Source organism: Bacillus sp. z50 (assembly GCF_058313585.1).
In genome coordinates, this window is sequence record NZ_JBZFQL010000011.1 from 1 (window position 1) to 52,247 (window position 52,247).

The following is a 52,247-nucleotide window of genomic DNA, read 5'->3' on the forward strand; positions in this document are numbered from 1 at the left end:
GTCCCAGTGTGGCCGATCACCCTCTCAGGTCGGCTACGCATCGTTGCCTTGGTGAGCCGTTACCTCACCAACTAGCTAATGCGCCGCGGGCCCATCCCTAAGTGTTAGCCGAAGCCAACTTTCCTTCCAACACCATGTGGTGTTGGAAACTATTCGGTATTAGCACCGGTTTCCCGGAGTTATCCCAATCTTAGGGGCAGGTTGCCCACGTGTTACTCACCCGTCCGCCGCTAACCTCCGGGAGCAAGCTCCCTTAGATTCGCTCGACTTGCATGTATTAGGCACGCCGCCAGCGTTCGTCCTGAGCCAGGATCAAACTCTCCGAAAGATGTTTGATCTAGCTAAATTTTAAAGCAAATTGACGAGATTAAAAATCTCTTATTTTAGACTTGCTTGGCGTTTCGTTTTGTTTAGTTTTCAAAGAACAATCTGTTTCGTTGTCGTTTTGGCGACTTAACTATCATACCAAGTTAGCAACCTCATGTCAACAACTTTTTTTATTTTTTTCTTTATCGCTTGCTTCGTATTTAATACTGCAGCAGCGACGTTTATTAATATACCACCTTGTTTTTTATTTTGCAATACTTTTTTATAAAAGTTTTTGTTTTTATCCTTTCTTTTACTATGAAGCTTAGATTTATATCCTTATCTTCATATATCAATTATACGAATGAAAGAAAATAAAGAAGAAGCTGCCCTTAATCGGCAGCTTCTTCTTTAAAATCTTATCTATGTCTCATTAACGGGAATAACAGTACATCACGAATTGAAGGTGAATTAGTTAGTAGCATAATTAGACGGTCCATACCAATTCCAAGACCTCCTGTTGGAGGCATACCATACTCCAATGCTTCTATATAATCATCGTCCATCATATGTGCTTCATCATTACCTTGTTCACGCTCTTTTAATTGCGCTTCAAAGCGTTGACGCTGATCAATTGGATCATTCAGCTCAGTGAAGGCGTTCGCATGCTCACGTCCCACGATAAATAACTCAAAACGATCAGTAAAGCGTGGATCATCCTCATTCTTTTTAGCCAACGGAGAAATTTCTACCGGATGACCATAAATGAAGGTTGGTTGTATTAACTTCTCCTCGATTTTTTGCTCGAAGAATTCGTTAACAATATGACCGTATGTCATAGATTCAGTAATTTGGACATCATGTTCTTTAGCAAGCGCACGCGCTTCTTCAACTGATGTTTCTTTCCAGAAATCTACACCTACGTATTCTTTAATTGCATCTACCATATGAAGTCTTGTCCATTTTGGTGTTAAATCCACTTCATAATCACCGTAAGGAATGACAGTTGTTCCTAAAACTTCTTTTGCAATATAAGCAATGACATTTTCAGTCAAGTCCATTACATCATTGTAGTCAGCATAAGCTTCGTAAAGCTCAAGCATTGTGAACTCAGGATTATGTCTTGTGGACACTCCTTCATTTCTAAATACTCGGCCGATTTCGTATACTTTTTCCAAACCACCAACAATTAGCCTTTTCAAGTGTAATTCAATGGCAATACGCATATACATAGGCATATCAAGCGCATTATGATGCGTTATAAACGGACGTGCAGATGCACCACCAGCAATTGAATGAAGCATTGGTGTTTCAACCTCAAGGAATCCTTGGTCGTCAAAGTAACGTCTCATTGCCTGAATGATACGACTGCGTGTTACAAATGTTTTTTGGCTTTCTTCACTTGTAATTAAGTCTAAATATCTCTTACGATAGCGCTCTTCAATATCTTTTAATCCATGATATTTTTCCGGAAGAGGACGAAGGGACTTAGTAAGATATGTAAACTGGCTTACTTTTATAGAAAGCTCTCCCACTTTAGTTTTAAATACCGTTCCTTTAATACCTACAATATCGCCAAGGTCAGCCATAGTGAATAGCTCATAAGCTTCTTCCCCAATAGCATCCTTACGCACATATATTTGAATTTGACCGCTCACATCTTTAATATGAGCAAAGCCTGCTTTTCCTTTTCCACGCTTTGTCATAATTCTGCCAGCTATAGATACTTCCGCATTCTTTGCTTCTAAATCCTCTTTTTCCACATCTGCATATTCATTGCTAATTTCTTGAGCCAAATGTGTACGTTCGAATCTTTTGCCAAATGGATCTATGCCCATTTCTTGGATGCGGTTCATTTTGTCACGTCTGACTTTTAATTGGTCGTTTAATTCTTCATAATTGCTCATCTTATTTCCACTCCATCTCTATCACGTATATACTGTTCCTTTATTTTACACAACCTTAGAACCTAATATATAAAAAATATCATTATCCTTTTAAAAGTATCATAAAAACTGCCGGTTTTACCGGCAGTTTCTACATACTTATTATACAGTATATCAGGTACTGTCAAATCATCAAACTGCACGAACGGCTTCATGGAGTTCAATATCTTCCACCATATTATAAAGCAGCCCTACCAATTGTTCACGTGTGTTGCACTCATTTATCTCATTTCTGATTTTACCGCTTCCTTTAATACCTTTCAAATACCAAGCTGCGTGTTTTCTCATCTCACGCACAGCGATAAACTCATCCTTCAATGCAATAAGGCGGTCAAGATGCAGGACGCAAACATCGATTTTTTCACGAACAGATGGCTCCGGCAAAAGGATCCCATTTTCTAAATACTTAACGGTTTGGTACATCATCCACGGATTCCCGAGTGCAGCACGACCGATCATGACTCCATCACAGCCAGTTTCTTCAAGCATCCTCTTGGCATCCTGCGGAGTCTGTACATCCCCATTTCCAATAACCGGTATATTGACAGCTTCTTTTGCCATACGGATATAATCCCAGTTTGCCGTTCCTTCATACATTTGAACCCGAGTACGTCCATGGACAGATATCGCACTTCCGCCCGCTCTTTCAACTGCCCTTGCATTCTCTTCAACAAATATATGCTTGTCATCCCAGCCAATTCTCATTTTAACCGTAACCGGTTTATCTACTTTATCAACTACAGCTGAAACCATCTCATAAATCTTATCCGGATTTAGTAACCATCTGGCTCCCGCTTCACATTTAATAATCTTGTTAACAGGACAGCCCATATTAATATCAATTATATCTGCATTGGTGTTCTTATCCACAAACTGAGCTGCCTGAACAAGCGATTCTTTTTCTCCACCAAAAATTTGAAGGCTCAATGGCTTTTCTCGTTCATCAATATAGAGCATGTTGAGGGTTTTTTCATTTCCATAAATTATTCCCTTATCACTAACCATTTCTGCACAAACAAGCCCTACCCCAAATTCCTTAACTGTTAAACGAAATGCTGAGTTACAAACTCCGGCCATAGGTGCAAGTACAACCGGATTCTTCATTTCGACATTGCCAATCTTCAACAATTCAATTCCTCCCTATCCTTTACTTGCACTTATCATTAAATCTATTTAACGAGAGGTTTTAGTTCCTCCACTGTAATGTCCAACTGATTTGCAATATCCTGCAAAAAGCGCTCAGAGGGTATTCGGTTGCCTCTTTCTACCTCGCCAAGCATTGAGACAGAGACAGATAACTCCCTTGCAAATTCCTCTTGAGTAAAACCTTTCAGCTTTCTAAATGCCCTAATACGCCTTCCCCATTTTTCCGCTTCCATATCCGAACCCCTTCTTTTTCGGGGATATCATCCATGATTTCCCTTATAGGTTTTTCCATATTAGGCAGAATGATGTCCTTATCTATCTCCACGAGCGGGATAACCACAAAGGCCCTATCAAGCATCCGCGGATGAGGGACAATTAGGTTTTTCGTTACAATATTTTCTTGATTATATAACAAAATGTCAAGGTCTATTGTTCGCGGACCCCACCTAATTTCCCTTTTTCTGCCAAGATTTTGTTCTATCTTCATGCAGGTAACCAATAGTGTTTGTGCATCGAAAGTTGTGTTTATACAAACAACCATATTCAAAAATTTACCTTGTTCTAAATAGCCTACTGGATTTGTCTCATATATAGATGATAAAGATATAATCTCAATTTCAGGTACTTCTGCCAATTCGCTTATGGCATCCTTTAAATTCGATTCTCTATCCCCTACATTTGTACCTAATCCAATATAAACTTTATTCATCATGCTGCTCTTGCTCCCTTATAATCTCAACTGCAACAAAATCGTAGTGACCCGGTATCGGTGGGTCTGGTTTCACAACCTTGATTTTGCATGAATGAATAATTGAATATGTGCCTAAAATTTCTGCTGATATCTTTTCTGCCACTGCTTCGATTAGATTATATGGCTTTCCTTCCACAATAGCCTTACATAAAGTGTATATTTCAGCATAATTAACCGATTTATTCAGATCATCTGTTTCTCCGGCGACTTGCAGATCCAAATACAATTCTGCACTTACTCTATAACGCTGTCCAAGCTTATTTTCTTCTTCATAAACACCATGGTATCCATAAAATTCCATATTTTCAAGAATTATTTTATCCATTTACTTTCACCTTTCCAAGCATCGCATCCATCATACGGGCCATACGGGACATCTCTTTCACATCATGCACCCTTATGATTTGACACCCCTGCTGAATCCCTAAACATATTGTCGCCCCTGTACCTTCCATTCTTTCCTCTACTGGTAGATCAAGTGTTCTGCCGATCATTGATTTACGTGATGTTCCCAATAAGACGGGGTAACCCAGGCTGGTCAATATGTCTAAATTTCGCATCATCAGCAAGTTCTCCTCCAGTGACTTCGCGAAGCCGATACCTGGATCCAGCACAATTTTATCGTTACTAACTCCAGCATCTTTAACAATCTGAATACTTTCATATAAATCATTTAAAACATCACGCAAAAAATGATCATAGGAAGCCTGCTTACGATTATGCATGAGGATGATCGGAGCGCCTGAATCGGCAGCAACACGGGCCATTTCCTCATCACCTTTAGCTCCCCAAACATCGTTTATGATAGTTGCCCCTGCATGAAGTGCTTCTTTTGCCACATCCGCTTTATATGTATCTACCGAGATCGGTACATTGATCTCTTTTGTTAATTCCTTAATAACAGGAATGATTCGCTCCAATTCTTCATCTGACGAAATTCGCTGATGGCCAGGTCTCGTCGACTCACCACCGATATCAATGATATCTGCTCCAGCTTTTATCATTTCCTTTGCACGCAAAACCGCTTGTTCTACTTTGTTAAACTGGCCTCCATCAGAAAACGAATCCGGAGTGATATTTAAAATTCCCATAATCTTAGTGCTTTGTCCAAGTTCCAATCTATATTGTCCACATTCTAGAATCATCTTTTTTTGTGGTAGTTCCATAATAATTTGCTCCTTTAATTAGACTCCGAAATTACTCTATGCAAATCACTATACCACATGTTATTTGTAAAAAAGAAAGAAACACAGAAAACCAAAACAAAAGGAGGCATTTAGCCTCCTCCATATGTTTAGCTTATTTACTCTTCTATACGATTAATCTTCAAAGTTATATAATGGTGTACTTAAATATCTTTCACCATTATCCGGGATGATTGCTAGAACTTTTTTGCCGGCACCAAGTTTTTTGGCAACTTCCAATGCTGCAAAAATAGCTGCCCCTGCAGAAATACCACCAAGAATACCCTCTTCTTTAGCAGCTTTTCTTGCTTGTTCAAAGGCTTGTTCATTTTCAACTTTTATAATTTCATCATAAATATTTGTATTTAATGTATCAGGTATAAAGCCTGCACCAATCCCCTGAATTTTGTGAGGCCCTGGAGTACCGCCTGATAGAATCGGTGAATCCGCTGGTTCAACTGCAATAATTTTAATATCTTTGTATTTCTCACGCAGCACTTCTCCAGCACCCGTAATAGTTCCGCCTGTACCTATACCGGATATAAAGGCATCCAATTGATCGCCCATTTGTTCTACAATTTCTTTACCGGTTGTTTTTCTATGGACTTCTGGATTGGCCTCATTTTTAAACTGCTGCGGCATAAAGTACCCATGTTCATTAACAAGTTCCTCCGCCTTAGCAATTGCACCTTTCATTCCATCTTTACCAGGAGTAAGAATAAGTTGGGCTCCATATGCCTTCAATAAGTTACGGCGTTCCATACTCATTGTATCCGGCATTACCAATATAGCTTTATACCCTTTTGCTGCTGCAACCCATGCCAACCCAATGCCTGTATTACCGCTTGTTGGTTCAACTATCGTTGTACCCGGCTTTAGAAGACCTTTTTCCTCGGCATCTTCAATCATGGCAAGTGCGATACGATCCTTAACACTGCTTCCCGGATTCATATATTCCAATTTCAAATAAACCTCTGCAGATCCATCTTCTACAATCTTATTTAATTTAACAACAGGTGTATTACCTATTAATTCAGAAATATTATTTGCTATTTTACCCAACTTATCCACCCCTAATCCATAGTATTTTCATTGGTTTTATATACAATTTAGCTATTTTTACGCTTTCTGTCAACTATTATACTTCTAAATTCCCAGATTTTCTCGCATCTAACCATGTGAAATAATCTTTATGGCTCATTTACAGTATATAAAAGAAAATAGAGCACATGACTCTATTTTCCATAAATCCAATCCACATCATACTGTTCCCAAAGCATATCTGCAGATACAGGTATATTCATTTGTTCCATTGCAGTCTTTCTTTTAAGATTAGATTTTATTTTTCCAAAGGATAGTTCGGATTTACCAATCTGATCACGCAAATAGAGTATCGCATATCCATCCTTGATCTTAATTGGCTGACTCCATTCCCCTGGTTTTAATGAAGCCGCAGTTTCTTTATATTCTTCAGGGACAGACTCGGAATCTAAAGATATATACCCTAATTCTCCACCATTATTGGCCGTATATTTATCTTCCGAGCGCTCTATTGCCATTGCAGCAAAATCAGTTCCCGCCTTCAATTCCTTAATAATCGCATTTGCTTTTGCCTTTTCACTAAGTACGATATGGGATAGACGATAGAGATCAGTGAACTTTAATAAGCTTTCATTACTTTTATAGTAAGACTCAACTTCCTTGTCTGTTATAACGGCATCCTTTGTCAACAACTTCTCAAGCAGAATTGAAACTTCAAGTTTCTTTTTGTGCTCCTTATCACTTATATGAGCGGGTGAATTTCCAGTAAAACCATATAACGCTTGCCGAAGAACAGCCTCCACTTTCATCTCATCCTCAGAAACAGTCAGCTGATGCTTAGCCGCCAATTGAAGAATAACTTCTTCATTTACCATTGTAGTTAATACATCTTTGCCATGTATCCTTTCCAATTCAGCGAGCCAGTCTGGACGGCTAATCTCTTCATCCCCTACTGCAGCAACAATTTCCGTTGCATCTTCCTTCATTGAATTTTCCCCCACCGTAAAGTAAAGGACAGTCACAATATTCAATAGAATTAAACCGGCGATAATGGACCAACATTGCTTACTTGACAAAGTAACTCCTCCAATAAATTACTTAGCTGTGTCTTTTAGCTCCTGAAGCTCCTCTTTGGTAAATATATATTTTTCATTACAGAAATGACATTGGGTTTCAGCCTGACCATCTGTCTCGATCATATCTTCTAATTCTTCTTTTCCAAGACTGATTAAAGCATTTGCTATCCTATCCTTGGAACATTGACACTGGAACGATATTGGCATTTTTTCTAATATTTTTACGTTTGTTTCTCCCAATACTTTATTAAGTACTTCTTCCGGAGTTAAACCATCCTGAATCATTTTGGATATAGGCGGAATTGATCCTAGAGCTTTCTCTATTTTTTCTATAACCTCTTCTTCCGTGCCGGGCATTAGCTGGATAATAAATCCACCCGCAGCAAGAATCGAGTCATCCGGATTAACCAAAACACCGACTCCTACAGATGAAGGAGTTTGCTCAGAGGCAACAAAATAATAAGTAAAGTCTTCACCAAGCTCGCCTGAAATTAAAGGAACTTGGCCAGAGAAATTATCTCTTAATCCAATATCTTTAACAACAGTTAACGTACCATTTGTACCAATAGCACGTCTTACATCAAGTTTTCCATGTTCATTAGACTCAAAATCAACATGAGGGTTTGTCAGATATCCCCTAACCTCACCCTTTGCATTACTATCAATGATAACCGGACCAATCGGACCATCACCCTCAATTTTAATAGTAATCTTTGCTTCGCCTTTTTGCATGGCTCCCATCATTACAGCCGCTGTCATTGCTCTTCCCAACGCAGCAGATGCTGTACGCCAAGAATCCTGTCTTCTTTGTGCCTCTGCAATAGTTTGCGTACTTGAGACTGCATACGCCCTTACTTGTCCATCAAATGCTAGTGCTTTAACTAAATAATCGTTCATGATAAACTCCTTCCAAATCCATTACAGGATTATTGTTGTATATTCTTTGAATAGATGATTTGCAGACCTTTTAATGTTAAATACGGATCGACAACATCAATTATGGATGTTTCATTTGCAATCATAGATGCTCTTCCGCCAGTAGCGATAACCATAGGATTCTGCTTACTCTGTTTTTTTATCCTGGTTACAATTCCTTCTACCTGTCCAATAAAACCATATAAAACGCCGGACTGCATAGCGTTTACTGTATTCTTCCCAATGATATTGGCAGGACGAACAATCTCTATCCTGGGCAGTTTAGCAGCCTTCGAATAGAGCGCCTCTGTAGAAATTTCAATTCCCGGGGCAATCACCCCTCCTAAATACTGGCTATGCTCATTTACATAACAATACGTTGTCGCTGTACCAAAGTCTACTATAATGATTGGCGCTCCATAATCATGAATTGCAGCCACAGCATTCACGATTCGATCTGCCCCAACTTCTTTAGGATTATCATATTTTATATTTAATCCCGTTTTAACACCAGGCCCAACAACCAAAGGCCTCAGTTGAAAGTATTTTGTACACATTCTTTCAAGTGAAGACATTATGGGAGGCACAACAGAGGAAAGAATCATTCCTTTTACATCATGGAAGGTTAACCCAACATGACTCAACAACTGATTAAATATCATTCCGTATTCATCTTCAGTTTTTCCCCGATCCGTACCAATTCTCCAATGAAAACAAAGATCATCATCCCTATAAACACCAATCGAAATATTCGTATTCCCCACATCCATCACCAATAACATGCAAAAACCCCCTATCGAAAAAGCTGAGACGACTGGTCAGGAGCGACAAGCATAAGACGAATACTCGGAGGGAGGGTTCTTCTCCCGTAGGGTATTTGCTTATGACTCGAGCTCCTAGGAGTCGAAGCTAGATTACATCAAAAAGCTAAAGGGCCTTGCTCAACCGCGACAAGCATAAGAGGAGGTGCGGAGGGAGAGCGCTTTTTCTCTCCCGCAGCAGCTACACTTATGTCTCGAGTGGTTAGGCCCTGAAGCTAGATTACATCAAAAAGCTGAGACGACTGGTCAGGAGCGACAAGCATAAGACGAATACTCGGAGGGAGGTGCTCTTTCCTCCCGCAGAGATCATGCTTATGTCCCGAGCTCCTAGGCCCTGAAGCTGGATTAATCAAAAAGCTGAAGCCCCTTATTTAACGAACAAAGACTAAGTATGCCACATCCTGTGGCAACGCCTTCACGACCAACTTCCTGTTAGCATTCTATCCCTTTTCAAAAAAAGTGCCCCATTCATATGATGGGACACTCAGAATTCTTACAATTTATTAGGATCGTTTGTTTCCATATCCGGTGGTGTAGGAGGAGTTTGATCATCTTCTCTTTGCTCGGATATTGTATCGTCTTTGGATAGATCCTCAGACAGAATTTCCTTTTTAGCTGATACATTCACTGTAACATCGCTCGCTACCTTACGCTCAGGCAACTTACCATAATCCGCTAAGTGGCGAATTTGTTCAGCATCTAACGTTTCAATCTCAAGTAATGTATTAGCAATTAAGTCTAACTTACTGCGGTTTTCAGTAAGAATTTTTCTTGCACGTTCATAGCAAGTTTTGATGATATTTTGGATTTCGATATCAATTTCATAAGCAATCTTATCAGAATAGTTTTGCTCACTATTAATATCGCGACCTAAGAATACTTGGCCTCCTGAAGCCTGGCCAAATTGCATCGGTCCGAGTTTATCACTCATTCCATATTCAGTTACCATTTTGCGGGCAATACTTGTAGCACGTTGGAAGTCATTATGAGCTCCTGTACTCACTTCACCAAAGACAATTTCTTCAGCAACACGTCCGCCCAATAATCCGGTAATCTTATCGAACAGTTCAGGCTTAGTCATAAAGTAACGATCTTCACGCGGAAGCATTACAGCATAACCACCTGCCTGGCCACGCGGAACAATTGTTACCTTATGGACCATATCTGCTTCGTCAAGTACCAACCCGATAACCGTATGTCCGGATTCATGGAAGGCAACAATATTTCTTTCTTTCTTAGAAATGACACGGCTTTTTTTAGCAGGACCGGCAATCACACGATCCGTTGCTTCATCAATGTCGCTCATATCTACTTTTTTCTTATCTTGTCTTGCAGCTACCAAAGCAGCTTCATTCAAGAGATTTTCTAAATCAGCACCGGAGAAACCTGGGGTTCTCATCGCAATTGCTTTAAGATCCACATTTTCATCAAGCGGTTTGTTTTGTGCATGTACACGAAGTACAGCTTCCCTTCCAATTAAGTCAGGACGGTCAACCGTAATTTGTCGGTCAAAGCGGCCTGGACGTAAAAGAGCCGGGTCAAGAATATCAGGTCGGTTTGTAGCAGCAATGATAATGATACCTTCATTTGCTCCGAAACCATCCATTTCAACAAGCAATTGGTTCAGGGTTTGTTCACGTTCATCGTGTCCCCCGCCAAGGCCAGCTCCACGCTGACGTCCAACTGCATCGATTTCATCGATAAAAATAATACATGGTGCATTCTTCTTCGCATTTTCAAAAAGGTCACGCACACGGGAAGCACCCACACCCACGAACATCTCAACAAAGTCTGAACCACTGATAGAGAAGAAAGGTACACCTGCTTCACCAGCTACTGCTCTTGCAAGCAAGGTTTTCCCTGTTCCCGGAGGTCCTACTAAAAGTACACCTTTTGGAATTCTCGCACCTAATTCAGCAAATTTACGAGGGTCCTTCAAGAACTCAACAACTTCAACCAGTTCTTGCTTTTCCTCATCAGCACCTGCTACATCTTTGAAGCGCACTTTTTTCTTTTCTTCACTGTAAAGCTTAGCTTTACTTTTACCAAAGCTCATTACTTTGTTTCCGCCACCTTGCGCACTATTCATCAAGAAGAAGAACAATAGCAAAATAATGACGAACGGAATAATTGAAGTTAAGAATGTTACCCATACACTTGTTTCTTTTGCTGGAGCAACTGTAGATTTTACACCCTGTTCATCAATTAAGTCAGTAACCTCTTCAGCCTGTTCTGCAAGGATATATGTTAAATAATACTCATTTTCCTTAGCATCCTTTAATTGACCCTTAACAGAATATACTCCGCGTTCCACCTGTAAATCAGCGGATTTAACCTCACCTTTTTCAAGGCTTTCAATAAACTCATTATTAGAAATATGTTTAGTTGGCTCGGAATTTTGGTTAAACACACTTACTACTCCGATAATCGCCACAAAAATAAGTAAATAGAATATGGTATTTCTAAAAATACGGTTCATCCCTAACCTCCTCCCAAAAAACTAAATATAGTATTCGTATCTACAATCAGGTTACTTATATATTTTATATAAAGATCATAGCACAGTCTATTATGTGAATAGAACGGTTATTAATCATCTATATCCCTATTTGGCAGTTTCGTAAACTTCCCTTTTTAACACGCCAATGTATGGAATGTTTCTGTATTTTTCCATGTAGTCAAGCCCGTATCCGACAACAAATTCGTCAGGTACATTAAAGCAAGCGTAATCCGCATGTATATCCGCTTTTCTTCCGGATGGCTTATCCAATAATGTGACAAGCTTGATGGATTTAGCTTTTCTGTATTTAAATAAATCCACTAAATAAGAGAGGGTAAGACCGCTGTCTATGATATCTTCAATAATCAGCAAATCTCTGCCTTCTACAGATGTGTTTAAATCTTTAATGATTTTAACTTCACCGCTTGAAACCGTAGAAGTACCATAGCTGGAAACATCCATGAAATCCATTTCCAAATAGCTGTCTACATGCTTTAATAAATCGTTCATAAAAGGCATTGCACCTTTCAGCACACCTATCACTAATGGATTAAGATCCTTGTATTCCTCTGTAAGCAAAGCCCCGAGTTCTTTAATTTTGCCTTGGATTTCTTCTTCTGAAATCAAAATTTTCTCAATATCATTATGAATCGTCATTCGGTAGTCCTCCTAGAAGAGCATTATTCAACATACTTTATCATGATGGCTGGCATCGGGGTCTTTTCTAAATTAATCTTTTGCAGACCTGGTATCCAAACAATTTGATCATTCTTATTAACAATAATTGGCCAACTCTCCCGCTCATGCACAGGTATCTTGTGTTCAAGAAACAGCTTTTTCAGTTTTTTATGGCCCGTGAAGCCTTTAGGCTGATAACGATCTCCATCCCGCTTATTCCGCACCCTTAATGGTAAGTCCTCTTCACTTAAAGGTAAAATACATGTATATCGAGATGCATGCTCCCATTTTTCAGATAAGGGATCCAGCAGTACTGTTTCAATAACGGCGCCATTCGCAAGAGCCGTCTTCCCCGGTATACGGAGTTCCTTTGATAAAGTTACTGATGGCAGCCTTCCAAAATGGAAAAGCAACTGATCATATGCTTTCGTAACTTGAAGCCCAGAAGGTAATTGCACGGAGGTGGAAGGATTGGATTCTGTCAATAAAGACTGAATACACTCTATATGTACGTATGAAAATACATAAGGTTTCACTTGATAAAGATAGTTTAATATTAGATGAATCACCCTCCTTTGTAAAGGTTTTGGCACCTTTCCAAGAGAAGATATGGGAACTTTTAAAATCCCGTCCTTTTCAGTTAATTCAAGAGAATTATACTCTTTTTCAGCTAACACCATCAAAAACCCTTCATCTTGCTCCAAATCCTCGCTAAACCGTTGAATATGATCAAGCGCTTTACTATTTTCCTTTTTTATCATCGGTAATATGTATTTGCGGAATCGATTTCGGGTATAAATATCCTTTTCATTACTCGGATCTATGCGTGGGTTGAGATTCATCTCTGTACAATATTCCAGAATATCTTCTCTTGTAACAGCAAGAAAAGGACGTATGATCCATCCACCCCCGAATAATCTTTTCAGAGGAATTCCAATCCTCGCCATCCCAGAAGTCCCTCTAATAAGGTTCATTAAGACTGACTCCGCTTGATCATCCTTATGATGAGCAAGAGCTAATTTTTGCGCCGCATACTTTTCCATTATATCCCTATAAAATGCATATCGACAATCTCTGGATGCCTGTTGTGGATTTTTACCTGTATCTTTAATATATTTTGGGACATCTATCCGACTTCCTTCAAATGGGATTCCCCATTCCTCACATATTTTTTCTACAAATAAATACTCCTCAAATGATTCTTCACCTCTGAACATATGATCTACATGGGCAACCACAAGGGTTAGATTATAGGATTTTTTTATGCTATTTAAATAAGCAAGCAATGCCAATGAATCCGGCCCACCGGAAACACCAACCAAAATCGTGTCATTATGATTAATCAATTGTTTTTTATTAATATAAGCAGTCACATTCGCCTCTAACATAAATATTCCTTTCTACCGTTGCTTTCAATTAATTATTATCGTACCACTCTTACAAATGGAATCCAAAAATTATCTTTCAAAAAAAACGGTAGAGACAGCGTTATTGTTTGTATTTGTTGTGAACTTATACAACTTGACCAAACATATAAAATGCATATAGCAAAGTAATGATAGCAACTAAAAAAAACGTTTCAAAGAAACTGCTTTTATCATTGGATTTTCGTTTCCTCATCTGTACTCGACTGGTGTTAACTGGAGTATTCTTTTTTACAGCGGTGCGGGTAGCGGTTTGTTTTGTGTGTAAATGAGATATGACTTCCTTTTTCATATCAGTTGCCGTTATGTAATGACCCTTCAAAGCTTTTAAAAGAATGGACTCCAACTCTCTGAGTTCCTGCTTGTTTTTCACCAATTCCTTTAATTGGTTAATTCCTTCTCCGTTTTTATTAAACCTTTTTTGATAGGCTGCATTGATCACTATCATAGCGAGCGCAAATAAATCATATGATGGCTCTGCTCTTCTGCCCCCCAGCTCCCAATATCCCCGGTCAAAATACTCAGTGTATTCTTTAATCGCACGACCGATTTGCGTGGTTCCCCCTACATCTATAAAACGGACTTTAAAATCGGGTAATTGTACTATCAAGTTTTCAGGTTTTAAATCCCCAAAAACCCATCCTAGCTTATGCATTTCCTCAAGGCTGTTTAGAAGCTGCAGCATGAGTACACCAAGCCAATCTGAACTTCTTTTTTGCACAAACGTTAGAAAGGAATCTCCGGAAATATACTCCATCACGTAGAAAGGAATAATTTTTCCACTCCCTATACAATCATCCACATCTATCAAATAAGGTCCTAGGGATATTCCCTGGACCTTTGCAAATGATTTTAATACATTTACTTCTGCAGCAATAGTAGCACTGTTATCACTAAACTTGATTGCTACTGATCCATCCGAAGAATCTGCGAGGTAAACAATTCCATTAGCGCCATACCCTAATTCTTTTCGAATGATATAACTCTTATGATGCCATTTGCCCCTGATTACTGATCCAATTGGGAAGCTACATGGTTTCTTCGAAGTATTGATCATCGTCGCCTACTATTCTCCTTATAGAAGACTCTTTATTAAAATACTTAATGGCCTCACGAATAGCCGGACCAGTCGGGGTAATCCCTCCAGTCGTTAATTTGGCGAAAATTTTAGAAAGAGATTCAAGTCTAGGACTCCAGTCCATTACTCTTTCCACTTCGGTTCTTTTCCCGGGAAATATAAAAACTGAGAACTGATTTTCACCACTTCTCGCATTTAGACTTATAGACAAATCTATAAGCGCCTCTTTAACCGTTGGCAGCTTATGCTTCATACTGGCACTTGTATCAACCAATACAAGAACCTCCATTTTTACTTTTTCTCCCAGATCCTCCACTACCTCCATTACCTCGCCGCGTTTATCAGGTGGTAATTCTTCCATAGTGATATGATTCCCCAATATTTGCTGAAGCTCTTTATTCACTACGCCCTGTATCGTTTGGTTCATTGCCTTCCTAGTGACCATTTGTACAGTTTGTGATAATTGCTCAGCATAGACGATTTGATGAATGCCAGCACCAGATGATGCTATATTCTCAATCTCTTGCATTCCCCCCTCGTCTATAATGTCCTTATCCATAACACCAATTACATTTACAGTAATTCCTTCCTCACGTGCTAGTGCAGCCATCGCTGTCGGGCTCTCTCCCTGATTGGAGCAGCCGTCTGTCAGCAATAATATTTGTTTAACTGTACCTGTCTTCATTTCATCATCCTCCTATACCGCTATTATTATTTCCATCTTCGCCTATATATAGGCGCTTTATACGATTAGGAGGATATTATTATTGAGCTTTTTTCTTCTTGGCACCGACAGGTATACTTGTCCATTTTGGAATATTATGATTGATTTGTGCGACGACAATTGTCATATCATCTTCAATTTTTCCTGAGCTTGTCCTGATTACCTCCTCGAGAATAATATCAGCTATTTCCTGTGGCCTGTCAGTCCCGATTTCTCTAATCTTTCTAATCATCCATGCTTCATAATTTTCTACATGTTTTGGCCCCTCAAATATTCCATCACTCATCATAATTAAAAGGTCACCGGCCTTTAATTGGTCATGAACCACATCCACATCAAATTCTTTGATAATACCAATTGGCAAGTTATTAGATTGGATTTTCGTAACCTGCTGCCCTCTCTTTATAAAGCTTGGAGTTGAACCCACTTTTAAAAATTTAACACTCGCATCCTGCAAATCAATCATCGATAAGTCAAGTGTTGAAAAGATTTCATCTGTAGTCCGCAATGAGAGAATCGAGTTAATCGATTTAATAGCTACCTTTTCCTCTATTCCAGACTCTAGTATTTTTTGCAGTAGCCCTAAGGTTTCTGAGCTTTCATTATGGGCCCTTTCTCCATTTCCCATGCCATCACTAATGGCAATCGCATGCTTCCCTTTTCCGATGTCAATCATGGTGTAACTGTCCCCTGATACAAGCCCTCCTCCCTTTGCAGCATGGGCTACACCAGTTTCTACTGTGTAGCGTTTGGCAGAACGGAATGTTAAGCGGCATAAACCTCCCTGAAACGAACTGCACTCTTCTTTGTAAACAATGATATGCTCTTCCAATATATCTGAGAGCATGGGGCCAATTAATTTCTCACCTACACCACTTCCCTCGCAATCTGGGATTTGCATATCTATATCAACATTCCCTTGTTCCAGGGAATAAATTTCTATTTGGTGGATATCCAAACCGAACCCCCGTATGGAATCCAGTAATTGTTCTTCATGAATATGGAGATTTTCGCGTTCTTTTGTAATCTCCTTAGCAAAGTCCTCCATTACCTTTGAAACTCCCTGGAGTTGATCTGCCACGAGCTTTCTACTTTCTCTCACTTGTTTTTTTAATTTTTGGTTTGCATTGTAATAAGAGATCTCCTGAAGCATCGCCTCCGTCACTTTATCATATCTTGTACAGAACCGTTTCCATTCTCTCTGCGTGGCCTGCGGAACTTGCCCGGACTCGTCCTGTAAACTCTCAACCAACTCTCCCATCATTCCATACGTATAATCAAAATTCTTCGCCCAGCAATGATCCTTTTTGAAACAGGTCTGGCATGTTTTTTCAGTCACATTGCTAAGAAAATAATCCAACTCACGTTCCTTTTCTACCTCCTTCGTTGTTTGTTCCTCCATCTGTGAAAAACTATTCGATAAAGCCTGGAAAACAGATGAAAATTGATTCACTCTTTGCGCAGTAACATCTCTGACCCTCCTGACATAACGTTGCTGTTCATTCGTATGCTCTGCTGTTCCAGGAATATGTTTGGCTACTTTTGAAATAAGGGTAGCAGGGGTCATAAAAAATAAAGCAATAGCCAATAAAGATTCATATAGAGTTACTGATATATTTTGACTCCCTTCCCCATAAAGGCCAATTAATAATGTGGCAATTATTAAACCTAATGATGCCCCTATTTTTTTCCCTTCTTTAAGAAGGCCTCCTAATAAACCAGAGAAGGCCAATAAGCTCATCTGGAAAAGGTTGCTCAGATTGGCCAGACTGAATATTAAACCAGTTACCACTCCTACTGTCGATCCAATTGAGGCTCCTCCAGAGACTGCAAAAAGGAGAACTAAGTATCTGCTCAATGTATGATCAAGAGATATATGATAAATCGACCAGCCGATCGTACCGGTCATAACAGAGGCCAGCATGATAATCAAACTGATAACTTCCTCTGTCCTTAGTCCCTGTGGACTTTTTTTCATAGCAATCAGTGGGATACATTGAATAAAAATCATGGTAAGAATAAGAGCTAAACCTGCTTCAACACCGATCATCATGGCATCGTATATCTCAAACTTCATATATTTCAAATAGCGTTCCGTTGCTCCTGCAATTCCCATGGCTATTAAAACATATACACCAACAACTTTAAATTGATTCTCCACTGATGGCTGTCTTAGCTTATATAAGAGGAGGAATAAGGCACATGAAGCAAATAAACTTAAACCTGCTGACCAGGAGATTGTTAACGCACCTCCTATTGAGGCGACCATAACAAGCGGAGAACGTTCCCGCCTCATCATGTATACTGCTGCAAAGAATGGGAGAGAAAAAGGAGCCAACTGTGAAAGGATAAGCGCCCTTCCCAGGAGAAATCCCAAAACTACTAATATATATCCTTGTTTCACGAAGTAATCCTCTAGCTTCGTTACATACTTGTCCACTAATTGAGTAGGATTCCATTTGCCAGCATCATATTGAACATCCGTTACCGATCCATACATTGTACTTTGTGTTTTATCCACATTACCACTCCCTAACAGGTGATTGTCTTTTATTATAAAGGGGATATAATCCTAAATTTGTCAGAACGGAGGATGAGTTTTTATAAAGTGTTCGACGGCATTCCATGTGAATGGGCAGAAGAAAACACAAAGGTTATCGAAGGAATCATAAAGGAGAATATTTTATTAAACTACTTTGTAGGAAAGGCTAGAAGATAGAAGAAATAGATACTTATTTAAATGTAATATTCTAATTATTGGCTAAAATATTTAAACCATTGACAAAGTATTTACTAGATTGTAAGATAATTTTTGTGTTTAAAAGTATATTTGATTATGGCGGTGTAGCTCAGCTGGCTAGAGCGTACGGTTCATACCCGTAAGGTCGGGGGTTCGATCCCCTCCGCCGCTATTTTGAGGCCCCTTGGTCAAGCGGTTAAGACACCGCCCTTTCACGGCGGTAACACGGGTTCGAATCCCGTAGGGGTCATCTATACAAAAAACCAGGGATATATCCCTGGTTTTTTTGTGTTTATAAAGAATATAACTCTTCTAGATTTATCACTTCATACTATTCCATCTATAAGAACACTCAACAATCAAACATTTTTAACATGATGGCTTTATTGATTTTTAAATGAACAACATTTACTGACATGCTCATTCTAGTCAAATCCTTTAAACAGCAGGATTATACTACCCTATCTATGCCATATAATCCCTATATCAATTGATAATCAAATGTAAAAAACAAAAACAGACCAACAACTGATGTTGGTCTGTTATATAAATTGCCATTTTGTTTCAGCAGCAAGGTTTAGCCGCGTCTTCCGCCTCTGCCACCTCGTTTGGATTCTGTGTTCCTCTTAAGAGATGACATACGCTCTTCACTATCTTTCAAGAAGCGGGCCATTTTTTGTTCGAAGCTTTCTCGCGGCGGTCTGGAATCATGTCCTCCTCTTCCTCCCCGAGAGTCATTTCTTCCACCACGTGAATCGTTTCCTCTGTTATAACGAGGTCGTTGTTGATAAGATGATTGCGCAGGTTGTTCGCTCTCCTTCTTCTCAACAGCTTTTTTTATAGAAAGACCGATTTTGCCATCTTTCTCTACATTTATGACTTTTACTTCAACTTGATCTCCCACTTTTAGGTGATCATTAATATCTTTTACATAATTATCAGCAACCTCACTGATGTGGACAAGTCCTGTTGAACCCTCGGGCAGCTCAACAAATGCTCCGAAATTAGTGATTCCTGTTACCTTACCTTGTAACTTGCTGCCTACTTCGATTGACATAAAAAAATTGCTCCTCCTTAAGAAATTAAAAAAATAAAATAATGGAAGTTATAGCTTCCCCTTATATTATAATCACTTAAAAAAATATGTGTCAACGTGAGGGATATCTACTTGCCCTCATTTTCGGGAAGATTGAATATTATTTCTCCATCATCTGATAGAAAATATTCTTTACGCGCAAACTTTGCTATATATTCATCATCATTCAATTTAATGATTTCTTCCTTTAATCTTGCTTCATCCTTTTGAAGATCTGACAATTTCACTTTCAATTCACTTTTATGTTCTTCTTTAGCCTTCAAAGCGGAATGTTGAGAAAAGAGTGTTGTAAGAACGATCCCAGTTGTTATGATGGCAAAAAGCCCAAATATTACAAGCCTTCTTGTCAATCCTAATTTCTTTTTCTCAAAGGACTGGGTTCGTTTCTCTTGATATTGGGCATATGGCGTATCGATTTGTTTGATATTTTCCTTCTTTTTATCAAGCGATCCCATTTCCTTTCCTCCTTTAAGACTTATTTGTCCATTTTTTTAATAATTTATTGATAGTATTCTTCAACTTTTTTCCAATTCCTGCTAGTTTATCAAAAAACTTTTCGACAGGTGATCGCACACCGCCCGGAATTGTCTTCCAAAGCCATGACGCTGTACTAGTAAAGGGATAGAAAATCACCCTTACTATCGATATTAATGCCTTTAAAAGATACTTGGCAAGCCATAATAGAGGATTGACAAACTTTAGCAACACTTGAAATATAAGCAATATAACAGTAATAATTAGCGCAATTAACCCTTTTATTGGCCGAATGAATAAGAGAGCTCCCAATTTAACAAGGAATTTACTGAATTTATTAACCCAATAAATAGTCATTTCCAGCAATCTTTTATATGAATTTCTAAAAAGGGCTTGATAGGCGGAATAACCGCATAGCAGTGCCAATAAGATATAAAAGCGCCATTCTCCCTGATTGGATTCGTATAAAACATAGAAAATGAGCAAGGCCTGAATGCACCAAAATAAGATGTCATTAATAAAAACAAACCATACTTTTCTCTTTGCTCTAACTAAAAAGCGGTTGTATGTATCAAATGCTGCTCCAAAGTAAATACCCATGCCAATCATGGATAACAGGGTTACAAACTGGGTGTCCAGACTCATCTGAACAGTTTGCCAAAGAATCCTTTAGCTTTCTCCCCGCTATGTTCGTCCAAGTAATTGATTTCAAGTATTTTACCTTTAATTGATACAATTCCTTTATCGACATCCAGGTTTTTCATTTGTAGATTTTGCCCTCTGACCGAAAGAAACCCCATGACCGTTTCGAGAAGGAACTCCTCATTGTCAAAGCTCTCTACCTGCTTAACACCTGATATATCGAGAAGCCTTCTACCCTTCATGCTAATATCGTGATCAGGTCCAGCTGATTTACTCGTTTGGTTTGTATCATAATATTGGTTCATCCTAATCCCCCATTATCAAACATTTGTACAAGTGTATGATAGGATGATAGGAATTAGACCATGCTTAAAACGACTCTGATAGTTTTGCTTCTTTTATGAGGGTATACATTCCTGCTGCCTCATCCTTCTTCGTTGTCTCCAGAAGTTTATCTACACGGACAGTCAGTACTTTTTGCCCCAATCTGATATCCAAAATATCTCCAATCTTTACATCGGCTGAAGCTTTGGATTCTTTACCATTTATTTTAATTCTTCCCTGATCTGCAACTTCTTTTGCAATTGTTCTCCTTTTAATAATCCGGGAAACCTTTAAAAACTTATCTAATCTCACTATGTATTCAACCTCCATTTATTCCTTTATATACCTGACTCTTTGGCTTGTTCCCAAAACTCATCAAGCTCTTTAAGTGTATAATCGCTCCATGCTTTTCCTGATTCCCTTACGCAATCATTTACAAACAAAAATCTCTTTCTAAATTTTTGATTTGTCCGATGTAGCGCCTCTTCAGGGTTGATTTTTAACAATCTAGCCACATTTACAAGGGCAAACAGAACATCTCCAAACTCTGATTCTATATTATGGGTGTCTGGTTTATTCTTATTCCACTCTGCTTTAAATTCATCAAGTTCTTCAAAAACCTTTTCCCAGGCAGGTGAAACATCATTCCAATCAAAGCCCAATTTAGAGGCTTGCTTCTGAATATCATAAGCCTGTATAAGATTCGGAAAATGGGTGCTGACATTCAAAATGGAATCAGAGGTATTTGAACCTTCTTCCTTTTTAACCCTCTGCCAGGTTTCCTCTACATCTTTTGCTGATTCTGCCCTTTCATTACCAAAAACATGGGGATGTCTGCGCACCATTTTTTCAGATATCCCTTGAATGACATCATCAATGGAAAAGTACCCTTCATCTTCCCCGATTCTGGCATGTAACATCACCTGAAGTAATACATCACCAAGCTCTTCAATTATGTGATCAACATCACCTTCATTAATTGCATCAATCAGTTCATAAGCCTCTTCCAGTAAATACTTCCTTAGCGATTCATGAGTCTGTTCTCTGTCCCATGGGCATCCCTCCGGAGATCTGAGTTTATCAATGATCTCTCTCAGCTTCCAAAACTCCTTATATTGATTTTCTTCCTTCTGAATCGGAGGTACATAGACTGACGTTAAATTGCTCAATTGCATGGCACGATCCAATTCATAAAGTGGCATACGTTCAACTGATTCGGAGCTCATCCCCGCACCGGTCACTAAATAAACTTCATGATCATCCGGATATTTTTCCATTAAGGTCAGTTTCACTTCGGAAGCAACAAAGGCGTCATAAACCTGACTTACAATCATATGCTGAGTGATATTGACATCCCTCAATGAAAGGTCCGTACCATCTAGAAATTGAAAACCCTCAACCGGATCCACTTTAATGGATGTGAACATGGCATCGAGGAAGCTTTGGCCGCCTTTAATATGTACAGGTATCCCTTTCTTTTCACCTTCCGAAAGTAAGATTTGTACAGTCTTTTCAGCGATTAGCGGATGCCCCGGCACACTATAGATTACATCCTGGACCTTAGCCTTCTGAATTAGAATTTCTGCAATTTTCTCATAAACTGCTTCGAACTGATCATGCTCCTCATAGATGGAGTCAAAGCTCTCAACCTTCAGACCCTCAGCCACCAATTCTTTCAATACCGGGTGTTCAATAGTTCTCGCATATACGAGCTCTGTATTTTTCAGTAATTTATAAATGCCCAAAGGCATTTGATCAAGCTCTCCTGCCCCTAAACCTATAATTGTGATTTGGTTAGTCACACTTCAGCTCTCCTAACGTTTGATTTTCCCTTTATTCATAATTCTTATCAAATGATGTCCTCCAGGTAGATGGGCCAATTCATCATTTTCAAATAGATTCATTTTAAGCAGCATATACAGATAAATCATTCCTCCGATTGCAACGGAACTTAATGCATGTATGGAGGCCAGTATTCTTGACTGACCAAGTTCCCCCACAAAAAAGGAAAGTAAAGCTGAATAGCCTTTTAATACAATATACATGACAATTCCGGCTATCACCAGGCTTGCTATATGATGAAATTCCATATTCCTTCCAGTTATATATTTCCCTACCAGATAAAGCAGCAGGATACAAGCAGCCATCAGCGCAAGAAGACTTGCGTAGGCAGCCCCTTTTATTCCGCTTCCGGCAATCAACCAAGGATTTAAAAGGACTTTAATTCCTACCGATAGCAGAATAACCATAACTGATGCTTTCCAAAACCCCATTGTTTGCAAAATAGTTGAGCATGTCACCAGGAGGGATGCGAACAATATTAAAATAGCGAGAACGCTTAAAGCTCCAACCCCTTCATCATCTTTAAAAAGCATAATATTTACTGACTGAATAATTCCAGCCAACCCAATAGCTGCTCCAACCCCAATAGCAGAACTGATTTTTATAGCCAAACGGCACATTTTCTTTACTTCTTCAATTGCTTTACTTTTTTGCAAGCTGGTTAATACCGGGACAATTGACAAAGAAAGTGAAGTGGCTACAACAAGCCCTACCTGTATCAACGGTTGCCCTCGGTCATAAACACCCTTCATCGCTTTCGCTTCCTCTGCAGGTATCCCTTGAGACAGGAGATTCGTATACAGTTGGAAGGAATCAATTAGTTGAAGAAGGAGCAAGTACATATTACTTAAACAAAAAGCTAACCCCTGAAATAAAAGGACTGCTCCCGTTTTGATCAATATTTCCTTTTCTGGCATCAGGGTTGGAAAATAATCACGGCGTTCTCTCCATAAATAAAGTCCCAAAACCCCCATAGCGGCAATACCGCCAATTAACGACCCTGCTATCGCACTTTTTCCAACAGTGTATAAAGAATATTCTAATTTCATAAGCAAATATGTACCAATCAAAATAAAGGTAACTCTAAATAGCTGCTCAAAGGTTTGGGAAAGTGCAGTTGGAAGCATATTTCCAGACGCCTGATAAGTACCCCTTACAATGGAAATGAAGGGCATTAGCAAAAAGGAAAAGGCCACCATACGAATTAACGGGGCAAGTTGAATATCATTCATAATCTTCGCTATCAAGTCCGCTCCCAAGTACAAGAATAAAAACAATATAATTCCGAAGAGAGCAACCCATATAAAAGAAGCTGCTATTATTTTATTCTTTTCTTTTTTATCATTACCAGACCTGTTAAATTCGATCAGTAGCTTAGAGATACCAACCGGGAATCCATAAGTAGCCAGAACAACAGCTATTCCGTAAAATGGATAAACCTGTTGATAAATATAAAAACCCGTGTCCCCAGCCATATTCTGAAAAGGAATTCGGTATACAGCACTCAATATTTTTACGATTAAAGCTGCTGCTGTCAGAATAACAGCGCCCTTTAAAACTTTGTGTGAAGAATCATTCTGACGGCTCATCCAAATAAAGCACCTCTCTATCTATTTCCAAAACATTATAACATAAGCAAAAATAATCATTATTTGGAGTATTGGTTGCCTCTTTTTCATAGTCATGTCCTGTTTTTAGGAGACAAAAAAAGGTTAATTGGAGACTCCTTGGAGTTTTCACAATTAACCGTTAAACAATAATATATTATTGTTCCATTTGCTTCGCAAGGAAGCTTGCAGCTGTTTCGATTGCTTTTAATTCAATTTCACCAACTGTAGCTTCTTTAGCAAAAATCACAACTGCGCCGATTGGATCGCCGTTTGCAACAATTGGAGCCACTGTGTAGGATGCTACTTCTTCATCAACGCCATCTACAAGTGAAAAAGAACCTTTTTGAGTATGTAGAACTGAGTTACGATCCTCCATAATTTTCTCTAAAGAGTCACTGATTGCTTTATTAAGGAATTCCTTTTTAGAGCTTCCTGCTACTGCGATAAATGTATCACGGTCACAGATTAGAACTGGGTTTCCTAAGCTATCATAAAGTGCCTCTGCATATTCTTTAGAGAAGTCTCCAAGTTCACTGATAGGAGAATATTTTTTTAAAATTACTTCGCCATCTCTGTCAACGAAGATTTCCAAAGGATCTCCCTCACGGATTCTCAATGTTCTTCTGATTTCTTTTGGAATAACAACGCGTCCTAGATCATCTATACGACGAACAATACCAGTTGCTTTCATTCTATGTTGCCTCTCTTTCATCGGGTTGATTTTTTGCGACACATCCTGCTGCCCAAATCGACTATGCCGCCGATGTTGTACATAGTATTTTTCTAATGGTAACTTCTATACATAAAGAAAATTTTTTCTTTATGTATCACCATAAAAAGGAGGGCATTGGTACACTTGATTGCTTTAAAAAGCACATAGTTCACATTTTACTATTCAGTCTTTTCTTTAACCTTTTTGTTACGTTCCAACTCAGAAACTAATTCAAAGGCAGCATTGAGCCAGTCCTGAACCGGTACTTTCTTTACGTAAAGAACCATTTTCAAGCGATTAGCCTCCATACCCAGTCCGACCATACGACCAAACTTTGAAGCAGATCTGAATAATACATGTCCATCAATTTCTTTACTTGTTTTTTCAGAGGTGATAATAGTAACGTCATCTTTTGTTTGTTTAATTAATTCTACACCTGCCCGAATGGCAAGAACTTTAATTTCTGCAATTTTAAACAGGTAGGTAACTTCTTGTGGAAATTCTCCAAATCGGTCAAGCATTTCCTCCTGAAGTTCATCCAATTCCTCAGAAGTTGATATGCTTCTGAAACGTTTGTACATTTCGATTTTTTGATTGCCGTCAGAAATATAAGAATCCGGAATATATGCATCTACTTTAAGATCAATTTCAATCAGATTATGGACTTCTTTATTGGTATCCCCTTTTCGTTCCTGAATTGCCTCTTTGAGCATTTGGGAATAAAGGTCAAATCCAACAGAATCGATAAAGCCATGCTGCTCCGCACCCAAAAGATTACCTGCACCTCGAATGGTCAGATCCCTCATTGCTATTTTAAAGCCTGAACCCAACTCTGTAAATTCCTTTATTGCCTGCAATCTTCTTTCTGCAACCTCTGTCAATACCTTATCCTGCCGATAAGTAAAATACGCATATGCTACACGATTGGATCTTCCAACCCTTCCCCGTAGTTGATATAACTGGGATAAGCCCATCCTGTCTGCATCATAAACGATGAGTGTATTTACATTAGGAATATCCACTCCAGTCTCAATTATGGTAGTACTTACCAACACATCAGCCTCACCCTCAAGGAAACTGTACATGACAGATTCAAGCTCACTTTCTGTCATTTTTCCATGCGCAGTCACGATTTTGGCATCCGGGATTAGCATCGACAGCTCTTCAGCTCTTCTTTCAATATCTTCTACACGGTTATACAGATAGTATACCTGTCCTCCTCTTGCCATCTCCCGCTCAATTGCCTCCCGTGCTAGCATCGGATTATATTCCATTACATAGGTTTGCACAGGGAAACGATTTTCCGGAGGTGTCTCAATTACTGAAAGATCCCTCACACCAAGCATGGACATATGCAAGGTTCTTGGTATTGGGGTAGCTGTCAGAGTCAGAACATCTACATTTGTTTTTAGTTGTTTAATTTTTTCTTTATGTGTTACACCAAATCGTTGCTCTTCATCTACAACAAGTAAACCAAGATCTCGATAAACGATGTCCTTAGATAAAATTCTATGTGTTCCAATAACCACATCAACTGTTCCGTTTTTTAGACCTTTAATTGTTTCATTCTGCTGTTTTCTTGTTCTGAATCTACTTAAAAGGCCGATGTTGATTGGGAAATCCTGAAACCTTTCACGCATGGTCTCATAGTGCTGCTGTGCAAGAATGGTAGTTGGCACTAAAAAGGCAACCTGTTTACCATCAGCAACAGCTTTAAATACTGCCCGAATGGCAACCTCAGTCTTCCCATATCCTACATCACCGCATAGTAAACGATCCATTGGACGTTCACGTTCCATATCCTTCTTGATTTCAACAATAGATCTCAGCTGATCTTCTGTTTCCTTATATGGAAAAGAGGCTTCGAAATCCTTCTGCATTTCTCCATCCGGCATAAAAGCATAGCCCTTCGCGGTCTCTCGTTCTGCATATAATTTGATTAGATCATCAGCTATATCCTGGACCGTTGATTGAACCTTACTTTTTACGCGTGTCCAATCATTACCGCCAAGCTTATACATCTTAGGTTCTTTACCTTCTGAACCAACATATTTCTGAATCAGGTCAATTTGATCTACTGGCACATAAAGCTTATCAGTTCCCTGATAGCGAATATGAAGATAATCTTTATGAATTCCATTAATCTCTAATGTTTCAATACCAATAAACTTCCCTATCCCGTGATTTACATGGACAACATAATCGCCAGGCTTCAATTCCGAATAATTTTTTATACGTTCGGCATTGGACATTTTTTGCCTTCTGGCTGATTTTCTTGTTCGCTTATTAAACAGTTCTTTCTCCGTAATGAGTGCTAGTCTCTGCATAGGAAGCTCGAATCCAGTCAGTAGCTGCCCCTCCATAATTTGCAGGGATTCTATCTTAATATCATCTTTATTTTGTACAAAGCTTGCATCGACTTCGTAATCCTCTAGGATACGCTCTATTCTCTTGACCCGCTCCTCATCGGCACCCATAAGAACAACTGTGTATTTTCCTTTTTTCCAGCGTTCTACCTCAGCTTTAAATAAATTCATCTGCCCATGGAAATCCTGCATTTGCTTGCAGCTGATATTTACGATGTTTTGAGGGCTTGTTTGAGGTACATGCCTTAAAAACAATGACATATAAATATGCGGATATTTATGTTGACTCATAAGTGAAGAGAGTGAATGAGATAGAGTAATATCATGAATAATTTTCCCCTCATCAAGTAGAGTTGTATAATATTCAGCCTCTTCTTTATCCAGCTGTTCACCCATCTCCTGAATTCTGCTGATTTCATCAAAAATGACGATACTCTCTGTCGGAATATAATCTAGCAAACTAGCCTGTTTATCATAGGCCAGTGACATATATTGAGTGATATGGTCAAACTTATTCCCGCTTCTAAGCATATCAATTTCATGCTCGATTTGCTGAACCATCCGCTGTTGTGCATCTGCATTTTTAATTCTTTTTAAGGATTGGCTTAAGCCGGCTTCTAAATGCTCTGCTATTTTAGCCACATTGCCCTTATTCAAAATAATTTCATTGACCGGGCTGATAAATGCCTTTTCTACCTTTTGTAGCGATTTTTGATCTTCAGCTGAAAATATACGAATGGAATCAATCTCTGTATCAAACAATTCAATCCGGAAAGGGTTTTCTTCTGTCAGAGGATAGATATCCAATATTCCGCCTCTAAGAGAAAACTCACCTGGAGTCGATACCATATCCGTTCTCGAATATCCAAGCGAGATTAAATTCTCCAATACGCTCTCGATATTCAGATCATCGCCCACATTCCATTCAATCAAGGATTCCTTCCAAACAGAACGAGGTGGAAGCACCTTTTTAATACCGGAAATCGGAGCAATAATAACTCCGCCTTTTTCCTCTGTTGCAAGATAATTAAGTGTTTCTATTCTCTGTGTACGCAGTTCAGGACTGGCAATACTTAATTCAGCAGCAATCAATTCATTTGCTGGAAATAGAAATACTTTATTTTTATTTAAAATCGACGTTAGGTCTTCATATACTTTTTGGGCATGTAAAAGATTCGGTACCACCACTAGAAGGGGCCGATTTGTTTGTTCATATAGCGCTGCCATAAAGAGAGAACGCGAAGAACCTGTTAAACCGGCTAATAATTGTTCCTTCAGACCTTCCTGTAGCCCATCTGTAATGGATCGAATATCTTTGTTATCTGTAAGTAGTTGCTGCAATTTATTCATATAATCCGTCCTCCCTTCAGCCTTCTACATAATTTATATATTTATAGTTGGTCTGCTATGTGAAAATAATAAACAGAAAAACGCTTTGGAATTTTCATCCAAAGCAGTCCACTGTCTTATTGTATTAAGTGTTCAAGCAAATGATAGTCTGGATTTTGATCCAGCGTATTCTGGCAGCTTTCACAAATTGATCGAATGCGAATAGTTCCATTCTCACCATATTCAATAATCTCTTTTCTTTCCTCGGTTGAAAGAAAATCATAAACCGATTGATATAATTCATCCTGCTGTTCGCTAATCTCACCTAAAGTGTGCCCACAGTGCCTGCAGCAATAATGTAGCGTCATATCATACCCTCCGCTTTATTATATACCGCTAGTATGCACCATTATCTTATTGTTTATTCAGTCTAGTGGATGGATATGATTATTGCCCATTAAATGAGTTCATTACCTTTAAAAATGGCTCATTAAGCCATTGATCGCAGACTTTTAAGGATTTATCAATTGCCTCCTTCATGATTTCCCATTCATCATCCTTGAAATTGGTTAAAACGTAATCGGGTACGGGAATTCTTCCTTCCGGCCTGCCAATTCCAACTCTTATACGGTTAAAACTATCTCCGCCCAAATGCTGGATGGTTGATTTCATCCCATTATGACCGCCGGCGCTTCCCTTTTGTCTGAGTCGAACTTTACCCCTTGGTAAATCAAGATCATCATAGATGACTGCAATATCATCCAGACCTATTTTATAAAAACGGGCTAACGGAGCAATGGCTTCCCCCGAAAGATTCATATATGTCAATGGCTTTAATAAAACGACCTTTTCTCCATTAACGGTTCCTGTTCCATATAAGCCATTATATTTACTTTGATTCATTTTAATATTCCAGCGTTCAGCCAAATAATCAATGATTAAAAACCCGATATTATGACGTGTTCGCTCATACTGTGATCCTGGGTTTCCAAGACCTACAATCAACTTCATACCTTTACACATCCTTGTGAATATCAAACTAATTAGTTTCCTCTTAACATTTTATACTGTTTCATCCTCAAAGGAAAATAAGGATAACAAAAATTTGTGATTTTTTTAGCATGTCCTCTTCTCTTTTTTGTCATGATAAAAAAGGCTGCTGAGAAACGACAGTTCTCAACAACCTTCTTAATTCACGACCTATATTGCTCTATCTTAGTTTAATCTTAGTCTTCTTTATTATCTGTTGTCTCGGCACTTTCCTTTTCTTCAGCATCATCATCCGTATCAACTGTAGGAGGAAGGATAGATGCAACGACTTCATCTTCATCCTGTGAAATGGTATAAGAACCTTCAACATTTAAATCAGCGATGATAATGGAATCGCCAATTTTTAATTCAGAAACATCATATTCGATTGAGCTTGGAATATCATCAGGCTTAGATGATACAGTTACTGTGTGCAGAGATTGTTGCAGCATACCGCCGGATTTTACACCCTCTGCCTGTCCAACAAGATCAATCCTAACTTCTACATCCATTTCCTGCGACATATTTACGATTAAAAAGTCAGCGTGCATAATATGCCCTTTTATAGGATCTTGTTGATACTCTGTAAGCATTACCTTTTCCTTACTACCATTTATCTCAAGTGATAGTACGCCATTGCGTCCACTTTCTTTAATCGCCTTTAAAAAACTACCTTCATCTACAAATATTGTCTTCGCTTCTTTTTGATTCCCATATACTACTGCAGGGAAATTACCTTTTGCTCTTAATTCTCTTAAAGATGAGTGTCTCAAATCTGTTCTTTCACTTACTGTTAAATTTGTAACCATTTTGCTTCACCATCCTAATCTATTTTAAATATCACCCTTTCATATTCCCTAATCTCCCGAACTCGAAACAATTCACTTATCACTATGGGTAAGTTACATTGAATGATAACTAAAAGAAGTCTGCCTTATGGCAGACTTCTGATCAATCGAATAATGTACTTACTGATTGTTCCTCATGAACACGGATAATTGCCTCTCCAATTAAAGAAGCCACTGATAGATTTACGATCTTATCAATTCTTTTTTCTTCTGGTAGTGCAATGGTGTTTGTAACAGCCAGTTCTTTAATTTTGGAGCTTTGAATTCTTTCAATTGCCGGACCTGATAGTACTGGATGTGTACAGCAGGCATATACTTCTTTTGCTCCATTTGCAATCAACGCATTGGCAGCGAGTGTAATCGTACCGGCAGTATCAATAATATCATCAATTAAGATAGCTGTTTTTCCTTCAATGTTGCCAACAATATTCATTACTTCTGCAACATTTGGTCTTGGACGGCGTTTATCAATAATAGCAATAGGTGCTTTTAAGCGATCAGCCATTTTACGGGCTCTTGTTACTCCGCCATGATCCGGAGATACAATAACGATATCCTCCAAATTCTTCTGTTGGAAATAATCCGCAAGAATTGGCACACCCATTAAGTGATCAATCAGAATATCAAAGAATCCTTGAATTTGAGGAGCATGAAGATCAAGTGTAATGACACGTGATGCCCCTGCTGTTTCCAATAAATTAGCTACAAGCTTGGCTGTAATAGGTTCACGTGCTCTTGCTTTTCTATCTTGACGCGCGTAACCATAATAAGGCATAACAATATTAATGGTCTTAGCAGACGCTCTTTTCAGCGCATCAATCATAATTAGCAGCTCCATTAGATGTTCATTTACAGGCTGGCTTGTTGATTGAATGACATAAACATCACATCCGCGAATACTTTCTTCAATATTGATTTGTACTTCACCATCGCTAAATTGCGACACTGTGCATTTTCCTAATTCAACGCCAATCTCTTTAGCAATTTCTTCTGCTAATCCGGGATTCGAATTAAGAGAAAAAACCTTTAAATTAGGATCTAAATATCGATTTGACATTATGGGCCTCCAAGACTATTTTTTAAGATTTAACTTGCCTACATAATTTTCTTTGTTTACCTGACGTGCACGGGCAACTGATAATGCCTCACCTGGAACATCTTTCGTAATCGTTGAACCAGCGGCAACATATGCTCCCTTGCCTACAGTTACAGGAGCAACCAGGTTCGAGTTACAACCGATAAAAGCTCCGTCTTCAATCGTAGTCAGGAATTTATTTTTACCATCATAATTTACCGTGATGCTTCCGCATCCAACATTTACACCTTCTCCAACAATTGCATCTCCTAAGTAACTTAAATGAGATGCCTTGCTTCCTTTACCAAAGGTGGTTTTTTTGATTTCAACAAAGTTCCCAATTTTAACATCGTCCATAATATTGGATTGAGGACGAATGTGGGCGAAAGGTCCTATTTGAACCTCAGATCCAATTTGGCTATCATGTGCAACCGATTGGCGAATAACCGTATTATCTCCGATATTACAATTTTCGATTTCCGTATTCGGCCCTATTTTACAGCCGCTTCCTATTACTGTATGACCAGTAATAGTCGTACCTGGATATATATATGAGTCCGTTCCTATTTGTACATCCTTATGGATATATGTGTTTTCTGGATCTACAATAGTGACTCCATTACGCATATGCTGTTCATTAATACGACGCTTCATATATGTTTCTGCCTGAGACAGTGCTACTCGATCATTAATACCTAGCGTTTCTGCAAAATCAGGTGTCTCATATGCAGAAATAATTTCTCCCTGTTTCTTTAGTATCTCAATAACATCCGGTAAATAGTATTCACCCTGTGCATTATGATTAGAAACATTCTTTAAGCAATCAAATAAGAGCTTATTATCAAAACAGTAAGTGCCAGTGTTAATCTCTTCAATAAGCAATTCTTCTTCAGTTGCATCTTTATGTTCTACAATTTTCTCAACCAAGCCCTCTTTGTTTCGCACGATACGACCATAACCAGCAGGATTGGTTGTTCGTGCCGTGAGGATTGTAGCTTTTGCTTTTTGCTCAGCATGCAGATTTAATAATGCATCTAACGTTTCTGCTGTAATAAGAGGTGTATCTCCGCAAATCACAAGAGTTGTGCCTTCTTCACTACCAAGTAGGTCCTGTGCTTGCATAACCGCATGGGCAGTTCCTAATTGTTCTGCTTGCAGTGCATATTCAGTCTTGTCCTTTAAGACTGACTTAACCTCTTCAGCGCCATGACCAATAATCGTTACAATTTTCTCCGCCTTAATGGATGATACGTTATCTATAACATGTTCTACCATCGGCTTGCCGCATACGGGATGTAATACTTTATATAAGCTGGATTTCATTCTCGTCCCTTTTCCCGCAGCTAGTATTACAGCATTTCGGTTCGTCATGATTGCCCTCCGTTTACCTTTTTATCCATTACGAATATACCTTAACTCCATGTTCTTTTCAAGAAGTGGAGTCAAAACCATGAATTAATTTATAAATTTGTGAAGAGAAATGCACTGGAGAGTATTAGAGGAATTTGTGAAGAAAAATAAAAAAGAGCCTCTCAGATGGTCGGCTCTAGATGTTGATTTTAAATTTTCTATCTATTAAGATGCTCCTGCTCCTTCTAACTCTACCTCTTCCATTTCACCAATACGGTGATACTCGGCAAGAACAGCTTCCTGGATTTTACCGCGCGTTCCAGAATTGATTGGATGAGCGATATCACGGAACTCTCCATCTGGTGTGCGTTTGCTTGGCATTGCCACAAACAGGCCATTATTCCCATCTATAACTCGAATATCATGAACAACAAATTCATTATCCAAAGTAATGGATGCAATCGCCCTCATTCTACCATCTGTATTGACGCGGCGTAATCTTACGTCAGTCACTTCCATCTATGTCACCACCTTTTATAATGCGAATTACTAAACTATTTCCACAAAAATTATGATATTCCTTCTTTTTTTTGAAAAATATAGAAATAATTGTGAAACTTTTTAATAACTGAATATAATCGCAGTATAAAAGGCACTGAACATCCAATCGGTTATGCCGATTACTTCCTACTTAGATCAGAAGAAATTCCCTTTATTTACCTTAATTGTTTTGTCCTTCATATTCACATCCGTCAATTTAATCAAAGATAGGTACTCATCGACAAGACGCTCCTCAGAATTTTCAGCTTCAACTAACACAGCAATCCCTGCTACATTTGCATCAAATTCCTCAATTAAGTTAATCATACCGTTTACGGTTCCGCCGGCTTTCATGAAGTCATCCACAATCAAAACCTTCGAATCCCTTTTGAGACTTTTCTTCGACAAGACCATTGTTTGAATTCTTTTATTTGAGCCTGACACATAATTAATGCTTAATGTCGGGCCTTCTGTTACTAATGAATCTCTTCTGACAATAACCACCGGAACATTTAAATAGTGAGCTACTGAATATGCTAAAGGAATACCTTTTGTTGCTACTGTCATAACAACGTCAATATTTTGGTTTGCATAATGTGAGGCAATTAGTTTTCCTACGTTACCAATTATTTTTGGCTGACCCAAAATATCCGTCATATAAAGGTAGCCGCCTGGTAACAGCCTTTCCGGTGTCTCCATCAAAGCACATAAATCCTTGATGATTTGGTCAGATTCCTCCATACTCACGCCAATAATATACTTTACTCCGCCTGCCGCTCCAGGGACAGTAACCAACGTTCCATTCCCCATTGCTTCCAAGGTCTGTTTAATAATCACGAGATCCTCACTGATAGAAGATTTCGCAGATTGATATCTTTCTGAGAAAAAGGATAGTGGAATAAGGGTGGAGGGATGATCCATCAAATAGGTTGTCATATCTACAAGACGTTCACTTCTGCGCAATTTCATTTTTACCCCCAGAACACGAATATTTTATTATGATTTTATATTAATGTCCGTGCTTATTCAATATCCAGCCTGTTTCCAAGCAGGCGAACTGCATAAACATGTTCACAAAAACCCATTAACCCATTATAAATCCTTTGCATACGTGAATCATGTTCAACCAAGCCAAATACTGTAGGTCCGCTTCCACTCATTAACACAGCGTCAGCTCCGAACCTGCTCATTTGTTCCTTAATCATTTTCACTTCAGGATACATTTTTAACGTTACACTCTCTAAAACGTTTCCCATACTTTGACACATAGCCTCATAATTTTGATTATATATAGACTCTACCATTGAATTTATATTAGGGTGTGCCAATTCATTTATCTTCAAATTACGATAGACATCTGCTGTAGATACCCCTATTGTCGGCTTCGCCAAAACTACCCAGCAGTTTGGAGGTGCTGGCAAATGCTCAATTCTTTCTCCCCTGCCTCTTGCGATTGCTGTACCACCATGCACACAAAATGATACATCTGATCCTATCTCAGCTCCAAGCTCTGCAAGCTGGTCCATAGAAAGGCCAAGGTTCCAAATGCGGTTTAACCCTCTTAATGTTGCTGCAGCATCACTGCTGCCACCTGCAAGACCTGCTGCCACAGGGATATGTTTATCAATGGTTATTTCAATACCTGTATTAATCTCGTATTTCTTTTTCAATAATGCTGCTGCCTGATAAGCTAAATTCCGACTATCATCCGGCACATAGCGGTTATGCGAGTTAATTTTTATGGTATTGTTATTTAGTTCCATCAGTTCGATCCGATCTGCTAAATCGACATTCGTCATAACCATTTCAACTTCATGGAAGCCATCTTCCCTTTTATATAAAACATCCAGTGCCAAGTTAATCTTAGCAGGTGCTTTCTCCATCCATTTCATTCTGTTCACCTACTTATCCTTTTGTTACCTTCTCACATTGTACATTTTCGTAACACCAATCGCCACTATTCGTATAAATTTTTCTCTTTAATTTGTGGCGAACAAGAAAACCCCAGGATATAAATCCCTGGGGTTTAATTGCCGTACCGAACAAGTATTAGTTTTCGGAAAGTCGAATGTCACAGCATTTATGATCGATTGGCTAATTGCTGCTCTGCTATTTCAATTGCCCTTTTCACCATATTCCCTGCATCAACGGCTCTAATTCCGCCCCATCCTTCTTTCTGCACTACATCCCAGAAACCAAGTTCCTTAGCAAGCTCTTCTTTAAACTTTTCAGACATCATACTTCTTCTGCCCAAGTTTAACAGCTCCTTTTTATCGGTACGACCTTTATATCATTTATCTAAAACTAAATTTCATAACAGCCAATATATTCATGTAGGCAAATAAAAAAGCAGAGAACTATTGTTCACTGCCGTTACGCCATTTTTCCTGATGTCTCTTCAGTAAATGTTAATTCTACCGTTTCTGTTAATACATCTGCATAGCTGTATGAAACTCTTTCAAAAGAGTTCTCATCCTGATCTAATTCGACAACGAATACTGAGGGATAAGTTTCAGCTAATACACCTGAACGTTCGATAGTTTTTCTTCTACCGCCATTCGCTTTGAGTAGCAACTTCTGTCCCAAATGGGAATCCAAAATCTGTTTAATATCATTCAAACTTTTTGGCATGCTTCGTCCACCTCACTAAAAGTAGTATATCACATAGACTAATGACGGTCAAATAAAATAATAAATTATATCAGTGATCAAATTTGTTTGTCAATGTTTTTCACAAGAAAAATACCGTTTTTTTCTCTCTTTTATTCTACCCTATTCGACAGATAGATATGTATGTAAATTCCAATTACATTATGTTTAAGATTATAGAGAGGATAAATGATTTATTTTGTTGAATAAAACTATCTTGGAGAGCCACTTCTACAAAACATTCTACCCTTCACTAAACACGAGTCAGCGGAATCAATTTAGCAGGGATCAATACTGACTTTATCCCTTTATCTGGTGAATATAAAAAAAGCACCGATCATTAACCATCGGTACTTTTGGCATTAGCAATCATTCTGTTAAGAATCTGCTTATAAATAGTACTAATTCAAGAGTTGAGAGATAGGTAAGAACCTTTTAAAAAACCATATGATATGGGTTAGACAATCAGTCATCTGTTTCAAGCTTTTCCTTCGCCTCGTTTGTATGATAAGGCATTCCGATTCTAAGAACACCCTTCGATTCAACTCCTCCAAGCCCTTTCTCACCCGTTAAAGTATTACGAAGAACCTCCCATACATTCACATGATCCATAAAAGGCGTAAGACTTATCTTTCCAACAATATAAACCGGATCTAATGCATGGATATTCACACGGGAAGGAGAACTGGCAAAATTAGCACCAGCAACGATTAATGATTCAAAATGAGATTGGCAAGCACCTGCAAAGATAACTAAATGGTCCAAATGGTGAATTTTTTTCCTAGCCTCCTTGACGGCCATTACGAAGTCCTTTGAATGCCTATATGCATTTATATCATTAATGGCTCCTTTAGACTTCGAATAGGAATCATGGCCTGTGATGACAAGGATATCAGGCCTGTATTGATCCAATAATTCTCCAATCTTATAAGGCATTTCACGCTCCTTACAATGTTCTCCGTGTACAGGAATTCCAATGCGCTTATAAAGGGTCAGGCATTTCTCCAAATAACTAGGATCTCCATCAAGATGCAGCACCTTTCCAGGGATTTGAAAATAATCAACAGGCTGTCGGTACCCATCTGTGACTTCATATTCTTTTTTATGACGCAATCGCTCAAATTCCTGTGATATAAGATGATTTGATTGATTCACCAAAGTATCTGTATACATATTTCTTGTAGCTCTCTCATCTTCGCCTATTACTTTTAGATCCGAGAGGGGTGCATCTGCTTCCAAACGTATATCTTCACCAAATATGATCGCAATTTTTCCGCCATCATGCTCCAAAATATCTATAACACGAAAATAGATATCGCAATCATACGATTTCCGACCAACTATATCATTAACCTTTATCATGAAAGCCTCACTCCATATTATGTCACTGCAACTAATCAATGGATTCAACATAGGCTATGCAGATCAAGGGTCAGATGTGAAGACAGAAAAAAGCCAGATCAACTTGAACTGGCTTTTTTTGCTTAATATATTTATTTAAAATGAGGTTTAAGAGCATTACTCAAATCGGCAAACTCTTGCAGAGATAATGTCTCTCCTCTTCTAATCGGATCTATACCCGCAGCTTCCAGCCCTTGGAGAATCAGTTCCTTTCTTGCTTTTCCATCAGGAAGCTGGGAAACTAAGTTATTTAAAATCGTTTTTCTTCTTTGAGCAAAACTTGCCCTCGTAATTTCAAAAAAGAAACCTTCGTCTTCAACCTCTACAGCCGGTTTATCTCTGACCTTTAGATGGATAACAGCAGAATCTACATTAGGCTGCGGCACAAATACCGTTTTCGGTACAATCATGGCTACTGCAGCTGTTGTGTAATACTGGACTGCAATCGACAATGACCCATATTCTTTCGTTCCTGGAGCTGCTGCCATACGATCAGCAACTTCTTTTTGAAGCATAACCGTTATGCTTTCAAGGGGCAGACGTTCTTCAAGTAGTTTCATGATAATCGGCGTAGTAACGTAATATGGCAAGTTCGCTACAATATGAAGATCATCTACCTGACCAGTAAACTCCTCCTTAATCACTTTTGCTACGTCTGCTTTCAGTATATCCTCGTGAATAACTTGGATATTATCATAAGCTGAAAGAGTATCTTTTAAGATCGGCAAAAGGCGTTGATCTATTTCAAAGGCTACAACTTTCTTACAGTTCTTTGCTAATTGTTCTGTCAACGCGCCAATACCCGGCCCAATTTCTATTGCTCCGCTCTCTGAGTGAACACCCGAATGGTGAACAATATTTCGTAGTATGTTTGTATCAATTAAGAAGTTCTGGCCAAGACTCTTCTTAAAGGAGAATCCATATTTATCCAGTATTTCTCTTGTTTTAATTGGGGTTGCAATATCTTTATTCATTTATTTCCACTCCATTTATATGTTCGATTGCCTTCATGAACTCTTCCTTTGAGATTCCAAACATCTTCAATCTTGTATATAGCTGTTTGCCATTTGCATAGCCGATATTCAGATATCGACCTAACTTTTCCCGTCTCTCAGCGGAACCTGGACCGCCAACTAAACCAAATAAGACCAAATCATCCTTACTGATTACTTCTTTTAATTCCGAATCCATTAGTTTCGCATTTTTTAATGCATCTCTGATGGCTTCATCAGACGCATGTTCAACACCCAGCCCACGCCCTGACTTATGGATAGCCAAGTGCTTTGGCAGAAACGCATGCTGGCATCCAGGTACCTCCTGTGAAATGATTTGTCTTATTCTCTCTCCCGGAAAATCAGGATCAGTAAAAACAATCACTCCCCTGACCTTTTGCGCCAAGCGAATTTGATTTAACGTTTCCTGATTAATAGCTGAACCATTTGTTTCTATTGTATCAGCATTTAAAGCGCGTTTGATGGCTGTGGTGTCGTCTTTTCCTTCAACGACAATAATTTCTTTGATTTTCATTTTCCCTCCAAAAAAATTTATCTAAAATTTGTAATTTACAATTGATATATTTGTGTTATTTTTGTAATATTAATGTAATGTTAATTTATTCACGGTTAACCCTGCTTATTATAACGCAAAAAAACAGCGGATACGAAATCCACTGTATAAATTACCGTAATATTTAACGAATAACTTTTATTTTGACCTTTTTTACACCCCAGTTATGGGCTTCGGCAGATGTAGGAACATAGACGTCAATTTTATTCCCGTTTATGGCGCCACCTGTATCTCCTGCAACTGCATAACCATAGCCTTCTACATATACTCTTGAGCCAAGCGGTATTAGGTTAGGGTCAACAGCGATAACCTTTTTGTTCGGATTTGCACGCAGGTCAATGCCAACTGCAGTTTTACCCGAACAGCCATCACAGTCAACGGTATAGGCAGTAGCAGTAACATAATATTCATCACTATCACTAGCCTTTTGAACGTTCTTTTTTACATTAGACATTGGCTTTGCTATAGGTTGTTTTTGTTTTGTCCCAACGGAGATTACCTGATCAGTTTTTTCCTTAATAACATTTTCTGAAATCAGCTTTTTGGACACAACTTTCCCATTTTCTTTAATAAGCTCATATTTCTTACTTACGAGACCGTTAACGCCTTCAGTGGTTACTTTCTGTTTTCCTGAGGTTAATGAGGAATCATTTCGCTTGATAGTCTCATATGCAATCGGTTCTTCTACTACATCCGTATCTTTTTCAACACGTGTAATAGACAAGGATGTTTCCTTACTAAGCTTTTCGTTTATCCCAGGTTCAACACGATCCAAATCACCAATATGTATATTGGCAGTATCTAAAAAGTCCTTCACAGGGGTCGAGACTGTCCATAGTATTTTTTCATTTTCACCATCAATTACGGTAACAGGAAAAGCCTTCTCAATATGTATAATCATACCGGCTTCTATCTTGTCATTCATATCATGGGACAGGAAATCCTCGTTCCTTAGCTGTATATTTTCCTCTTTTAAAACATCTTCCACTGTCTTCGCAGTCGTAGCAAAGCTCTGCTCTTTGTCATCTATTATGACATTTATATCAACAGCAGGCTCCCACACAATGTGTAAATCATCTTTTATTTTAGTCGTTTCAGGTATACTGAGATAGTCCTTCGAATCTACTAATATGTCATGTTCTTCAAGTAATTCACTTATGGTATCAGCATGGGTTTTTACCTTTTGCTTTTCTCCATCCAGGCTCAGTGCCACTGTCTTCTTTGTTCCTTCAAAAAATAAAACTCCGGAAGCTAATAGAAATACAGCGATACTAGTCATCATTAATATTACCTTTGGCGTTTGCCGCGGCCTGGAAAATAGGTTTTTCATGTATTTATTCACGAAAAAATTACCCCCTTTTCACTGAATGCATTATATAAATATATAAATAGACTTGTCAAATAATACCGCTCTCATGCTTATTAGAGTAAGGATTACATCGAGACAGTTAATGACATTCAATCTACCTATCCATATACATATATTTTCTCAGTAAAATGGGGGAAATCTGTCTTTAAATCAATTTAAAAAGCGTCTTGGCATTACTCATAGTTGCTTCAGCAACTTCCTCATAAGAAACCTCTTTCAGCCTTGCTATTTCCTCAGCAACAAGTTTGACATAGCCAGGTTCATTTCGTTTCCCTCTAAACGGGTGAGGGGCCAAATAAGGACAGTCAGTTTCAATCAATAATCTATCCAAAGGCACAGCCTTTGCAACCTCTTTTGGTTTAACTGCATTTTTGAATGTAACCGGCCCGCCTAAAGAAATATAAAAATTCATGTCTAAGCATACCTGTGCCGTTTCCACACTGCCGCTAAAGCAATGCATAATCCCGCCAACTTCTTCTGCATGCTCTTCCTTAAGGATCGCTACCACGTCCTCTGTAGCATCCCTGTTATGAATGATGATGGGAAGCTTGAGTTTTTTAGCAAGACGAATCTGACGTCGGAATACATCCTTTTGGATATCCTTCGGTGATTTGTCCCAATGATAGTCTAAGCCTATTTCTCCAATTGCCACCACTTTTGGATGCTTGGTCAACTCTTCAATCCATTTAAGATATTCATCAGTTAGGTCGATTGCATCTACCGGATGCCAACCAATCGCTGCATACATAAAGTCATAAGTTTCTATTAACTCCATTGCTCGTTTAATAGTTTTCTCATCAAAGCCAACAACGATAACCCGCTCTACTCCATTCGCTTTGGCTCGACTGATAACTTCTTCCAAATCATTATCAAATTGCTCATCATTTAAATGCACATGTGTATCAAATAACAATGTTAGCACTCCTTTACCATTTGCCTAGAATACCTCTCTATACCCAAAACAATAGGGATGTTTCACATGTAACATCCCTACGTTTAAAATCAATTATTTAACCTGTGCCCCATTTGGTAAGGATTCCGCAATAGAGGCTAACGCCAATTGACCATCAAGACTACCTGCTAAAATCATCCCTTGAGATAATACACCACGAAGTTTAACCGGTTTTAAATTCGTTACGCAAATAACCTTCTTACCAGTCAATTCTTCGGGTTTGTAATGCTCCGCAATGCCTGAAACAACCTGACGCTGCTCATATCCAAGATCTAATTGAAGTTTTAACAGTTTGTCTGCTTTTGGCACGGGCTCAGCTTTTATTACTTGAGCTACTCTGAGCTCCACCTTTTTGAAATCATCAATCGTAATCTCTTCTACCTCTGTAGGTTGTTCGATTTCCTTTTTCGCTTCTTGGACCGGTGCAGCTGGTGCCGTACTTTGCATCGCTTCCTTAATATAAGTTACTTCTTCTTCCATATCCAGGCGAGGGAAGATAGGCTGTCCTTTTTTAACAGTTGAATTTTCAGAGATCAACCCAAACTCTTTCAAGCTATCCCAGCTTTGTAATAAAGGATCCTGACAATCCAATTGCTCAAATATTTTTTCAGGAGTTACAGTTAGGAATGGCTTCAGCATGATAGCAACTCTTCTTAAGGATTCTGCTAAATGAACCATTACAGATGCCAACTCGTCAACTTTAGCTTCATCTTTCGCTAAGGCCCATGGTTGAGTTTCATCAATGTATTTATTTGTGCGGCTTACCAATTGCCATATAGTAGATAACGCAACAGAGAATTGCATATCATCCATTGCCTCTTCATATTTTACTACCGTTTCCTTATTAGCTTGCAGCAGCTGCTGATCAAATTCACGCTCTGACCCTTTATAAGCTGGTATTTTTCCTTCAAAGTACTTATTAATCATTGCAACAGTTCTGTTCAATAAGTTTCCAAGGTCATTGGCTAAATCAAAGTTAATTCTTTCAACGAAGCCTTCTGGAGTAAATACGCCATCCGCTCCGAATGGAACCTCACGTAATAAGTAATAACGAAGGGCATCCAAACCATATCGATCTATGAGCGTTACAGGATCTACAACATTCCCTTTAGATTTAGACATTTTGCCGTCTTTCATTAATAACCAGCCATGTGCAAATACTTTTTTAGGAAGAGGTAGATCAAGTGCCATTAACATGATTGGCCAGTAAATAGTATGGAAACGAACGATTTCCTTACCAACCAAATGGACATCTGCCGGCCAATAATTCATGTACTTGGAGTCATCATCAGTACCGTAACCTAAAGCTGTAATATAATTAGATAATGCATCAATCCAAACATAGATAACATGCTTAGGATCACCCGGCACCTTTATGCCCCAGTCAAAAGTTGTTCTGGAAACAGCTAAATCCTCTAAACCAGGCTTTAAGAAGTTGTTAATCATCTCATTTTTACGTGACTCTGGTTGAATGAACTCAGGGTTCTCTTCGTAAAACTTTAATAATCGGTCAGCATATTTACTCATTTTAAAGAAGTACGATTCTTCTTTTACCTTTTCAACTGGACGTCCACAATCAGGACAATTGCCATCTTCCACCTGACGATCTGTGAAAAATGATTCGCATGGAGTGCAATACCAGCCTTCATATTGATCAAGATAAATATCGCCCTGATCAAGCAAGCGTTTAAAAATCTTCTCAACAACCTTCTTATGTCTTTCTTCAGTGGTTCTAATGAAATCATCATAAGAAATATCAAGCTTGTTCCATAGTATTTTGATGTCTCTGATCATACCATCAACATATTCCTGCGGGCTGATTCCTTTTTCTTCTGCCTTTTGCTGAATCTTTTGCCCATGTTCATCTGTACCAGTTAGGTACATAACATCATATCCACGCATTCTCTTATAACGAGCCATTGCATCTCCTGCAACTGTCGTATATGCATGTCCAATATGAAGATTTCCACTTGGATAGTAAATTGGGGTAGTAATATAAAAAGTATTTAATTTTTCCTTCATCTTTTCCACTCCTTAAAGGCCTTGCAATAAAGTACGTAAGATTTGCTTATAAATACATTACATAATAGTACATTATAAAGGAATTTTAATTATTTTTATACATATGAACCCAGGGCGCTTTTGGAAAATTTTATTACACACATATATTGAAAGCTTTTTCACAAATAATTATTGTAGACAAGATGTAATAATTATATGAATATATTTAATTTTGTAATAAAAATACAATTAGGCGCAAAATATATTTGTTTTATTTTGAATCTTTTATAATTTGTCGTCAATTTTTCCATGTAAATGATTCATTTAATGTATATTAATGTAAATTTATATCGTTTTTTAACTGTTTTTTTCATAAAACCTCACTAAAAATGGAATAAACTACTATTATTATGCAATCCAAAAACATTGACGGTTTTGGGAATGCTTGGTATTATGAAAACATCCTTAAATTTTGTCGAATAATGACGAATTTTATTAAAAAAATATTTTACTATGAGAGGAGTATTTTTATGAAATCCACAGGTATTGTACGTAAAGTAGATGAGCTTGGACGGGTGGTAATTCCAATTGAGCTTCGTCGTACTTTAGGAATCGCAGAAAAAGATGCTTTAGAAATTTATGTTGACGATGAAAAAATTATTCTAAAAAAATATAAGCCGAATATGACTTGCCAAGTTACAGGTGAAGTATCCGACAACAACTTCACACTTGCTGACGGTAAATTAATCCTTAGCCGTGAAGGAGCAGAACAGCTTCTTAAAGAGATTCAAGAAAACTTGGTTGTAAACAACTAATCAAAAAGCTTCCCTTTCGGGGAGCTTTTTGATTAGCTTTTAATTTAATTCTCTTCAACATGATAAGCCTGATAGATTTCTCTTTTTTGAAGACCCCTATCTTTCGCAACCTTTTTTATCGCTTCATTCGGTTTAAGGTTCTCAGATTCAATATAAAAATCGACGTGCTCTTTCAATTCCATCTCTGTCCACCAGGCTGTTCCTAGATCATCTAACTCTTCCCTATCTGACCCCTCGGTTATGATCACAAACTCACCGCGTATTTCATGTTCATTAGCCCATTGTATAATCTCAGACATTGTCCCTCGAATATATTCCTCAAACTTTTTTGTCAGCTCTCTTGCCAATACTATTTTTCGATTTCCAAAATACTCATACATTATCGTAAGTGTTTCCTTTAAACGATGAGGAGATTCATAGAAGATTATGGTCGAATCCTTTATTTTTAATCGCTCCAGTTCTTTCTTCTTTTCTTTACGGCTTCGGTTTAGAAATCCATAGAAATAAAATGGCTGCGGGACTATACCTGAAGCAATCAGTGCCGTTAGTGCCGCATTTGCACCAGGCAATGATACGACCTTTATGTCCTCCTCTATGCAGGACTGGACTAACTCATAGCCAGGATCTGAAATAGCAGGCATTCCGGCATCGCTTACGAGGGCAATTTGTTTTCCACTTTTCATTTTCTCAATCAAGGATTCCCCGCTCTGATTCATATTGTGCTCGTGATAACTGACTAACGGTGTCTGAATATCAAAGTGATTGCACAGTTTTTTTGTATTCCTTGTATCCTCTGCCGCAATTAAATCTGCCTGCTTGAGGATATTTATTGTGCGAAATGTCATATCATCTAAATTACCGATTGGTGTTGGTACTAAATAGAGAACTGCTTCATTCTCTTTTTCAAAGCTTTTTTGGGCCTTCATTATCTGTTCCTCCCATTTGTACGATCCTTTCCTTGGCGCCCCTGCTTAGCTGTTTAAAGCGATACTCAGCCTGCATAGCCTCTGTCTTTGTCTGATACTCCTCGACATAGCGAAGCACCACAGGCCTTCTCCCTCGTGTATATTTGGCACCTTTCCCATCATTATGTGTATTCACTCTCTTATTTACATCATTTGTATACCCAGCATAATAACTGCCGTCCGCACATTCAAGTACATAAAAATAGTGATTATTCTTGTCCATTGATGATGGTTCTCAATTCTTTGGTATACTCATTATTTTCATCATACACAATTAATGGTGGCAATAATTTTAAATCAGGATTTCCGCCTTTTATTCCTTCAATCAGGATTGTATTTGCCTCTTTATTTGCCTTTGGATACACAAATTGAAGACGTTTTGGTTCTAATCTATACTTTCTCATTAACGTTACAATATCAAGCAGCCTACCGGGTCTATGAACAAAGGCCGCTTTACCGCCGTTCTTTAAAAGCTGGCTGCTCACTCTGATTACATCCTCCAATGTACATTTAATTTCATGCCTGGCTATGGCAAAATGTTCATTTTCATTTTGAATTTCCTTCGCTGGTGTCAAAAAATAGGGTGGATTACAGGTGACAACATCATATTTATCATGGCCGAGAATTGGAATAATTTTATTTAAATCCTCATGGTACATTTCAATTCTATCATCCAGCTTATTGTAGCCTATACTCCTAACGGCCATATCATATAGTCGCTCCTGAATCTCCACTCCGTATATACGCCCCTTGGTGCGTGTACTGAGCAAGAGTGGAATGACACCATTTCCAGAACATAAATCAACCAAATTCCCTTTTTGAATGGGAACATATACAAATTTAGATAATAAAACAGCATCCAATGAAAAAGAAAAGACACTCGGGCTTTGAATAATCCTAAGTGGCTCTCCCAATAAATAATCCAGACGCTCATCATCCTTTAATATATACACTCTACAATCCGCTCCTACCTATATACAGTAAAAAATCAATTATAAAAATAGTCTTTCCTATCGATAGGAAAGACTATCTTTATTTCTTATTTAAAAATGAAAGACAAAACAGGCAATCCCCATCTTTACGTGGACTTCCAAAGTGCAGATTACAAATATGGAAACCTTCTTGATATAGTCTCGCTAAATTATCGTAGCCCTCTCCGACATCCATTAGCTTATTGCCTTTTTTTGCTTGCTTTTTCTGAGAAACCGCAGGCTTTGTCTTTTCTAAATCCAGCAAGCGACGCCTTACATTTTCGTTTTCTAACTTGAGGGAATTATTTTCTTCCAATATTTCTGCGAGATGTTCTTTTAAATCTCCAAGTTGCTTATACAAATCTCCAATTTGAGCTTCCATACTGCTAACCGAATCGAAAATTTCCTTTTTATTCATCAACACCCACCACCTTATTAATCTGTGGCTTGAATCGAGAAGGTGCCTTCCTCCATCATCTCATCCAGCGTATATTCAACTACTCGTTCCTTACCCTGCAATTCTATTTGCATGATTTTTTCAAGAATGTTAAGACCGATTACTTTACCGCGACCAACCGGTGTAACCACGTACTCTCCCAAATCTGGAAGCTGCTCTTTTGCGCTCTCATATTCATCATTCTCATATTTTAAACAGCACATCAAACGCCCGCATAGACCTGAGATTTTCGTGGGATTCAATGATAAGTTTTGGTCTTTAGCCATTTTAATGGAGACCGGTTCAAAGTCCCCAAGAAATGTAGAACAACATAACATCCTGCCGCAAGGTCCAATGCCTCCAAGCATTTTTGCCTCATCCCTGACACCAATCTGTCTTAATTCAATACGTGTTCGGAAAATAGCTGCCAGATCTTTAACCAGCTCACGAAAATCAACTCGTCCATCTGCTGTGAAATAAAAAATCACCTTATTACGATCAAAAGTATATTCAACATCTACAAGCTTCATTTCCAAACGATGCTCAACCACTTTTTCGCTGCATACTTGAAATGCCTGTTCAGCGATTTGTTTATTTTCGTCCACAATCAGCCGGTCTTTTTCATCAGCTATTCGAATAACTTTTTTCAGGGGCAGAACTACATCATTTTCCCCAACCTGCTTTCTGGGTATAACAGCTTTTCCAAACTCTACTCCGCGTACTGTCTCAACTATGATGTATTCATCCTTGGCTATTTCCAAATCACCTGGGTCAAAATAATATATTTTACCCGCCTTTTTAAAGCGGACTCCTACAACATCATACAAGTGTAAACCCCTCCTGAAGGTTAAGCACAAGCTGCTCCATTAACAGCTGTGGGTTTATATTAGCCGAAATTTTTCGTTTTGACTCTAATATTTGATTCATTTGATACGCCAATTTTTTGGGGGAATGTTGAATGGCCAATTGGCGAAGCCTTTCCTCCATATCTTTGTATACAATCTCTTCCGGCTTATCCAGCTGTATATAAAGGAGATCACGATATATATTCAATAGGAGCATTAAGCCTATTTCTGTCTGTTCTCTTTCTTTAAAATGCGAAAGCCAACTCTCCTGAATGACCATAATACCATCCACAGGATTTTTCATTGCTTCAAATAATTTTACCACTATTTTTTGGGCTTGTGCAAACCACTCATCCTCATTTAACGACAAACCTTCATCGACACTGTTCGTCAAACTCGCAATCAAGGGAGCCTTCGTGACAGGTACTCCTGCCTGTATTAACTGCTTACTTAATTCCTTTGGATTTAACGGCATAAAGGATAACGTTTGGCAACGGGATAGGATGGTTGAAAGCATGCGGTGAATTTGATCTGTAAGCAAAATAATTGTTGTCCCTGCATGAGGTTCTTCTAAAAATTTCAATAAACTATTGGCCGCAGAAGCAGTCATTTTATGTGCATGCGTAATAATGTAAACTTTTTGTGATGACTCAACTGCCTTCTTTTGAAATTCCTCATGAAGCAAACGAATTTGTTCCTTTTTTATCGATAAACCATCCGGTTCAATAACATGGACATCCGCATGGTTTTTATGGTCAATTTTTTTACAATTTGTACATTCCTCACAGGGAAGAAAACCGTCTTCTCGGTTATGGCAAAATAAAGATTTAGCCAGAAGAATACTTGTATCCTTTTTACCGGTACCACGCTCTCCTTCAAAAAGATAAGCATGGGCCACACGATTCTTCATTAGGCTATTCTTGAGCATCATTGATACTCTTGGTTGTTGATTGGCTAATTGATCCCACGTGTTAATCATGCTTATTTCCTCTCATCCTCACTGACTGTATAAATTGTTAAAATTGGTAAAACTTATCCACCGGCATTACAAAAACTGTTGCTCCTCCTACCTCGACCTCTACTGGATAAGGTACATAAGAGTCTGTATTACCACCCATTGGAGTAACTGGTGCTACAAGCTGCTCTCTGGATTTGCAGTTCTTCTTTATGATTTCAAGAGCCTTATTCACCCTTAATTCCTCAGTACCTATCAAAAAGGTAGTATTACCGGATTTTAAAAATCCTCCAGTTGTAGCCAACTTAGTTGCTCGGAAGTTATTGTCGACCAAATCACCTAATAATTTAGTACTATCTTTATCTTGTACTACTGCTATTATAAGTTTCATGGCTAAAACCTCCTATAAGGATTATAAAGAAAAAATGACGGTGCGTATTTAAGCTTTACTTATCCATTATACCAGTTATTCTGTAACCATAAAGCAATTCAAGTGATAAATATAAAACCTTAAAGCATTTGCCTTAAGGTCTCCTGTGAATATATGTCCGAATTTGTTGAAGAGTTTCTTGATAAACTTCTTCAAAGCTTTGATTTGCATCAATTACCTTTATTCTATCAGGTTCATTTTTTATTAATAGTTGATAGCCCTCATATACTTTTTGGTGGAAATTGAGCTTCTCAAGATCCAAACGATTTATTTCCCGACTTTTATGATTTTCAATTCTCTTCAAGCCAATTTCAGGATCAATCATAAAGAACAATGTAAGTTCTGGCATGGTATCCTGTATAGCAAAGCGATTGATCTCTCTGACTTCCTCTATCCCAAGACCTCTTGCATACCCCTGATAAGCCAATGAGCTATCTACAAACCGGTCACATAAGACAATACAGCCTTTATTTAATGCAGGTACCACCTTCTCCATAAGATGCTGTCTGCGCGCTGCTGCATATAACAGTGCTTCTGTCCTGGAATCCATTTCAGTATGATCAGGATTTAAGATGACCTGCCGGATTTGTTCTGCAATAGGAATTCCACCAGGTTCTCTTGTCAGTACAATTGAGTAGCCTTCCTTTTCAAGCTGCTCTCCCACTCTTGCTAGTACGGTCGTTTTCCCAGCCCCTTCAGGACCCTCTACCGTTATAAAAACTCCACGTTTCAAGGCAGTAACCTCCAATATTGTAACTACTAGATAGTATATCATATGTGACTTACACAAAGACCTCAATTTGTTGTTGCTTTAAATAAACTCCTCCTTGGATTTTAGCCCCCTGAGTTAGTAAGGATGTGCATTTCTGCACCATGTCATAGGTAATAATCTCTCCCTTTTGAATGAGCGGAATACCTGGAGGATATGGAACAATTGTTTCTGCTGAGATTTCTCCACATGCATGAGCAAGAGAAATTCTTTTCCGCGGCATTATATCCATTTCCTCATAGGATATTGCTAGGACACTCTCCATATGTTGTTGTTTATTTTTTAATGGGTTACTAGCCAGGCTTATTCGTGTTTGTTCTCCTGTAATCCAATTAATCCTTTCTAGCCTTTGTATAATATCATCAACAGAATATGGTTGACTTTTCTTTAATAAAGGCAGAACAAGCAGTACATGCAGCTCATCTGCGAGCTCTGAATAAATCCCTGCTTGCTCCATTAATTTTTGCAGCTCAAAGCCTGACATTCCGTTTTTATGATAGAGAACAAGCTTTAAAGGATCCTGAATATCGCTGTTTTCTGATTCGAAAATGCACAGTTCCTCATGCCTTCGTAAATATTGTTTAAAAGACTCAATTTGCTCTATTAAATATTCCTTATCCTTTTCTGAATAGCTCTCTAAATAAGCCCTCGCTAAATCTAGAGACATCATAATTGGATAAGATGGGCTGCTTGATTGCAGCATTCTTAAATACCCTTCCACACGCTCTTGGTTTACCAATTCACTGTTTATATGTAAATAGGAGCCCATTGTCATAGCAGGCAGGGTTTTGTGAGCTGAGTGAACAACTATATCTGCCCCCAAATTGACAGCAGATGGCGGAAAAGGAGCACCTGCCGCAAAGTGGGCACCATGCGCTTCATCAACTAAAACTAGAATACCCTTTTTATGAGCTCGCTTAATGATAGATGCCAGATCTACTCCCAACCCATAATAATTAGGATATGTAAGAATAATTGCTTTTACATCCAGATGATCATTCAAACTATTATAAATTGTTTCATATGGAACACCAATTGAAATATCAGATTCTATAACAGGCGTCAGAAATATTGGGTTAGCTTTAGCTAGTTTTAATCCATTCATCACAGATTTATGGCAATTCCTTTGTACAAGGACTTTATCTCCAGGCTCAATACTAGCCAAGATCATCGCAAGATTACCGACAGTTGTTCCATTCACAAGAAAGTAACTTTTTTTAGTCTGATAAAACTTCGCTAATAATGCTTCAGCCTCTTTAATACCCTCTTCTGGTTCATGCAAATCATCTAATCCTGCAAGTTCTGTCACATCCCATGACAGGACCGAACTAAAACTCCGAGGAGCCTCAATAGGCAGGACAACACCATTTTTATGGCCTGGAACATGCATGGATATGGACTTCTTATTTCGGTGTTTCTCCAGCATATCTAATATTGGTACTTTAATTATTTTTTCCGCCACTCATACACGCCTCCTTTTCCAACAAATAAAAAGGCTCCTTCCGGTTGAAGGGGCCAGCTGACTATATTATAAGGATGGAGTATAGCGGTATTCAAGTTTTATGAGTAAATACTGGAAATATTCATTTTCTTCAACTTCTCTACATGCTCATTATACAAAGGGTCATTTGTTTCTGTATGAATTAACACATCCTCACATTCCGAGCAAATAAAAATATTATATAGATGCATTCCCTTTTTTTTCGTCGATTCACAGATTGCACATTCTTCGTTAAGATGATCATTTGTTTCACGCTCGCAGTTGGCCATTTACTACACCTCCATACCTCTTAGTATCGCCCCCGGCCACAAACTGTATACAATATTTTAAATTTATATATTATTCTATGCCCACAAGTGAATTTCGTTGTATGTCTTTCAAAATGTCCAACATATAAATATCTTTGAGGAATAATTCATGTAGAAACCTTTGGAATTCACGGCTTAAATGTTGTAGCAAAATGCTGGGGTGTGTTCTTGAAATTGGCATAGCTCAACTATTCGTAGCTTTAATTACATAACCCCAGGAAAGGGGAATCATTAGTATTTGATAGGTGGCTTCCTTTGTCTTTTTCGTATCTTTATTTCGGGGATAGGTGGGGAGCAGGTAGGTGATAGATCGGGCGTAGGTGCTTCATAGGTGGAGCATAGCTAGCTGCTTTCCTCCATACTTCACCTACCTTTCAACCCCACCTATACCCCGGTATAGGTGGGGCATAGATGCTTCATAGGTGGAGCATAACTGCTTTCTTCCACACTTCACCCACCTTCCCCCGAGTATAGATGTCCCATAGGTGTTGAATAGCGCAGCTTTTCTATAGCTTCCACAAGTCTTTAAGGTAGTATCCTTTACGAAAGATCCTTCCCGACTCCTCACCCATCCAGCTCTAACAAGTATCCAAAATCCTCCCTGGTCCCTATAAAAACAACACAAAAAAACCAGCTCATCAACTGAACTGGTTTCTTAAATTGCCCGGCAACGTCCTACTCTCACAGGGACTCGCGTCCCAACTACCATCGGCGCTGAAGAGCTTAACTTCCGTGTTCGGAATGGGA

General features: G+C 38.5%; 53 protein-coding genes, 2 tRNA genes and 2 rRNA genes. 4 read left to right on the top strand and 53 right to left on the bottom strand.

Annotated features, from left to right (window positions below; genetic code table 11):
* The 17 genes from AC4G3N_RS18745 to spoIIE all read right to left on the bottom strand — a co-directional run.
* Positions 1-328: ribosomal RNA gene (locus AC4G3N_RS18745) — 16S ribosomal RNA — on the bottom strand; the annotation flags it as partial.
* A 397-nt stretch (positions 329-725) separates the two neighbouring features.
* Positions 726-2,213 (bottom strand): lysine--tRNA ligase, encoded by a 1,488-nt coding sequence (lysS, locus tag AC4G3N_RS18750; protein ID WP_148631318.1) that lies wholly within the window; start codon positions 2,211-2,213, stop codon positions 726-728.
* A 171-nt stretch (positions 2,214-2,384) separates the two neighbouring features.
* Positions 2,385-3,380: a tRNA dihydrouridine synthase DusB gene (gene dusB / locus AC4G3N_RS18755; RefSeq protein WP_491090979.1), complete on the bottom strand. Its 996-nt coding sequence runs from the start codon at positions 3,378-3,380 to the stop codon at positions 2,385-2,387.
* Between the two features lie 41 nt (positions 3,381-3,421).
* Positions 3,422-3,631 (bottom strand): helix-turn-helix domain-containing protein, encoded by a 210-nt coding sequence (locus AC4G3N_RS18760; RefSeq protein ID WP_066103093.1) that lies wholly within the window; start codon positions 3,629-3,631, stop codon positions 3,422-3,424.
* Positions 3,583-4,110, bottom strand: coding sequence for a 2-amino-4-hydroxy-6-hydroxymethyldihydropteridine diphosphokinase (folK, locus tag AC4G3N_RS18765; RefSeq protein ID WP_491090981.1), 528 nt, complete (start codon positions 4,108-4,110; stop codon positions 3,583-3,585). The genes AC4G3N_RS18760 and folK overlap by 49 nt, the downstream gene beginning before the upstream one ends.
* Positions 4,100-4,474: a dihydroneopterin aldolase gene (gene folB, locus AC4G3N_RS18770; protein ID WP_066103099.1), complete on the bottom strand. Its 375-nt coding sequence runs from the start codon at positions 4,472-4,474 to the stop codon at positions 4,100-4,102. The genes folK and folB overlap by 11 nt, the downstream gene beginning before the upstream one ends.
* Positions 4,467-5,315 carry a dihydropteroate synthase gene (folP, locus tag AC4G3N_RS18775; protein WP_077248004.1) on the bottom strand — a complete coding sequence of 283 codons (849 nt, stop codon included), beginning with the start codon at positions 5,313-5,315 and terminating at the stop codon, positions 4,467-4,469. Before folP ends, folB begins: the two co-directional genes overlap by 8 nt.
* 153 nt (positions 5,316-5,468) lie before the next feature.
* Positions 5,469-6,395, bottom strand: a complete 927-nt coding sequence (cysK, locus tag AC4G3N_RS18780) for a cysteine synthase A (RefSeq protein ID WP_066103103.1) — start codon at positions 6,393-6,395, stop codon at positions 5,469-5,471.
* Between the two features lie 173 nt (positions 6,396-6,568).
* Positions 6,569-7,450 (bottom strand): peptidylprolyl isomerase, encoded by an 882-nt coding sequence (locus tag AC4G3N_RS18785; protein ID WP_066103106.1) that lies wholly within the window; start codon positions 7,448-7,450, stop codon positions 6,569-6,571.
* Positions 7,451-7,468: 18 nt separating this feature from the next.
* Complete coding sequence (gene hslO / locus AC4G3N_RS18790) at positions 7,469-8,347, bottom strand: Hsp33 family molecular chaperone HslO (protein ID WP_066103109.1); 879 nt, start codon at positions 8,345-8,347, stop codon at positions 7,469-7,471.
* Positions 8,348-8,376: 29 nt separating this feature from the next.
* Positions 8,377-9,147, bottom strand: coding sequence for a type III pantothenate kinase (locus AC4G3N_RS18795; RefSeq protein WP_066103112.1), 771 nt, complete (start codon positions 9,145-9,147; stop codon positions 8,377-8,379).
* A 532-nt stretch (positions 9,148-9,679) separates the two neighbouring features.
* Positions 9,680-11,665, bottom strand: a complete 1,986-nt coding sequence (gene ftsH, locus AC4G3N_RS18800) for an ATP-dependent zinc metalloprotease FtsH (RefSeq protein WP_066103115.1) — start codon at positions 11,663-11,665, stop codon at positions 9,680-9,682.
* A gap of 126 nt (positions 11,666-11,791) precedes the next feature.
* Entirely contained in the window at positions 11,792-12,343 is a 552-nt protein-coding gene (gene hpt, locus AC4G3N_RS18805) for a hypoxanthine phosphoribosyltransferase (protein ID WP_066103117.1), read from the bottom strand.
* Between the two features lie 23 nt (positions 12,344-12,366).
* Entirely contained in the window at positions 12,367-13,752 is a 1,386-nt protein-coding gene (gene tilS, locus AC4G3N_RS18810; RefSeq protein ID WP_491090986.1) for a tRNA lysidine(34) synthetase TilS, read from the bottom strand.
* Between the two features lie 124 nt (positions 13,753-13,876).
* Complete coding sequence (gene prkT, locus AC4G3N_RS18815; RefSeq protein WP_066103123.1) at positions 13,877-14,845, bottom strand: serine/threonine protein kinase PrkT; 969 nt, start codon at positions 14,843-14,845, stop codon at positions 13,877-13,879.
* Positions 14,817-15,551: a VWA domain-containing protein gene (locus tag AC4G3N_RS18820; protein ID WP_066103126.1), complete on the bottom strand. Its 735-nt coding sequence runs from the start codon at positions 15,549-15,551 to the stop codon at positions 14,817-14,819. The genes prkT and AC4G3N_RS18820 overlap by 29 nt, the downstream gene beginning before the upstream one ends.
* Before the next feature lie 79 nt (positions 15,552-15,630).
* Positions 15,631-18,111, bottom strand: a complete 2,481-nt coding sequence (spoIIE, locus tag AC4G3N_RS18825) for a stage II sporulation protein E (protein ID WP_066103129.1) — start codon at positions 18,109-18,111, stop codon at positions 15,631-15,633.
* A gap of 72 nt (positions 18,112-18,183) precedes the next feature.
* Between spoIIE and AC4G3N_RS18830 the strand changes: the two genes are divergently transcribed.
* The 3 genes from AC4G3N_RS18830 (at position 18,184) to AC4G3N_RS18840 (ending at position 18,580) form a co-directional block, all read left to right on the top strand.
* The gene (locus AC4G3N_RS18830) at positions 18,184-18,309 is read left to right on the top strand and encodes a hypothetical protein (protein WP_262366041.1); all 126 of its coding nucleotides are present in this window, start codon (positions 18,184-18,186) and stop codon (positions 18,307-18,309) included.
* A gap of 119 nt (positions 18,310-18,428) precedes the next feature.
* Positions 18,429-18,502: transfer RNA gene (locus tag AC4G3N_RS18835), tRNA-Met, on the top strand.
* A gap of 6 nt (positions 18,503-18,508) precedes the next feature.
* Positions 18,509-18,580 (top strand) — tRNA-Glu (locus AC4G3N_RS18840).
* A 327-nt stretch (positions 18,581-18,907) separates the two neighbouring features.
* Here the strand turns inward: AC4G3N_RS18840 and AC4G3N_RS18845 are convergent.
* The 25 genes from AC4G3N_RS18845 to metG all read right to left on the bottom strand — a co-directional run bounded on the left by AC4G3N_RS18845 (position 18,908) and on the right by metG (position 43,526).
* Positions 18,908-19,387, bottom strand: a complete 480-nt coding sequence (locus AC4G3N_RS18845) for a S1 domain-containing RNA-binding protein (RefSeq protein ID WP_066103134.1) — start codon at positions 19,385-19,387, stop codon at positions 18,908-18,910.
* Positions 19,388-19,494: 107 nt separating this feature from the next.
* Entirely contained in the window at positions 19,495-19,881 is a 387-nt protein-coding gene (locus AC4G3N_RS18850; protein ID WP_066103137.1) for an FtsB family cell division protein, read from the bottom strand.
* 13 nt (positions 19,882-19,894) lie between these two features.
* Complete coding sequence (yabQ, locus tag AC4G3N_RS18855; protein ID WP_491090990.1) at positions 19,895-20,545, bottom strand: spore cortex biosynthesis protein YabQ; 651 nt, start codon at positions 20,543-20,545, stop codon at positions 19,895-19,897.
* On the bottom strand, positions 20,542-20,847 hold the full coding sequence (yabP, locus tag AC4G3N_RS18860) for a sporulation protein YabP (protein WP_066103144.1): 306 nt from the start codon (positions 20,845-20,847) through the stop codon (positions 20,542-20,544). The genes yabQ and yabP overlap by 4 nt, the downstream gene beginning before the upstream one ends.
* Before the next feature lie 64 nt (positions 20,848-20,911).
* Positions 20,912-21,178, bottom strand: coding sequence for an RNA-binding S4 domain-containing protein (locus tag AC4G3N_RS18865; protein WP_066103147.1), 267 nt, complete (start codon positions 21,176-21,178; stop codon positions 20,912-20,914).
* Between the two features lie 26 nt (positions 21,179-21,204).
* Positions 21,205-22,668, bottom strand: coding sequence for a bifunctional methyltransferase/pyrophosphohydrolase YabN (gene yabN / locus AC4G3N_RS18870; RefSeq protein ID WP_491090993.1), 1,464 nt, complete (start codon positions 22,666-22,668; stop codon positions 21,205-21,207).
* 12 nt (positions 22,669-22,680) lie between these two features.
* Positions 22,681-24,297 (bottom strand): putative polysaccharide biosynthesis protein, encoded by a 1,617-nt coding sequence (locus tag AC4G3N_RS18875; RefSeq protein ID WP_491090995.1) that lies wholly within the window; start codon positions 24,295-24,297, stop codon positions 22,681-22,683.
* A gap of 175 nt (positions 24,298-24,472) precedes the next feature.
* Positions 24,473-25,009, bottom strand: coding sequence for a stage V sporulation protein T (gene spoVT / locus AC4G3N_RS18880; protein WP_066103150.1), 537 nt, complete (start codon positions 25,007-25,009; stop codon positions 24,473-24,475).
* Positions 25,010-25,209: 200 nt separating this feature from the next.
* A complete protein-coding gene (gene mfd / locus AC4G3N_RS18885) occupies positions 25,210-28,746 on the bottom strand; it encodes a transcription-repair coupling factor (protein WP_491090998.1) in 3,537 nt (1,178 codons plus the stop codon).
* A gap of 116 nt (positions 28,747-28,862) precedes the next feature.
* Positions 28,863-29,093 carry an anti-sigma-F factor Fin gene (gene fin, locus AC4G3N_RS18890; protein ID WP_066103155.1) on the bottom strand — a complete coding sequence of 77 codons (231 nt, stop codon included), beginning with the start codon at positions 29,091-29,093 and terminating at the stop codon, positions 28,863-28,865.
* Between the two features lie 79 nt (positions 29,094-29,172).
* On the bottom strand, positions 29,173-29,736 hold the full coding sequence (pth, locus tag AC4G3N_RS18895; RefSeq protein WP_066103158.1) for an aminoacyl-tRNA hydrolase: 564 nt from the start codon (positions 29,734-29,736) through the stop codon (positions 29,173-29,175).
* Between the two features lie 215 nt (positions 29,737-29,951).
* A complete protein-coding gene (locus AC4G3N_RS18900; protein ID WP_148631343.1) occupies positions 29,952-30,563 on the bottom strand; it encodes a 50S ribosomal protein L25/general stress protein Ctc in 612 nt (203 codons plus the stop codon).
* Between the two features lie 142 nt (positions 30,564-30,705).
* Positions 30,706-31,659: a ribose-phosphate diphosphokinase gene (locus tag AC4G3N_RS18905; RefSeq protein ID WP_066103164.1), complete on the bottom strand. Its 954-nt coding sequence runs from the start codon at positions 31,657-31,659 to the stop codon at positions 30,706-30,708.
* Positions 31,660-31,674: 15 nt separating this feature from the next.
* The gene (gene glmU / locus AC4G3N_RS18910) at positions 31,675-33,048 is read right to left on the bottom strand and encodes a bifunctional UDP-N-acetylglucosamine diphosphorylase/glucosamine-1-phosphate N-acetyltransferase GlmU (protein ID WP_066103167.1); all 1,374 of its coding nucleotides are present in this window, start codon (positions 33,046-33,048) and stop codon (positions 31,675-31,677) included.
* A gap of 204 nt (positions 33,049-33,252) precedes the next feature.
* Positions 33,253-33,546 (bottom strand): septation regulator SpoVG, encoded by a 294-nt coding sequence (gene spoVG / locus AC4G3N_RS18915; RefSeq protein ID WP_066103170.1) that lies wholly within the window; start codon positions 33,544-33,546, stop codon positions 33,253-33,255.
* 177 nt (positions 33,547-33,723) lie between these two features.
* Positions 33,724-34,536: a pur operon repressor gene (gene purR, locus AC4G3N_RS18920; protein WP_491091004.1), complete on the bottom strand. Its 813-nt coding sequence runs from the start codon at positions 34,534-34,536 to the stop codon at positions 33,724-33,726.
* Between the two features lie 53 nt (positions 34,537-34,589).
* The gene (gene ispE, locus AC4G3N_RS18925; protein ID WP_066103175.1) at positions 34,590-35,459 is read right to left on the bottom strand and encodes a 4-(cytidine 5'-diphospho)-2-C-methyl-D-erythritol kinase; all 870 of its coding nucleotides are present in this window, start codon (positions 35,457-35,459) and stop codon (positions 34,590-34,592) included.
* 188 nt (positions 35,460-35,647) lie between these two features.
* Positions 35,648-35,803 carry a small, acid-soluble spore protein, alpha/beta type gene (locus AC4G3N_RS18930; RefSeq protein ID WP_066103234.1) on the bottom strand — a complete coding sequence of 52 codons (156 nt, stop codon included), beginning with the start codon at positions 35,801-35,803 and terminating at the stop codon, positions 35,648-35,650.
* A gap of 137 nt (positions 35,804-35,940) precedes the next feature.
* On the bottom strand, positions 35,941-36,198 hold the full coding sequence (veg, locus tag AC4G3N_RS18935) for a biofilm formation stimulator Veg (RefSeq protein ID WP_066103179.1): 258 nt from the start codon (positions 36,196-36,198) through the stop codon (positions 35,941-35,943).
* 483 nt (positions 36,199-36,681) lie between these two features.
* Positions 36,682-37,578, bottom strand: a complete 897-nt coding sequence (gene yabG, locus AC4G3N_RS18940; RefSeq protein WP_491091007.1) for a sporulation peptidase YabG — start codon at positions 37,576-37,578, stop codon at positions 36,682-36,684.
* Positions 37,579-37,709: 131 nt separating this feature from the next.
* A complete protein-coding gene (gene rsmA / locus AC4G3N_RS18945; RefSeq protein ID WP_066103185.1) occupies positions 37,710-38,591 on the bottom strand; it encodes a 16S rRNA (adenine(1518)-N(6)/adenine(1519)-N(6))-dimethyltransferase RsmA in 882 nt (293 codons plus the stop codon).
* On the bottom strand, positions 38,584-39,144 hold the full coding sequence (rnmV, locus tag AC4G3N_RS18950) for a ribonuclease M5 (protein ID WP_491091010.1): 561 nt from the start codon (positions 39,142-39,144) through the stop codon (positions 38,584-38,586). The genes rsmA and rnmV overlap by 8 nt, the downstream gene beginning before the upstream one ends.
* 163 nt (positions 39,145-39,307) lie before the next feature.
* Entirely contained in the window at positions 39,308-40,525 is a 1,218-nt protein-coding gene (locus tag AC4G3N_RS18955; RefSeq protein WP_491091012.1) for a resuscitation-promoting factor, read from the bottom strand.
* Between the two features lie 172 nt (positions 40,526-40,697).
* Positions 40,698-41,465, bottom strand: coding sequence for a TatD family hydrolase (locus tag AC4G3N_RS18960; protein ID WP_491091014.1), 768 nt, complete (start codon positions 41,463-41,465; stop codon positions 40,698-40,700).
* 93 nt (positions 41,466-41,558) lie between these two features.
* The gene (gene metG / locus AC4G3N_RS18965; RefSeq protein ID WP_491091016.1) at positions 41,559-43,526 is read right to left on the bottom strand and encodes a methionine--tRNA ligase; all 1,968 of its coding nucleotides are present in this window, start codon (positions 43,524-43,526) and stop codon (positions 41,559-41,561) included.
* 503 nt (positions 43,527-44,029) lie between these two features.
* Between metG and abrB the strand changes: the two genes are divergently transcribed.
* Positions 44,030-44,320 carry a transition state genes transcriptional regulator AbrB gene (gene abrB / locus AC4G3N_RS18970; protein WP_139063808.1) on the top strand — a complete coding sequence of 97 codons (291 nt, stop codon included), beginning with the start codon at positions 44,030-44,032 and terminating at the stop codon, positions 44,318-44,320.
* 44 nt (positions 44,321-44,364) lie between these two features.
* Here abrB and rsmI read toward each other — a convergent pair whose 3' ends face one another.
* From rsmI to rrf, 11 genes are all read right to left on the bottom strand, one after another.
* On the bottom strand, positions 44,365-45,246 hold the full coding sequence (rsmI, locus tag AC4G3N_RS18975) for a 16S rRNA (cytidine(1402)-2'-O)-methyltransferase (protein WP_066103200.1): 882 nt from the start codon (positions 45,244-45,246) through the stop codon (positions 44,365-44,367).
* On the bottom strand, positions 45,224-45,508 hold the full coding sequence (locus AC4G3N_RS18980; protein WP_066103203.1) for a GIY-YIG nuclease family protein: 285 nt from the start codon (positions 45,506-45,508) through the stop codon (positions 45,224-45,226). The genes rsmI and AC4G3N_RS18980 overlap by 23 nt, the downstream gene beginning before the upstream one ends.
* The gene (locus AC4G3N_RS18985) at positions 45,495-46,232 is read right to left on the bottom strand and encodes a tRNA1(Val) (adenine(37)-N6)-methyltransferase (protein ID WP_066103240.1); all 738 of its coding nucleotides are present in this window, start codon (positions 46,230-46,232) and stop codon (positions 45,495-45,497) included. Before AC4G3N_RS18985 ends, AC4G3N_RS18980 begins: the two co-directional genes overlap by 14 nt.
* A gap of 85 nt (positions 46,233-46,317) precedes the next feature.
* Positions 46,318-46,674 carry a DNA replication initiation control protein YabA gene (yabA, locus tag AC4G3N_RS18990; protein ID WP_066103206.1) on the bottom strand — a complete coding sequence of 119 codons (357 nt, stop codon included), beginning with the start codon at positions 46,672-46,674 and terminating at the stop codon, positions 46,318-46,320.
* A gap of 17 nt (positions 46,675-46,691) precedes the next feature.
* On the bottom strand, positions 46,692-47,519 hold the full coding sequence (locus AC4G3N_RS18995; protein ID WP_066103211.1) for a PSP1 domain-containing protein: 828 nt from the start codon (positions 47,517-47,519) through the stop codon (positions 46,692-46,694).
* Positions 47,512-48,516 (bottom strand): DNA polymerase III subunit delta', encoded by a 1,005-nt coding sequence (holB, locus tag AC4G3N_RS19000; protein WP_066103216.1) that lies wholly within the window; start codon positions 48,514-48,516, stop codon positions 47,512-47,514. Before holB ends, AC4G3N_RS18995 begins: the two co-directional genes overlap by 8 nt.
* 37 nt (positions 48,517-48,553) lie before the next feature.
* Positions 48,554-48,883 (bottom strand): cyclic di-AMP receptor DarA, encoded by a 330-nt coding sequence (gene darA, locus AC4G3N_RS19005; protein WP_066103220.1) that lies wholly within the window; start codon positions 48,881-48,883, stop codon positions 48,554-48,556.
* A gap of 133 nt (positions 48,884-49,016) precedes the next feature.
* Positions 49,017-49,697 (bottom strand): dTMP kinase, encoded by a 681-nt coding sequence (gene tmk / locus AC4G3N_RS19010; protein WP_148631348.1) that lies wholly within the window; start codon positions 49,695-49,697, stop codon positions 49,017-49,019.
* A gap of 7 nt (positions 49,698-49,704) precedes the next feature.
* Positions 49,705-51,153: an aminotransferase class I/II-fold pyridoxal phosphate-dependent enzyme gene (locus AC4G3N_RS19015; protein ID WP_254654693.1), complete on the bottom strand. Its 1,449-nt coding sequence runs from the start codon at positions 51,151-51,153 to the stop codon at positions 49,705-49,707.
* A gap of 98 nt (positions 51,154-51,251) precedes the next feature.
* Complete coding sequence (locus AC4G3N_RS19020; protein WP_066103225.1) at positions 51,252-51,461, bottom strand: sigma factor G inhibitor Gin; 210 nt, start codon at positions 51,459-51,461, stop codon at positions 51,252-51,254.
* Between the two features lie 701 nt (positions 51,462-52,162).
* A 5S ribosomal RNA gene (rrf, locus tag AC4G3N_RS19025) occupies positions 52,163-52,247 on the bottom strand; the annotation flags it as partial.

Coding starts and splice junctions, on each gene's coding strand:
- rsmI (WP_066103200.1), bottom strand. CDS start 45,246: ATGAAGGCCCAAAAAAGCTTTGAAAAAGAGAATGAAGCAGTTCTCTAT.
- mfd (WP_491090998.1), bottom strand. CDS start 28,746: ATGAATAAATTGCAGCAACTACTTACAGATAACAAAGATATTCGATCC.
- AC4G3N_RS18850 (WP_066103137.1), bottom strand. CDS start 19,881: ATGGGATCGCTTGATAAAAAGAAGGAAAATATCAAACAAATCGATACG.
- AC4G3N_RS18760 (WP_066103093.1), bottom strand. CDS start 3,631: ATGGAAGCGGAAAAATGGGGAAGGCGTATTAGGGCATTTAGAAAGCTG.
- veg (WP_066103179.1), bottom strand. CDS start 36,198: ATGCCAAAAAGTTTGAATGATATTAAACAGATTTTGGATTCCCATTTG.
- yabQ (WP_491090990.1), bottom strand. CDS start 20,545: ATGAGTCTGGACACCCAGTTTGTAACCCTGTTATCCATGATTGGCATG.
- yabP (WP_066103144.1), bottom strand. CDS start 20,847: ATGAACCAATATTATGATACAAACCAAACGAGTAAATCAGCTGGACCT.
- AC4G3N_RS18845 (WP_066103134.1), bottom strand. CDS start 19,387: ATGTCAATCGAAGTAGGCAGCAAGTTACAAGGTAAGGTAACAGGAATC.
- AC4G3N_RS18980 (WP_066103203.1), bottom strand. CDS start 45,508: ATGGACAAGAATAATCACTATTTTTATGTACTTGAATGTGCGGACGGC.
- folB (WP_066103099.1), bottom strand. CDS start 4,474: ATGGATAAAATAATTCTTGAAAATATGGAATTTTATGGATACCATGGT.
- prkT (WP_066103123.1), bottom strand. CDS start 14,845: ATGATCAATACTTCGAAGAAACCATGTAGCTTCCCAATTGGATCAGTA.
- ispE (WP_066103175.1), bottom strand. CDS start 35,459: ATGAAATGGATGGAGAAAGCACCTGCTAAGATTAACTTGGCACTGGAT.
- folK (WP_491090981.1), bottom strand. CDS start 4,110: ATGATGAATAAAGTTTATATTGGATTAGGTACAAATGTAGGGGATAGA.
- tilS (WP_491090986.1), bottom strand. CDS start 13,752: ATGTTAGAGGCGAATGTGACTGCTTATATTAATAAAAAACAATTGATT.
- tmk (WP_148631348.1), bottom strand. CDS start 49,697: ATGATATACTATCTAGTAGTTACAATATTGGAGGTTACTGCCTTGAAA.
- rnmV (WP_491091010.1), bottom strand. CDS start 39,144: ATGAAAATCAAAGAAATTATTGTCGTTGAAGGAAAAGACGACACCACA.
- hslO (WP_066103109.1), bottom strand. CDS start 8,347: ATGAACGATTATTTAGTTAAAGCACTAGCATTTGATGGACAAGTAAGG.
- darA (WP_066103220.1), bottom strand. CDS start 48,883: ATGAAACTTATAATAGCAGTAGTACAAGATAAAGATAGTACTAAATTA.
- lysS (WP_148631318.1), bottom strand. CDS start 2,213: ATGAGCAATTATGAAGAATTAAACGACCAATTAAAAGTCAGACGTGAC.
- spoVG (WP_066103170.1), bottom strand. CDS start 33,546: ATGGAAGTGACTGACGTAAGATTACGCCGCGTCAATACAGATGGTAGA.
- AC4G3N_RS19020 (WP_066103225.1), bottom strand. CDS start 51,461: ATGGCCAACTGCGAGCGTGAAACAAATGATCATCTTAACGAAGAATGT.
- rsmA (WP_066103185.1), bottom strand. CDS start 38,591: ATGAATAAAGATATTGCAACCCCAATTAAAACAAGAGAAATACTGGAT.
- holB (WP_066103216.1), bottom strand. CDS start 48,516: ATGATTAACACGTGGGATCAATTAGCCAATCAACAACCAAGAGTATCA.
- hpt (WP_066103117.1), bottom strand. CDS start 12,343: ATGACGATTCATAATGATATTGAGAAAATTTTGATTTCAGAAGAAGAA.
- AC4G3N_RS18820 (WP_066103126.1), bottom strand. CDS start 15,551: ATGAAGACAGGTACAGTTAAACAAATATTATTGCTGACAGACGGCTGC.
- fin (WP_066103155.1), bottom strand. CDS start 29,093: ATGACGCTACATTATTGCTGCAGGCACTGTGGGCACACTTTAGGTGAG.
- AC4G3N_RS18795 (WP_066103112.1), bottom strand. CDS start 9,147: ATGTTATTGGTGATGGATGTGGGGAATACGAATATTTCGATTGGTGTT.
- yabG (WP_491091007.1), bottom strand. CDS start 37,578: ATGATAAAGGTTAATGATATAGTTGGTCGGAAATCGTATGATTGCGAT.
- AC4G3N_RS18830 (WP_262366041.1), top strand. CDS start 18,184: ATGAGTTTTTATAAAGTGTTCGACGGCATTCCATGTGAATGGGCAGAA.
- spoVT (WP_066103150.1), bottom strand. CDS start 25,009: ATGAAAGCAACTGGTATTGTTCGTCGTATAGATGATCTAGGACGCGTT.
- purR (WP_491091004.1), bottom strand. CDS start 34,536: ATGAAATTGCGCAGAAGTGAACGTCTTGTAGATATGACAACCTATTTG.
- folP (WP_077248004.1), bottom strand. CDS start 5,315: ATGGAACTACCACAAAAAAAGATGATTCTAGAATGTGGACAATATAGA.
- yabA (WP_066103206.1), bottom strand. CDS start 46,674: ATGAATAAAAAGGAAATTTTCGATTCGGTTAGCAGTATGGAAGCTCAA.
- AC4G3N_RS18875 (WP_491090995.1), bottom strand. CDS start 24,297: ATGAGCCGTCAGAATGATTCTTCACACAAAGTTTTAAAGGGCGCTGTT.
- metG (WP_491091016.1), bottom strand. CDS start 43,526: ATGAAGGAAAAATTAAATACTTTTTATATTACTACCCCAATTTACTAT.
- ftsH (WP_066103115.1), bottom strand. CDS start 11,665: ATGAACCGTATTTTTAGAAATACCATATTCTATTTACTTATTTTTGTG.
- glmU (WP_066103167.1), bottom strand. CDS start 33,048: ATGACGAACCGAAATGCTGTAATACTAGCTGCGGGAAAAGGGACGAGA.
- AC4G3N_RS18905 (WP_066103164.1), bottom strand. CDS start 31,659: ATGTCAAATCGATATTTAGATCCTAATTTAAAGGTTTTTTCTCTTAAT.
- AC4G3N_RS18930 (WP_066103234.1), bottom strand. CDS start 35,803: ATGTCTGAAAAGTTTAAAGAAGAGCTTGCTAAGGAACTTGGTTTCTGG.
- pth (WP_066103158.1), bottom strand. CDS start 29,736: ATGAAGTTGATTGTAGGTCTTGGAAACCCAGGATCACAGTATGAGCGA.
- AC4G3N_RS18900 (WP_148631343.1), bottom strand. CDS start 30,563: ATGGTTACAAATTTAACAGTAAGTGAAAGAACAGATTTGAGACACTCA.